General features: G+C 49.0%; 54 protein-coding genes and 1 rRNA gene (1 of these 55 running past the window's edge). 27 read left to right on the plus strand and 28 right to left on the minus strand.

The genetic code is table 11. The features are described 5' to 3' along the window. The 6 genes from rrf to recJ form a co-directional block, all read left to right on the plus strand. Window positions 1-106 (plus strand): 5S ribosomal RNA (gene rrf, locus NDA01_RS31865); the annotation flags it as partial. A gap of 337 nt (window positions 107-443) precedes the next feature. Continuing rightward, window positions 444-1,079, plus strand: coding sequence for a calcium-binding protein (locus tag NDA01_RS08495; protein ID WP_348227606.1), 636 nt, complete (start codon window positions 444-446; stop codon window positions 1,077-1,079). Between the two features lie 491 nt (window positions 1,080-1,570). Further along, window positions 1,571-2,323 carry a peptidylprolyl isomerase gene (locus tag NDA01_RS08500; RefSeq protein ID WP_348227607.1) on the plus strand — a complete coding sequence of 251 codons (753 nt, stop codon included), beginning with the start codon at window positions 1,571-1,573 and terminating at the stop codon, window positions 2,321-2,323. Further along, window positions 2,323-5,349 (plus strand): type I secretion system permease/ATPase, encoded by a 3,027-nt coding sequence (locus tag NDA01_RS08505; protein ID WP_348227608.1) that lies wholly within the window; start codon window positions 2,323-2,325, stop codon window positions 5,347-5,349. Before NDA01_RS08500 ends, NDA01_RS08505 begins: the two co-directional genes overlap by 1 nt. Window positions 5,350-5,712: 363 nt before the next feature. Beyond that, complete coding sequence (locus NDA01_RS08510) at window positions 5,713-7,245, plus strand: beta-barrel domain-containing protein (RefSeq protein WP_348227609.1); 1,533 nt, start codon at window positions 5,713-5,715, stop codon at window positions 7,243-7,245. A gap of 75 nt (window positions 7,246-7,320) precedes the next feature. Next, window positions 7,321-9,768 (plus strand): single-stranded-DNA-specific exonuclease RecJ, encoded by a 2,448-nt coding sequence (recJ, locus tag NDA01_RS08515; RefSeq protein WP_348227610.1) that lies wholly within the window; start codon window positions 7,321-7,323, stop codon window positions 9,766-9,768. Between the two features lie 43 nt (window positions 9,769-9,811). Here recJ and NDA01_RS08520 read toward each other — a convergent pair whose 3' ends face one another. Then, window positions 9,812-10,510 carry a YdcF family protein gene (locus NDA01_RS08520; protein WP_348227611.1) on the minus strand — a complete coding sequence of 233 codons (699 nt, stop codon included), beginning with the start codon at window positions 10,508-10,510 and terminating at the stop codon, window positions 9,812-9,814. Between the two features lie 492 nt (window positions 10,511-11,002). Between NDA01_RS08520 and ctpB the strand changes: the two genes are divergently transcribed. Continuing rightward, a complete protein-coding gene (gene ctpB, locus NDA01_RS08525) occupies window positions 11,003-12,361 on the plus strand; it encodes a carboxyl-terminal processing protease CtpB (protein ID WP_348227612.1) in 1,359 nt (452 codons plus the stop codon). A 77-nt stretch (window positions 12,362-12,438) separates the two neighbouring features. Here ctpB and NDA01_RS08530 read toward each other — a convergent pair whose 3' ends face one another. From NDA01_RS08530 to NDA01_RS08540, 3 genes are all read right to left on the minus strand, one after another. Further along, window positions 12,439-12,948 (minus strand): MogA/MoaB family molybdenum cofactor biosynthesis protein, encoded by a 510-nt coding sequence (locus NDA01_RS08530; RefSeq protein ID WP_348227613.1) that lies wholly within the window; start codon window positions 12,946-12,948, stop codon window positions 12,439-12,441. Window positions 12,949-13,076: 128 nt separating this feature from the next. Then, window positions 13,077-13,412: a photosystem II reaction center protein Psb28 gene (gene psb28, locus NDA01_RS08535; protein ID WP_190436159.1), complete on the minus strand. Its 336-nt coding sequence runs from the start codon at window positions 13,410-13,412 to the stop codon at window positions 13,077-13,079. Between the two features lie 203 nt (window positions 13,413-13,615). Next, window positions 13,616-15,847 carry an S-layer homology domain-containing protein gene (locus NDA01_RS08540; RefSeq protein ID WP_348227614.1) on the minus strand — a complete coding sequence of 744 codons (2,232 nt, stop codon included), beginning with the start codon at window positions 15,845-15,847 and terminating at the stop codon, window positions 13,616-13,618. 297 nt (window positions 15,848-16,144) lie between these two features. Between NDA01_RS08540 and NDA01_RS08545 the strand changes: the two genes are divergently transcribed. The 6 genes from NDA01_RS08545 to psaI all read left to right on the plus strand — a co-directional run bounded on the left by NDA01_RS08545 (window position 16,145) and on the right by psaI (window position 21,983). Further along, window positions 16,145-17,101 carry a PRC-barrel domain-containing protein gene (locus tag NDA01_RS08545; protein ID WP_348227615.1) on the plus strand — a complete coding sequence of 319 codons (957 nt, stop codon included), beginning with the start codon at window positions 16,145-16,147 and terminating at the stop codon, window positions 17,099-17,101. Window positions 17,102-17,278: 177 nt separating this feature from the next. Then, window positions 17,279-17,611 carry a hypothetical protein gene (locus NDA01_RS08550; RefSeq protein ID WP_348227616.1) on the plus strand — a complete coding sequence of 111 codons (333 nt, stop codon included), beginning with the start codon at window positions 17,279-17,281 and terminating at the stop codon, window positions 17,609-17,611. Window positions 17,612-17,818: 207 nt separating this feature from the next. Further along, complete coding sequence (locus NDA01_RS08555) at window positions 17,819-18,181, plus strand: YtxH domain-containing protein (RefSeq protein WP_190436148.1); 363 nt, start codon at window positions 17,819-17,821, stop codon at window positions 18,179-18,181. A 22-nt stretch (window positions 18,182-18,203) separates the two neighbouring features. Next, entirely contained in the window at window positions 18,204-18,875 is a 672-nt protein-coding gene (locus NDA01_RS08560; RefSeq protein ID WP_348227617.1) for a DUF948 domain-containing protein, read from the plus strand. Window positions 18,876-19,095: 220 nt separating this feature from the next. Continuing rightward, on the plus strand, window positions 19,096-21,699 hold the full coding sequence (locus NDA01_RS08565) for a hypothetical protein (RefSeq protein ID WP_348227618.1): 2,604 nt from the start codon (window positions 19,096-19,098) through the stop codon (window positions 21,697-21,699). Window positions 21,700-21,866: 167 nt separating this feature from the next. Further along, complete coding sequence (gene psaI / locus NDA01_RS08570; protein ID WP_190436145.1) at window positions 21,867-21,983, plus strand: photosystem I reaction center subunit VIII; 117 nt, start codon at window positions 21,867-21,869, stop codon at window positions 21,981-21,983. 161 nt (window positions 21,984-22,144) lie between these two features. Here the strand turns inward: psaI and NDA01_RS08575 are convergent, their stop codons facing one another. The 6 genes from NDA01_RS08575 to NDA01_RS08600 form a co-directional block, all read right to left on the minus strand. Then, window positions 22,145-22,264: a photosystem II reaction center protein J gene (locus tag NDA01_RS08575; RefSeq protein ID WP_190436142.1), complete on the minus strand. Its 120-nt coding sequence runs from the start codon at window positions 22,262-22,264 to the stop codon at window positions 22,145-22,147. A gap of 70 nt (window positions 22,265-22,334) precedes the next feature. Further along, a complete protein-coding gene (psbL, locus tag NDA01_RS08580) occupies window positions 22,335-22,460 on the minus strand; it encodes a photosystem II reaction center protein PsbL (RefSeq protein ID WP_190436139.1) in 126 nt (41 codons plus the stop codon). Between the two features lie 8 nt (window positions 22,461-22,468). Continuing rightward, a complete protein-coding gene (gene psbF, locus NDA01_RS08585; protein WP_190436135.1) occupies window positions 22,469-22,603 on the minus strand; it encodes a cytochrome b559 subunit beta in 135 nt (44 codons plus the stop codon). A gap of 26 nt (window positions 22,604-22,629) precedes the next feature. Next, the gene (gene psbE / locus NDA01_RS08590) at window positions 22,630-22,875 is read right to left on the minus strand and encodes a cytochrome b559 subunit alpha (protein ID WP_190436132.1); all 246 of its coding nucleotides are present in this window, start codon (window positions 22,873-22,875) and stop codon (window positions 22,630-22,632) included. A 137-nt stretch (window positions 22,876-23,012) separates the two neighbouring features. Then, on the minus strand, window positions 23,013-24,011 hold the full coding sequence (locus tag NDA01_RS08595) for a photosynthesis system II assembly factor Ycf48 (RefSeq protein ID WP_431193349.1): 999 nt from the start codon (window positions 24,009-24,011) through the stop codon (window positions 23,013-23,015). Window positions 24,012-24,125: 114 nt separating this feature from the next. Beyond that, window positions 24,126-24,461 carry a rubredoxin gene (locus tag NDA01_RS08600; protein ID WP_190436126.1) on the minus strand — a complete coding sequence of 112 codons (336 nt, stop codon included), beginning with the start codon at window positions 24,459-24,461 and terminating at the stop codon, window positions 24,126-24,128. Between the two features lie 455 nt (window positions 24,462-24,916). Here NDA01_RS08600 and ndhC point away from each other — a divergent pair, with 455 nt between their 5' ends. From ndhC to NDA01_RS08615, 3 genes are read left to right on the plus strand one after another with little or no spacing between them, the layout of a single operon-like run. Beyond that, window positions 24,917-25,279 (plus strand): photosynthetic/respiratory NAD(P)H-quinone oxidoreductase subunit C, encoded by a 363-nt coding sequence (gene ndhC, locus NDA01_RS08605; protein ID WP_190436122.1) that lies wholly within the window; start codon window positions 24,917-24,919, stop codon window positions 25,277-25,279. Next, window positions 25,276-26,019: an NADH dehydrogenase subunit K gene (locus NDA01_RS08610; RefSeq protein ID WP_348227620.1), complete on the plus strand. Its 744-nt coding sequence runs from the start codon at window positions 25,276-25,278 to the stop codon at window positions 26,017-26,019. Before ndhC ends, NDA01_RS08610 begins: the two co-directional genes overlap by 4 nt. After that, window positions 26,012-26,554, plus strand: coding sequence for an NAD(P)H-quinone oxidoreductase subunit J (locus NDA01_RS08615; RefSeq protein ID WP_348227621.1), 543 nt, complete (start codon window positions 26,012-26,014; stop codon window positions 26,552-26,554). The genes NDA01_RS08610 and NDA01_RS08615 overlap by 8 nt, the downstream gene beginning before the upstream one ends. Window positions 26,555-26,649: 95 nt before the next feature. On the opposite strand, the gene leuD is transcribed toward NDA01_RS08615, so the two are convergent. Continuing rightward, window positions 26,650-27,252 (minus strand): 3-isopropylmalate dehydratase small subunit, encoded by a 603-nt coding sequence (gene leuD, locus NDA01_RS08620; protein ID WP_348227622.1) that lies wholly within the window; start codon window positions 27,250-27,252, stop codon window positions 26,650-26,652. A 12-nt stretch (window positions 27,253-27,264) separates the two neighbouring features. Beyond that, window positions 27,265-28,668: a 3-isopropylmalate dehydratase large subunit gene (gene leuC / locus NDA01_RS08625; RefSeq protein ID WP_348227623.1), complete on the minus strand. Its 1,404-nt coding sequence runs from the start codon at window positions 28,666-28,668 to the stop codon at window positions 27,265-27,267. Window positions 28,669-28,850: 182 nt separating this feature from the next. Between leuC and NDA01_RS08630 the strand changes: the two genes are divergently transcribed. After that, window positions 28,851-29,399 carry a hypothetical protein gene (locus NDA01_RS08630; RefSeq protein ID WP_348227624.1) on the plus strand — a complete coding sequence of 183 codons (549 nt, stop codon included), beginning with the start codon at window positions 28,851-28,853 and terminating at the stop codon, window positions 29,397-29,399. A gap of 1 nt (window position 29,400) precedes the next feature. Here NDA01_RS08630 and NDA01_RS08635 read toward each other — a convergent pair whose 3' ends face one another. From NDA01_RS08635 to NDA01_RS08685, 11 genes are all read right to left on the minus strand, one after another. Further along, the gene (locus NDA01_RS08635) at window positions 29,401-30,630 is read right to left on the minus strand and encodes a M20 metallopeptidase family protein (protein WP_348227625.1); all 1,230 of its coding nucleotides are present in this window, start codon (window positions 30,628-30,630) and stop codon (window positions 29,401-29,403) included. A gap of 174 nt (window positions 30,631-30,804) precedes the next feature. Next, window positions 30,805-31,971 carry a sensor histidine kinase gene (locus tag NDA01_RS08640; RefSeq protein ID WP_431193350.1) on the minus strand — a complete coding sequence of 389 codons (1,167 nt, stop codon included), beginning with the start codon at window positions 31,969-31,971 and terminating at the stop codon, window positions 30,805-30,807. A 24-nt stretch (window positions 31,972-31,995) separates the two neighbouring features. Continuing rightward, complete coding sequence (locus NDA01_RS08645; protein WP_348227626.1) at window positions 31,996-32,442, minus strand: response regulator; 447 nt, start codon at window positions 32,440-32,442, stop codon at window positions 31,996-31,998. Then, window positions 32,381-34,699 (minus strand): ATP-binding protein, encoded by a 2,319-nt coding sequence (locus tag NDA01_RS08650; RefSeq protein WP_348227627.1) that lies wholly within the window; start codon window positions 34,697-34,699, stop codon window positions 32,381-32,383. The genes NDA01_RS08645 and NDA01_RS08650 overlap by 62 nt, the downstream gene beginning before the upstream one ends. A 425-nt stretch (window positions 34,700-35,124) precedes the next feature. After that, on the minus strand, window positions 35,125-35,979 hold the full coding sequence (purU, locus tag NDA01_RS08655; RefSeq protein WP_348227628.1) for a formyltetrahydrofolate deformylase: 855 nt from the start codon (window positions 35,977-35,979) through the stop codon (window positions 35,125-35,127). 93 nt (window positions 35,980-36,072) lie between these two features. Further along, on the minus strand, window positions 36,073-36,927 hold the full coding sequence (locus NDA01_RS08660) for a DUF4340 domain-containing protein (RefSeq protein WP_348227629.1): 855 nt from the start codon (window positions 36,925-36,927) through the stop codon (window positions 36,073-36,075). Between the two features lie 151 nt (window positions 36,928-37,078). Then, window positions 37,079-38,755 (minus strand): GldG family protein, encoded by a 1,677-nt coding sequence (locus NDA01_RS08665; protein WP_348227630.1) that lies wholly within the window; start codon window positions 38,753-38,755, stop codon window positions 37,079-37,081. Window positions 38,756-38,845: 90 nt separating this feature from the next. Further along, on the minus strand, window positions 38,846-39,628 hold the full coding sequence (locus NDA01_RS08670; protein WP_190436087.1) for an ABC transporter permease: 783 nt from the start codon (window positions 39,626-39,628) through the stop codon (window positions 38,846-38,848). Further along, complete coding sequence (locus NDA01_RS08675) at window positions 39,628-40,713, minus strand: ABC transporter ATP-binding protein (protein ID WP_348227631.1); 1,086 nt, start codon at window positions 40,711-40,713, stop codon at window positions 39,628-39,630. The genes NDA01_RS08670 and NDA01_RS08675 overlap by 1 nt, the downstream gene beginning before the upstream one ends. 183 nt (window positions 40,714-40,896) lie before the next feature. Beyond that, the gene (gene rsmG / locus NDA01_RS08680) at window positions 40,897-41,712 is read right to left on the minus strand and encodes a 16S rRNA (guanine(527)-N(7))-methyltransferase RsmG (protein ID WP_348227632.1); all 816 of its coding nucleotides are present in this window, start codon (window positions 41,710-41,712) and stop codon (window positions 40,897-40,899) included. Window positions 41,713-41,717: 5 nt separating this feature from the next. After that, the gene (locus NDA01_RS08685) at window positions 41,718-42,398 is read right to left on the minus strand and encodes an ABC transporter ATP-binding protein (RefSeq protein ID WP_348227633.1); all 681 of its coding nucleotides are present in this window, start codon (window positions 42,396-42,398) and stop codon (window positions 41,718-41,720) included. A 454-nt stretch (window positions 42,399-42,852) separates the two neighbouring features. Here NDA01_RS08685 and NDA01_RS08690 point away from each other — a divergent pair, with 454 nt between their 5' ends. The 3 genes from NDA01_RS08690 (at window position 42,853) to NDA01_RS08700 (ending at window position 45,018) form a co-directional block, all read left to right on the plus strand. Continuing rightward, window positions 42,853-43,836 (plus strand): Sll0314/Alr1548 family TPR repeat-containing protein, encoded by a 984-nt coding sequence (locus tag NDA01_RS08690; RefSeq protein ID WP_348227634.1) that lies wholly within the window; start codon window positions 42,853-42,855, stop codon window positions 43,834-43,836. Window positions 43,837-44,031: 195 nt separating this feature from the next. After that, window positions 44,032-44,487 carry a DUF3531 family protein gene (locus tag NDA01_RS08695; protein ID WP_190436075.1) on the plus strand — a complete coding sequence of 152 codons (456 nt, stop codon included), beginning with the start codon at window positions 44,032-44,034 and terminating at the stop codon, window positions 44,485-44,487. 78 nt (window positions 44,488-44,565) lie between these two features. Continuing rightward, window positions 44,566-45,018, plus strand: coding sequence for an NUDIX hydrolase (locus tag NDA01_RS08700; protein WP_190549778.1), 453 nt, complete (start codon window positions 44,566-44,568; stop codon window positions 45,016-45,018). Between the two features lie 87 nt (window positions 45,019-45,105). Here the strand turns inward: NDA01_RS08700 and NDA01_RS08705 are convergent, their stop codons facing one another. Further along, entirely contained in the window at window positions 45,106-46,152 is a 1,047-nt protein-coding gene (locus tag NDA01_RS08705) for a ribose-phosphate pyrophosphokinase (protein WP_431193351.1), read from the minus strand. A 343-nt stretch (window positions 46,153-46,495) separates the two neighbouring features. Here NDA01_RS08705 and NDA01_RS08710 point away from each other — a divergent pair, with 343 nt between their 5' ends. The 6 genes from NDA01_RS08710 to NDA01_RS08735 all read left to right on the plus strand — a co-directional run bounded on the left by NDA01_RS08710 (window position 46,496) and on the right by NDA01_RS08735 (window position 52,097). Continuing rightward, entirely contained in the window at window positions 46,496-46,954 is a 459-nt protein-coding gene (locus tag NDA01_RS08710) for a GatB/YqeY domain-containing protein (protein WP_348227635.1), read from the plus strand. Between the two features lie 201 nt (window positions 46,955-47,155). Further along, on the plus strand, window positions 47,156-49,198 hold the full coding sequence (locus NDA01_RS08715; protein WP_348227636.1) for a protein kinase domain-containing protein: 2,043 nt from the start codon (window positions 47,156-47,158) through the stop codon (window positions 49,196-49,198). Between the two features lie 126 nt (window positions 49,199-49,324). After that, window positions 49,325-50,053, plus strand: coding sequence for a dethiobiotin synthase (gene bioD / locus NDA01_RS08720; protein WP_348227637.1), 729 nt, complete (start codon window positions 49,325-49,327; stop codon window positions 50,051-50,053). A 141-nt stretch (window positions 50,054-50,194) separates the two neighbouring features. Further along, window positions 50,195-50,716 (plus strand): photosystem I assembly protein Ycf3, encoded by a 522-nt coding sequence (locus NDA01_RS08725; protein WP_348227638.1) that lies wholly within the window; start codon window positions 50,195-50,197, stop codon window positions 50,714-50,716. A 95-nt stretch (window positions 50,717-50,811) separates the two neighbouring features. Then, complete coding sequence (gene gatC / locus NDA01_RS08730; protein WP_190549768.1) at window positions 50,812-51,102, plus strand: Asp-tRNA(Asn)/Glu-tRNA(Gln) amidotransferase subunit GatC; 291 nt, start codon at window positions 50,812-50,814, stop codon at window positions 51,100-51,102. Between the two features lie 374 nt (window positions 51,103-51,476). Further along, window positions 51,477-52,097, plus strand: a complete 621-nt coding sequence (locus NDA01_RS08735) for a hypothetical protein (protein WP_348227639.1) — start codon at window positions 51,477-51,479, stop codon at window positions 52,095-52,097. A gap of 124 nt (window positions 52,098-52,221) precedes the next feature. On the opposite strand, the gene NDA01_RS08740 is transcribed toward NDA01_RS08735, so the two are convergent. Next, window positions 52,222-53,547, minus strand: coding sequence for a homoserine dehydrogenase (locus tag NDA01_RS08740; RefSeq protein WP_348227640.1), 1,326 nt, complete (start codon window positions 53,545-53,547; stop codon window positions 52,222-52,224). A gap of 171 nt (window positions 53,548-53,718) precedes the next feature. Continuing rightward, complete coding sequence (cpcD/petH, locus tag NDA01_RS08745; protein WP_190436040.1) at window positions 53,719-54,975, minus strand: bifunctional rod-capping linker CpcD/ferredoxin--NADP reductase PetH; 1,257 nt, start codon at window positions 54,973-54,975, stop codon at window positions 53,719-53,721. Between the two features lie 571 nt (window positions 54,976-55,546). Between cpcD/petH and NDA01_RS08750 the strand changes: the two genes are divergently transcribed. Beyond that, complete coding sequence (locus NDA01_RS08750) at window positions 55,547-56,557, plus strand: phosphoribulokinase (RefSeq protein WP_348227641.1); 1,011 nt, start codon at window positions 55,547-55,549, stop codon at window positions 56,555-56,557. Window positions 56,558-56,658: 101 nt separating this feature from the next. On the opposite strand, the gene NDA01_RS08755 is transcribed toward NDA01_RS08750, so the two are convergent. Next, entirely contained in the window at window positions 56,659-57,006 is a 348-nt protein-coding gene (locus tag NDA01_RS08755; protein WP_348227642.1) for a winged helix-turn-helix transcriptional regulator, read from the minus strand. 156 nt (window positions 57,007-57,162) lie between these two features. Next, window positions 57,163-57,671, minus strand: the 3' portion of a protein-coding gene (locus tag NDA01_RS31870; protein WP_431193352.1) for a M23 family metallopeptidase. It continues 145 nt past the right edge of the window; 509 of the gene's 654 nt are visible here — the last part of the coding sequence; its start codon lies off the right edge, out of view; its stop codon occupies window positions 57,163-57,165.

Below are 57,671 nucleotides of genomic sequence, written 5' to 3' on the forward strand. Positions count from 1 at the left end.
TGGCGCGGTGGAACCACACTGACCCATCCCGAACTCAGAGGTGAAACGCTGTAGCGGCGACGATACTTTGGGGGCAGCCCCACGGGACAATAGCTCGATGCCAGGGCAATAATAGAGTAAAACTCCTCTTTGGATACACCACAAGAGGAGCTTTGCTTATAGCAACAATTCTGGCAAAAATCTTAATTAAGTTTGCTGTTTTGGTATGCTGGCTGATTTCTATAAGCTTACTCTTGCCGTAAGCCATTACTGTAAAGAGTATTTTGTACCTATATTAGGGTGCTAATCTGATTCTTAGGGGTAGCTTTAATCATTGTTAGAGCTTGCGGCTCTTAGAGTTACTTGTAAATCATCGACTAAGTTAGTTAGAACGAAATAGAGATACATATTGAGCGAAAACTGGATACAGTACCTATACGTTTTATTCTGCGCCGATAACTCGTATGTCGATCAAAAATACTAATATTCCGACTCTGAGTGAAGATGCTGCTATTCCTACCAACTCTTTGGCGAGTGTCGTTGATGGCTTGCCGGTGGTGATTAGTAACTTGAATTCTGCAAACAATAGCATGCCCCTAAACAACGACGGTGGAACGTTGGTGCACCCTGCTAAACCCAACTTTTTAGATACTAGTAGTTTTATCTATACAGTGCGTGATGCTCAAGCCAGTCTTGCCGTCGGTATGATTAGTGGCGGTGCCGAAAACGACCAACTGATAGGTAGTACTAGTAATAACGAGTTATTTGGTGGTGCTGGTAATGATCAGCTTTTAGGCGGAATGGGGGATGATGTACTCAATGGCGGCAGCGGTGAAGACGCTCTCTATGGTGGAGAAGGCAAAGATACTTTTGTGCTGACTCCTGGCGAGGGTTCAGATACGATCGCTGACTTTGTGGCGGGGGTTGACTTAATTCAGTTTGGTGGTGGTTTGACTTCTGAAGGAGTCACTATGACTCAGTTAGGGAGCAACACTTTGATTCGGGTCGCAGCTACAAACGAGTTGCTGGCAACTTTGATAAACAGTCCATCCCTTCAAATCATTAATCTGCCTGACGTTTCATTTTTCGGGATTAGTTAGACAGAGACCCTAAAATTCTTGAATTCTGTAACCTGAATGTAGGAGGAGGAGTGGCATCTTAGCTAACTGCTTCTCCTATTTTTTCAAGCAAAACAGATTGTTGTGGCGATCGCACTCACAGACAGCTTGCTATGCAGGAGAGATTGAATAAGCCAATAAAGCCGATTTGTGAAAAATATGCAAATTTCATCCTTGTATAGGTCGTTCCAGACTGAAATTTAGGTAATCTGAGTACGTAAATCTACTTGTAAAGCTGTTAGGGTGATTAACCGCGATTGCTGATTAATTTCGGTTAGTAGTTTTGGAAATCGGTTGATCGCTGGGGATATTTTAGGGAGAACTGCCACTGCACTGGGTATCTTGTTTAGTAAAGCTATGATGTCTCCTCACTGATATTCCATAGTTGCGAGTGATGACTATTGCTTTCTAGCCCCCGCTACTTAATGTCTTTACAAAGAAATTTTGTTTTGGAAAGCCCTCTGAAAGCCGATATGACCGTAATTCTACAAGTTGGGGAGCGTGCCATTACGGCCGCAGAAATACTGCCTTTGCTGGCTCGGTACCAGCTATTACCTCAACTACTACGGGAGTTGCTGCTCGATCAGGTCATTACTCCGTATACTTGTACTTCCGAGGAAACAGCTCAGGCTTGTCAGCAGTTTTATGCTCAAAATCAGCTGGGCTCCGAAGCGGTTCAGCAAGCTTGGCTGTCGCAGCGCCAAATAACTTCAGAAGAGTTTGAGGCTAGAACTGAGCGCGGGTTGAGAATTGAAAAATTTAAGCAGGCAACTTGGGGAATCAAGCTAGAATCTTACTTCCTCCAGAGAAAAGGGCAGATGGACAAAGTGATCTACTCCCTTATTCGCACCCAAGATGTTGGTATCGCCCAAGAACTTTACTTTCGTGTTCAAGAGGGTGAGCAATCTTTCGCAGATTTAGCTAGAGAATATTCTCAAGGCCCTGAAGCTCAGACAGGGGGGTTGATTGGTCCAGTGGAGTTGAGTACTCCTCATCCCCAGTTAGCAAAAGTGCTAGCAATGAGTCAGCCTGGACAGTTATGGCCACCCACTCAGCTTGGAGAATGGGTAGTCATTGTGCGGCTAGAAAAATTTATTCCGGCGCAGCTAGATGAACCCATGCGCCAACGACTACTAAACGAACTTTTTAATAATTGGCTGCAAGAGCAGCTCAATCAAATTAACTCTGCTAACACCTTGGGCACTGTTGCTACTTCTGCTTCCTAATGACTTACACTACAAACACAATTCAAGATTTTTTAGCTACTGTACCTGGCTTTAGTCAACTACCTCCCGCTACGATTACGAGGTTGCTGCCACGATTTCAGTTGCTGCGCTATCGGATGGGGCAAGCTATCCTGGTGCGAGAGAAAATGCCCATTCAGATTTCGATTCTGTATGAAGGGCAAGCTCGCTACTTGGGGTACGACCCACGCACCCAACTTCCCAGTACATTGAAGTTGTTAAATTCAGGGGAAGTTTTAGGTTGGGCAGGACTCCTGCGCGGAATGCCTTGTGAGACGGCGATCGCTTCTAATGAAGTGGTTTGTATTACGCTTGCAACCACTGAATTTCTGGAACTGCTTGAGCAAGAAGCAGGGTTTGCGGCTGCGTTTCGTCAACGTTGTGCGTTGGTAGAAGGCTTCGATTTGCTCGGAGCAGAGCTACAGCGTCAACCTATTAATAAAATTACTAATCTCAAAGATTTTACTCAGCAGGTGTGGCCAGACGCTGTAGTCATGAACTTGCCTAAAGGTAGGACGCAGCTCAGCCAACTCGACTCTAGCTTCATTTGGTTGGTCAGTGGCGGCGGCACCGTGACCACCTATCCTGTGGCTAGCCGCCTAGATGGATCTGGTGCTCAATCATTTATTAGTGTTGAGGGACCGACTGCGGCTCGCTTGGTTGGGTTTCCTGCTGCGGTTCTGGGAGAGGTGAACCCAGAAACCAATGGCTCAGCCTTGGTACTCACTGATGCAGCTGAACTACTACCCCTCTCAGAGGGTGAGGTTGAACTGGATACGGGAGAGGTAGATATTCCATATGCACCGGAAAGGGTGCCGGGAGATTCGACTGCCGCGCTTACACAACAGGCTAAGGGAAAACAGAAGTATCCCTACATTCGAGCGCGAGGACCGCTCAATGCAACTCTGGCTTGTTTTCAGATGTTGGCGCAGCATCTGGGATTACCCTTCCGTCGAGACGTGGTGCAACGAGTTCTGACGAACCAAATGGATCGCTCGGGCAGTATGTCTTTACAGGTCTGTGGTGCGATCGCAGAACTGATGGGGCTGAATGCACAACTAGTTAATGTGCCTGCTGCGACTGTGAGCCGTCTGCCAGCCCCCGCCTTGATTCGTTGGCAAGATAGCTGTGCGGTGCTCTATGAAATTAGTGATAAAGCGATCGTGCTGGCGGTTCCAGAAACAGGAATTCGGCGACTGAAACCAGCGGACTTTGCAGAAGCCTGGGGACAAGAGGGTCAGGTTTTACTGCTAAAGCCGACCAAACAAACGCCCAAGCAGCGATTTGGTCTCGGTTGGTTTTTGCCATCGCTGATTCGGTATCGCAAGGTTTTAATCGAAGTTCTGATTGCTTCCTTCTTTGTCCAGCTATTTAGCTTAGCCAACCCCTTGATGCTACAAATCATCATTGACCGGGTGTTGGTCCAAAATAGTTTGGATACCTTAAACGTCCTCGGCATCTTCTTGATTCTGATGGCGTTCTTTGAGTCACTGTTAATGAGCTTGCGAACCTATTTGTTTGTCGATACCACCAACCGGATCGACATGGCTTTGGGTTCAGAGATTATTGACCACCTGCTTCGGTTGCCGCTGAAGTATTTTGAGAAGCGTCCCGTGGGGGAACTCTCTAGCCGTATTAATGAGCTAGAAAATATTCGTCAATTTTTAACTGGAACGGCGCTAACCGTGGTGCTGGATGCCGTATTTTCGGTCATCTATATCGTGGTTATGTTTATCTATAGTTGGCTGCTGACAATCGTCGCGCTAGCTACAATTCCTCTATTTGCCATTCTTACGGCTTTAGTTTCTCCAATTATTCGGCGACAGTTGCGGGCTAAAGCAGAGCGTAACGCTGAAACTCAGTCCTACTTAGTGGAAGTGATGTCTGGAATTCAGACGGTCAAGGCTCAGAACATTGAGTTGCGATCGCGCTGGCAATGGCAAGAACGCTATGCTCGCTATGTAAGTGCTGGGTTTCAAACGGTCTTGACTTCTACAACGGCTGGAGCGACCAGTAACCTACTCAACAAAATTTCTGGTCTGTTGGTTCTCTGGGTAGGGGCTTACCTCGTGATTGCGGGCCAATTAACCTTGGGCCAGTTGTTTGCTTTCCGCATTATTGCAGGCTACGTCACCACACCTTTGCTACGCTTAACCCAGCTGTGGCAAAACTTCCAGGAAACAGCTCTCTCGCTAGAGCGTCTGAGCGATATTATTGACACGCCGCAAGAGGCAGATGAGCTAGATCGGCAGAACATCCCAATGCCTACGATCCAGGGGGCTGTCACGTACGACGATATTGTCTTCAGTTTTAACAAGAATAGTCCGCCTCAACTTAATCACATCAGCATCGAATTTCCTGCAGGGATTTTTGTGGGTGTGGTGGGGCAGAGTGGTTCGGGTAAGAGTACTTTAATGAAGTTGCTGCCGCGTCTCTATGAACCCGATTCTGGGCGTATCTTGATTGATAATTACGATATCAACAAGGTGGAGCTATATTCCCTGCGGCGACAGGTGGGGATTGTGCCGCAGGAACCACTTCTGTTTGATGGCACTGTGCAGGAAAACATTGCTCTAACTCAGCCAGATGCCACTTCTGAAGAGATTATCGCTGCGGCTAAAGTGGCAGCGGCCCATGACTTTATCATGACGTTGCCGAATGGCTATAACACTCGTGTAGGTGAGCGGGGATCAGCACTTTCGGGTGGCCAACGACAGCGGGTGGCGATCGCTCGGACAGTGCTGCAAAATCCTCGGCTCCTGATTTTGGATGAAGCGACCAGTGCCTTGGACTATGACACTGAACGACAAGTCTGCTTGAACCTAGCTGATGCGTTCCACGATCGCACTGTTTTCTTCATCACGCACCGCCTCAGCACAATTAAGAATGCAGACATGATTTTGATGATGGATCGGGGTTCGGTTGTCGAGACAGGAACTCACGAAGAACTCATGGACATCAAAGGCCGTTACTACTGTCTCTATCAACAACAAGAGTCGCAAATGTAGGCAGTTGTTTTTAGAAGAGAGCTTGAAGCTAAAGAGTGGAGGGGCGGCGATCGCTACCTCTCTTTTTTAATCACGTAACGGTTAAGGCGTAGCCGTAAAGTTTCATCAAACTTTCTCAGTAGGCTATTTCCTGAAGTGAAGCGAAATTGCTAAAAGAGAAGAGAAGACTACCCTCTAAAGGTCAATATTGCAGCAATTGATTTTCAGTTTTTGCAAATCTTGGCAGGCTAAAGGGCACGCTAACGACAGGACTAAGTTCTAAAAGTTTTAAGCGAAGTCTGATTGCTATGTTGCTGGTGCTGGCAAATCCCCCTTTGCTACCGCCCTTGAATTGCGCCACCTTCCCTATCACTCACTAGGTTTATGACGATTAACCAGCAAAATGGAGCCAAGTTGAATCAACAGCTACCTCCCACCCCAGAAGTAGCTTCTTATTCAGCGAAATCAACGACTTTTGACCAACCCGTTGTGCTTCAGCAACCTGCCACTTGGTCACGAGCCATTGTTTGGAGTATCGTCGCTGTCACCACAGCTTCAATCATTTGGGCTTGTGTAGCCAAGATTGAGGAGGCGGTGAGCTCTCAGGGCAAGCTAGAGCCTCAAGGTGCTGTAAAAGAAGTACAAGCTCCGGTTGCAGGGGTAGTCAAAGAAATTTATGTCAAGGAAGGCGATCGCGTTAAGCAAGGGCAAACGCTTCTCAGTTTTGACCCCACCGCAGCGAAGGCCCAAGAGAAATCACTACTGAATATTCGCATAGCCTTGATGCAGGAAAATCAGTTTTATCGGTCTCAGCTGGCTGGCTTAGCGTCTCCCGCTACTACGGATCAAGCCGCGATCGCGCTGAAACTACCCGCAGAGATTGCCTCTCTGACTAAGAGCCGCGTCAATCTCTTGGCAGAAAATCAACTGTATCGCGCTCAGCTTCCGGGGGCTGCCCAAGGAGGCAACTTCTCAGTTGAGCAATTGGCTCGCTTGCAGTCCAGTCGAGATGAATTTAACTCACGCGCCGCCGCCGCCCAGTTAGAAACTAAACAGTTAGAGCGGCAGTACAGTCAAAACCAAGTGTCTTTAGCCAACGCCAGAGATAGTTTAGGGGTGAACCAGCGAATTCTGGATGGCATTCGACCGTTATATGAAGAAGGCGGGATTGCCAAAATTCAATACCTGAAGCAAGAACAAGAAGTTCGCTCAGGTCAAGCTGAAGTTGAGCGTTTGGGCCAAGAACAACAACGGTTACAGTTTGCGATCGCTCAAGCTCAACAACAACTGCAAAACACTGTCTCTCAGACGCAAAAAGATGTTTTGACTCTGATGGCGAATAACGAGCAACGCATTGCGGAAATTGACAGCCAATTGACCAAGGCGATCGTTGAAAACGAAAAACGAATTGACGAAATCAATAGCCAACTCAGTCAAGCCCAACTGACGTTGAAGTATCAGGACATTAAGGCTCCGACAGACGGCCTTGTTTTTGATGTCAAAGCGGGCGGTCCTGGCTTTGTAGCTAACCCTAGCGAACCTGTGCTCAAGATTGTCCCTACTGACCATCTAGTAGCCAAAGTGTATATCACGAACCGTGATATTGGCTTTATTAGAGAAGGCATGGATGTAGATGTCAGAATTGATTCTTTCCCCTTTAGTGAATTTGGGGATATTAAAGGTAAGCTAACCTCGGTTGGCTCTGATGCCCTACCCCCCGACGAAATTCGGCAGTACTATAGCTTCCCTGCCAAGATCACTCTAGATGAGCAAACGCTGCGAGTCCGAGGGCGAGAAGTGGCATTACAGTCAGGTATGTCTGTCAGCACTAATATCAAGATCCGCCAACGCACAGTGATGAGTATCTTTGTTGACTTATTTGCTAAGCAGTTGGATGGTATGAAAGCGATCAGATAATCTGTTGTGGCAGTCACTCTGCGCAATTGACTCAACGGCTTAATTACTTAAATGCTGGAGCAGCAAGCACAGCCCATGCAAATATCCTCAGTAGGTGCTAGTCAAGCTATGGCTGAGACACCCGCTTGGTTTGTGCAGGCTGTACAACAGCAGGCTGTAGGGTTGCCTGGGCACTATGCAGCTCAGTTATTGTGGCAACGAGGAATTCGAGATCCAGAGAAACTTGCTGGCTTTTTGCACCCACAGTTTTACCAACCGACGAGTCCGTTTGAGTTTGGGCAGGAGATGCAATGGGCAGTCGGGCGCTTACAGCAAGCTCGCAATCAAGATGAAGTTGTTGCTATTTGGGGTGACTTTGACGCCGATGGCATTACAGCCACAGCCGTACTTTGGGATGGCTTAGGTCAGTTTTTTAGTCAGGGCGATCGCCTGATTTACTACATCCCCAACCGCCTGATTGAATCTCATGGTCTCTCTTACTCAGGGCTCGATCGCCTAGCAGCACAAGGATGTCAGTTGGTTGTCACCTGCGATACGGGCAGCACCAATCTGGCAGAAATTCGGTATGCCCAAAGCTTAGGTATGGATGTGATCGTTACCGATCATCACACCTTGCCATCTGAGCGCCCCACCGTCACAGCGCTCATCAATCCGCGCTATTTGCTGCCAACTCATCCTTTGGCCCATCTCTCCGGTGTGGCTGTCGCCTATAAGTTGGTGGAAGCCCTCTACCAAACCTGGCCAGAGGTACCGCAGCAACCACTGACGCATCTACTAGATTTGGTGGCGATTGGCTTAATTGCTGATTTAGTTCAACTCACCGGAGATTGCCGTTACCTCGCTCAGCAAGGCATTGAGCAGCTACAGCAGCACCTGATCAACCATGAGGCTGGAGTGAAACCTGCTCGGCCTGGAATCGCGCGTTTACTAGAGCTGTGTAAGAAAAGTGGCGATCGCCCCACTGATATCTCCTTTGGGCTTGGTCCTCGCATCAATGCCGTTAGCCGGATTCAAGGAGATGCCCATTTTTGTGTAGAATTGCTCACTAGTCGGGACGAGCAGCGTTGTCAGCAGTTGGCTGAGGAAACCGAGCTAGCCAATATGCGGCGCAAAGCTCTACAGCGGGAAGTTACTTACCAAGTCAAAGACAAATTATCTCAGTTGGACCTGTCAACAACGAGCGTGATCGTCTCAGTCGATACTCAATGGCCCGTTGGAATTTTGGGCCTAGTCGCTGGGCAAATCGCTCAAGAATACGGTCGTCCTACAATTCTGCTCAATGCTGATTCGCCAGATCTTGATTTGGTAACACCCAACTCAAGATCTGAGGGGCGATCGCAGTCTTTGTCCTTGGCTAGAGGATCGGCGCGATCGGTAAATCAAATTGATCTCTACCAACTAGTACAAGAGCAAGCTCACTTACTCCATAGCTTTGGGGGGCATCCCTTTGCGGCAGGGTTGAGCCTGCCAGTGGCTAACCTGCCTCTGTTTACTGAAGCTGTCAATCGTCAACTACGCCAGCAAAACTGTGGCATTACTTCTCCAGCTTCTGCCAATCAAGCAGACCTCGTGGTTACAGTGGCAGAGTTAGGCAAGACTTTATTCCGCGAACTTAAGCTGCTGGAACCTTGTGGGATGGGTAATCCTGTTCCTAAACTCATGATGCGAAATTGTTGGTTTGAGCGGGCTTGGCACCGCAACAGCCAAGACTGGCAAGGTAGGAAAGTCCAGTACATTAAAACAGAGTTTGTGCTACGCGATGACTCTACTTCCATTGGTTTTCCAGGAGTTTGGTGGGGGCACTACAAAGAAGAACTTCCTTCCGGGCGCTGTGACGTTGTTGTAGAGCTAGACTTCAATACCTACGAAAACCGACGACGTGGACAGACCCCACACTATGAAGTCCGTTTGTTAGAGGTGTTGCCTGCCAGCAACGCAGCATTGCTGAGCCAAATTCCACAGCCCGCAGATTGGCTGGTGGACTGGCGAGAGGATCTTAAGCCCACTACACCAGATACAGATGTGTTGCTCATGACTCAATGCCCAACTAATTGGGCAGAGTTGCAAGCTTGGTTTCGTCGAGCAGTGCAAGAAGGGCAACGGTTGGCGATCGCTTATCCATCCCCTAGCCTAGTTGCCCCGACTCAGATTTGGCAGCAGTTAATCGGCATTGCTAAATATCTCGGCCGTACGGGTGGTTCTGCCACTCTAAGCCAGTTCCATGAAAAGTTGGGGATCGGCGATCGCCCATTACAACTAGGCTTTCAAGCCCTGCACCTTTTAGGTTTTGCTATCACTCATGCAGATCGAGGATTTCGAGTGGAGTATCAAGCGAAAGCGGACCTTACCTCTGTCGAGATGCAATTAACAGAAGTAGTCCAGCAATTCCTAGGCGTGGTTCAAGAAGAGCAGTTTCGCCGCCAATACTTCTATCAGGTGCCACTCTCAACGCTCCAAGCCGTAGCTCATCAAACGATCTTGCTACAAGCTCATCGCTCACCTCAGCCACAGCTAACTGAGTAGTTCTAGGCTTTAGCCTTTGTGTCCTGAAATCTTGCTAAAAGCTCTACTGGACCTTACCTTGATATTCACACTTAAATCCTTGCTGTTGCCACTCCTGAATGTTGACATCGCTCAGCGGAATCATATCAGCGCACTTAGGCGTATAAACTTGGCTGACTATGGCCCAGACTACACTCCGCGCTACATCTAACCCAGTTTTGAGCCAGGACTCACGATTACCAGGAACGCCTTCTTCTTTAACAATATCTGGTTCTACCCAAATACCATGTGCTCCTAGCAAAATCTGTGCCATCCATTTAGCTCTAGGGAGATGAGTCCCCGAGGTGATCAGCTTAACTTTGTGGACTTGCCACTGCCGCAACAACGGAATATTGAAGTAGAAGTTATCGAAAGTGGAATCAGCGCACTTTTCTAGCCAAACTTGCCTGATGGGAGCCTCGGAGCGTTGAAAAATGAGCCAGATGCAAGGATCTTGTGAACCCTGAGAAATCAGGATAGGAGTTTCAGGATGTTGTTTAGCAAGTTCAGTTACATAAATTTCTCGACGGATACTACCCCCTAAAACGAAAAAAGCATTAACTGGGCCCAAGGCTGCCGATCGCAACGCTATCGTGTTAATTAACAGCCAACTGCCAAGCAGTAAGCCGAGGCTCCAAAGTCCAATTTTAAGGGGGTGATCCCAGAGCTTGTAGGGCCAAGCTTGGTGGTATGAAGTTCTACGACGCTTGCTTTTCGGCTTCATGTCTAGCAAAAAACCTTAGTGAATCAAATTTGCATCTCATGCCTTAAAGTTGCACCTTTATAGTCGAACAATTCACCGCAACTTTACTGACTCTTAAAACTTGCACCTCATGCTATCCTGGCGGGCAACACTATTATGATTCTTAGGTATTCTGCCTCTTCTACTTGATTTAGTTGCTATGCGTTACGATTGCTTCATCCCCTAGTCAGCTTTAGTTTAATGACCCCTTGATGAGCGTGGACACTGGTTAAACTGTCACATGTTCAGCGTAGTTTAACTCGGTAGTTTGGGTATGTTGAAGCTAATTGTCTTAGGGGTGATCCGACCTTTTGACAGTTTCGTGCATGAGGAGTTGTTGCTGGAGCTAGGGACGTCGCAAGCCCCTTAAAACTCATTTACTGTGGTGCATTTTCGCTTCTGTTTCTTAGGGCTACTGAATATAGAGCCTTACTGCTGAGCCACTGATAGTTAAACGATTTGAGCCAACTTCCAATGAATCAGTCCCCCAGACATTTCCATCTGCTCCAAGTTGCTCTTTGTGGCGGGGCGATCGCTACTGCCGCTACCCTCACTTTGTTTGGTCCTGGTCTTAGTCGCTCCGTGCGGGCGGCTCTGCAAGATAGCCCCAAAACGATTTTGGATGAAGCTTGGCAGATTGTGAATAGCGAGTATGTGGATGGCACTTTCAACCAAAAAGATTGGCAGGCAGTCCGCCAGAGCTTGCTAGGTAAGAACTATAATTCCCGGGAAGAAGCTTATACAGCTCTACGTAAATCCTTAGAGCAGCTCGAAGATCCTTACACCCGCTTCATGGATCCGAAGCAGTACCAAGCGCTAAATAGCCAAACTTCTGGGGAGCTTTCAGGTGTTGGGATTCGGTTGGAACTCAACGAGAAAACTAAAATTCTGACCGTAGTAGAACCGATTGAAAACTCTCCGGCTCTAAAAGCGGGAATTCAGGCGGGCGATCGCATTTTGGCGATTAATGGCAAGCTGACGAAAGGCATGACCGTAGAAGATGCCTCTAATCTGATTCGAGGTGATGTTGGCACGAAAGTCACTCTACGAATTGACCGAGATACAAAGTCTGCCTTTGATATACCTTTACAGCGGGCTCGGATTGAACTGCCGACCGTACGTTATAGCTTGCGGCAAGAAGGCCAGAAGCGGATTGGCTACATTCGTTTAAATGAATTTAGTGCTCATGCTCCCCAGCAAATGCGGCGAGCGATTCAGGACTTGACGGGCCAAAAGGTAGATGCCTTTGTCCTCGACTTGCGGAGTAACCCTGGTGGTTTGTTGCAAGCGAGCATTGACATTTCTCGCATGTGGATGGACTCTGGCTCGATTGTCCGTACCGTCAATCGCAAAGGTGAGAACGAGCAATTAGCCGCCAATCGTACTGCCTTGACCAAACTACCTCTCGCAGTTTTGGTGGATGGTAATTCTGCTAGCTCCAGTGAAATTTTAACAGGGGCGCTGAAGGATAATGGGCGTGCGACTGTTGTGGGTAGTCAAACCTTTGGTAAAGCTCTAGTTCAGTCGGTCCATTCTCTGTCTGATGGTTCTGGGCTGGCTGTCACAATTGCCCATTACTACACCCCGGATGGCACTGACATTAGCCAGAAGGGAATTACTCCTGACATCAAGATTGACTTAAGTGATTCCCAACGTCAGAAGTTAGCTTCTAACCCGAAGCTAATCGGCACTAAAGATGATCCTCAGTATCTGCGAGCCTTGAATGTGCTAGAAGCAGAGTTCGCGAAGGTCAAACAACCAACTGCCGCTCAACGTCAGAGCCGCAATAATTGTCTGATTCCAGGGCTGACTTGTCGCTCTAATGTGCAATAACTTGTCTAACTCCCAGGTTTAAAGGTCTAAAAGTTAAGCGCTTCTCTAGGGGAGCGCTTAGTTGTTGCGTTGGTTCTTTAAGGCTGTAATCGTAGCTGGCTCACTAGATGTACCAGTTCGGGCAGAATCAGCTTTTGCATAGCGAGCGTAACCGCATTAGTGGAACCTGGAACGGAAAAGATCAGCTTGCTCTGGTAAACGCCTGCTACGGCTCTAGAAGCGATCGCCCGTGAGCCAATTTCTTGATAGCTCAACCAGCGAAATAACTCGCCAAAGCCAGGTAACATCTTTTCTAAGAGTTGCTCAATTGCGTCATAGGTGGTGTCCCTGGGAGCAATTCCGGTGCCGCCGTTGCAAATTACTACATCGAGCTCTGGTTGTTGGCTGAAAGCTTGGATTTGCGCTTGAATTTGCCCAGGCTCATCTTTAATAATCCTGTACTCAACAACTCGATGTCCTGCGGCTAGAAGCAACTGCTGGATTGCCTGACCACTGCGATCGTCTGCGAGCGATCGCGTATCACTCACGGTAATCACCGCACAACTAACAACAAAGTTCGCTGAATCAGGATGAGGCTGGTGAGGCATGAAGTTCGTTCTCCACTTCGCCAGGATCTAAATGCCCTCAATCCTTATGCCCGCTGCAAAATCTTCAATGGACGACGCAGGAATGAGGGCAGGCTATGGGCTGCTTTTTAGAGGATGAGAGAAGGCAATTAAGACTTACTGAACCCAAGATCGTGCTCTTCTGAATAGCGTTCCATAAACCGCATGAAGCGCTCCCACTCTGCCACGGACTTTATATAGTAGAAGGCTTCCAGTGCTTCTGGTTGACCATTGACAAACTTTGCTTTTACTTCACGTGTAGAGATTTCACCTTCTTCATCAATCAAGTACATACCTGTGATTGTTTCAGTGCTGGTGGAGCTTAAAGCCTTAGGTCGCTCAAAGTAAAACGTCGCCGTACCATTACTGCCGTCGCGAGAACGAGTTACACGGACTTCAGGCACTGCATCTTCGGTAATACCTCTGGAAAATTGAATTTCAGCCATGTCTTTAGAATTAAATCTTAAATGGACAGTTAACTATTCTTAATCATATAGATCAGTTGCCTTAAATCAAAACTCGTTGGTGGTTGAGGAAGCAGAGATAGAGGGAAGTGGCTAGAGGCCAAGGGATATGCGAAGGAAACCCAAGATCGGGCCAGTTGTGCTGGATAGGTGGAGCCTAGCCAACACAACATTACAGGGATGACCTAAGCGGAAACGATGTATGGAGAGCTAATTGCAGGCGATCGCCCAGCATTGACCAAGGCTTGATAAACCATAGCGGTTACTTCAGCACGAGTCGTCTCCCGGTTAGGGTTTAGCTGTCCTACAGTGGGGAAGTTCACTACCATCCGGCGTTTTGTGGCTGTGGCAACAGCACCACGGGCGAAAGGTGGAATTGAACTTTGATCGCTATAGATCCCCAACCCAGCTTCATCACCACTTCCCAAGTTCAAGCCGTTGACCAAGGAAACGAGCACCTGAACGCGCAGCACGTTCTCATTCGGGCGGAAGGTATTATCTGGGAACCCAGAAAGAAACCCACCCCGGTAAGCTTGCTGAATTGCATTAGCAGCCCAAAAATCTGCGGCCACATCGCTAAAGCTAGTAGCGGCTCGGACGGCAGGCGGATTTAAGGCTTTGACGAGTAGAGCCGCATATTGCGCCCGATTCATCTTCGCGTCTGGTTTAAAGGAACCATCTTCAAAGCCGCTAATGAGTCCTTGACCGCCTAGAGCGCGAATAAAATCTGCTGCCCAGTGACCTTGAATATCGGTGAAGGAGGGGGTGGCTTGATCTGGGTTGACAATTAAGTTAGAGGCGATCGCTGGGGCTTCACCACGAGCCACCAAAGCTTGGTAGAGCAAGGCTGCGACTTCCGCTCGGTTGATGTCTCGCATTGGCTCTAGTTGATTCACCTGCGGTTGATTTACCACCATGCGGCGCTGAGTTGCTGTAGCCACTTCATCGGTCGCATAACTAGGAATTTGGGCGCGATCGCTATAGACCAGCAAGATATTGGTGTTACCACCTGTAAACCCTAAACCGCTGACCAAAGACACGATCGCCTGAACTCGCGTCAAGTTTTGATCAGGTCGGAAGGTGTTGTCTGGAAAACCAGAGACAAATCCCATTTGAGCTGCTTTCTGAATTGCTGCCTTGGCCCAGAAATCAGCCGGAACGTCCGCAAAATCAGTCGCTTCTTTTTTGTTGGGTAGATTAAACGCTTTAGCGATCGCCGCAGCATATTGGGCTCTGGTAATGCTGGCTCCAGGCTTGAAGGTACCATCGGGGAAGCCGCTAATGATGCCACGACTGACTAACCCTCGAATAAACCCTTCGGCCCAATGACCTGTAATGTCAGTCAAGCCAACGGGATTCGGAGTTGGTGTCGGCGTCGGAGTGGGTGTCGGAACTGGGGTTGGCGTGGGAGTGGGTGTGGGAACGGGAATAGGCGTTGGAGTTGGAACTGGCGTAGGCGTGGGAGTGGGGGTCGGAACAGGAATAGGTGTTGGTGTCGGAGTTGGAACTGGCGTAGGCGTGGGAGTGGGAACCTCGCTGGCCACAAAGTTGATCAGACCTTGAACGCGGGTGGGGTTTAATTGATTGCCAACAGAAATCAGAGTAGTTTTGGTGGCATTGTGTAAGTCAAACGAACCGTTGTCTCTAAAGATGTTGCCCCCTGGATCTTGGCTTTTACCTAAATCTGGCAACGAAGTATTCGTAATAACCAGGCCGTCGCTGGTGTTCTTCTCCAAGACGTTACTGCGAAGTACAGGATTGGCTTGACCAGACAGTACGACCCCAGAACGATTTTCAAAAATTCTGTTATCAACAACTAGAGGAGCAGCGTTATCTCCAATGGCAATGCCGTAGCCTGTCTTCTGACAAACATTACGACGGATTTCACCTTTTGCGTTCCGCACCAGCGAGATGCCACTGGCGGCATTTTGAAAAAACACGTTGTCTATAATGACGGGATTCGCTGTCCCGGTGGCGAAAATGCCTTCGCGAGCACAGTTAGTAAACGTACTGTTAGCAACTGTGGGAGCTGTAGACTCTACCCAAACGGCAGTGCCGCGTTGGGCTCGGTTGGTAACGGTGACACCCCGCAGTTGGGCTGTGTTCTCGAGCCGTAGGGTAATGTTTTGCCGCGCAAAGGTAGGGCTGATATATTCGCCGCTGCCTTCAACCAAAACGCCACTACCTTTATTGCTTTCATTGCCTACAAGTGCCACACCTGCAGGAATCACGAGCGGGAACACTTCTCCACTAGCAGCATTGTAGGTGCCTGCTGCTAACTGAATAGTAGTTCCACCACGGGCTTGCTGTAAGGCTCGCTTTAGGGTTTTGAAGGGAGTAGCTTGACTGCCATTGGCAGCATCATTACCTGCCGTAGGATTGACATACAAGATCGAGCCGGAAGCCGATTGAACCATGACTTTGCACCTATCCGCAATCTTTAAGAGCACTTACCTATGTATTGCGTCACGTTAATTTTGTTGATCAGGGTTAGAACCCCAAAACTTTGATGACGTACTAGAGAGCTACAAGGTGTGCAAGTCGATTTTAGGGGCAGTTTTTCATCTTGATAGAGAGTGGCTGATACCCCACAGCTCTTTAAGTCCTCTAGCCAACATCTAAAGGCTTGGCTGCTGGGCTTTGTAGCGATTCTTAAAAGTTTCTGAATCCAGAAGCTATACTGCTGGGAAAGCGCATCTATTTTTGAGGTCTTTATGGCTTCTCCACAAGCGATCGCCCGACAAGGCGAGCTTCTCAACCGTTTGGTACTCGATCGAGAGACCGCAGAAGAACTGGGTCGAGTCGATCAAATTTGGATGGTGCCAGAATTGCATCGAGTCATGGGCATTATCTGCACGACCGGGTTTTTGAAGGGTAAGAAACAAATGTTTACCCTGGTGCAAATTGAGGCCTTTGGCACAGATAGCATTGTCGTTAATTCTAGTCACACCAGCGTCAATCCTGAGGACATTAAACCGATTGATTCCTTGATTGGCCGAGAAGTCTGGAGCGATGCTGGTAGTAGAATTGGCAAGCTAACAGACTATTTATTTGACCCTACGACTGGCGAAATTACTCAATATCTGTTTGTGGCACGGGGCTGGAGTAGCCTGACAGATGGCAGCTACCTGTTACAGCCATCCATGATTTTGGGCTTGGGCAGCAAGCGGGTGATGATCTCCAATAATGCGGCTCAAGAGATTTCTATCTACACCGAGGGTCTTAGACATAAAGTTGCTAAGGTTAGTAGCTTTTTACAGTCAGATTACGCACAAACGAAGCAAGATGTGAAGTCTTGGTTAGGAGGGATTCAAGCCATTACTAGCCAAGCTAAAGAACAACTACAAACTCTGAGTGTTCAGGCAAAAGAACAAGCGCAAACGGTGGGTGAACAGCTTAAAGACACAACTCAAACCCTAGCGGAGCAAGCCCAAGAGAAAAGCCAAACACTCAAAGAGACTCTTAAAGACCGAGCGCAACTGTTAGGCGAACAAGTCAAAGACAAAACTCAAGCTTTAGCGGAGCAAGCAAAAGCCAATGCTAGCGATCGCGCTGAGCCTGAAGTTGTTGTCTCAGTTCAACCGGATACCTCTGTTACTGCCCAGCCAACTCACACCACTGAAGTAGTTGTGGATGTCAGCCCTGAAAAGCCTTCAGAATCTGCACAGTAGATTCTATTTTCTATAGGGCAGGCTATCGCAACTCCTGGCTCTCCGGATTTTTAATTTCGCAGCTCTACCATGCTGTATTAAGTTCTGGTGTAAGTCGGGCGACTAGTCTCGCTAGCAGATGTTACAGCGGCAAGAACTATGTAACGATTGAGGCATCGCGGGTTAGGAGGTGTGGCGATGGTGATCACCGTAGTAGTAATTAATCTCCTGATTAGCTGCTTTTGCTTCTATGCAGCGTGGCAGATTTGGAAATTGCGTCGCACCTTGGCCCAAGTAGCTAATGCTCTAACAGCTTCTGAGCGTAGTACCCATAGCGTTTTATATGGTGCTCCTACTGGAATTTTGCAAGGGCAGCGAGGTGTGAACCAGTTGCGACAACAGTACCAAAAATTAGAATTGCAATTGCAGAAAGTGCAGCAAGTTTTAGGTCTGATAAGTTTGGGTCAGGGTGTTTGGCGGCAGCAGGTCAGGCGATCGCAGCGACCAAGAACGGCGAAAAAGCGTTTTTAGCTGATAGCTAGACCATGAGATAGATTAATGTGTAGTGAACCATAGAACGCTGATTTAAGCGTCTAAGCGCCCAAAGAGTGCTAAGCAAGATGCAGCTTCTAGAGAGCCAATCCGGTAAAATCGGGGCGGTTCCACCTGATCACAAGCTAGGTGGCATCAAATTCAGTTAGATTAATCCGCTAGTTATTGAAAGGTAGAAGCCCAACAATGTCGAATAACCGTTCCGGATCATTCATTGGAGGTCTACTGTTAGGAGCTGCTGTTGGAACAGTGACCGGTTTATTGATTGCTCCTCGGCCAGGACGGGAGACACGGCAGCTCTTAAAGAAATCTGCGGATGCTTTACCAGAACTCGCAGAGGATTTGTCTACTAGTGTCCAGCTCCAAGCTGATCGCCTATCAGAGTCAGCTCTGCGGAGTTGGGATGAAACCCTAGGACGCCTGAAGGAAGCGATCGCCTCTGGAATCGAAGCAACTCAGCGGGAGCAACAGGTATTAGAGCAAGTGCCAGCTTCGGAAGCGGCTGAATCCGATCTACCTAAACATGATGCGTTCGATAAAATTCACTAACTTGTAGAGTAGGCAGAGTTCAGTGATTGATCCCATTTTTTGGCTAGGACTTTCAATTCTACTGGTGGCTGTGAGTCTCGCAGCAGTCTTAGTTGTAGCCATACCAGCACTTCAAGAATTAGCGAGGGCGGCTCGCAGTGCTGAAAAACTATTTGACACCCTCTCGCGGGAATTGCCTCCCACTCTAGAATCGATTCGCTTGACTGGGTTAGAGATTAGTGATCTGACAGATGACATGAGCGAAGGCGTGAAGAGTGCGGGTCAAGTCGTCAAACAAGTAGACCAGAGTTTTGATGGTGCTCGGAAGCAAGTCCAAAAAGCTCAGACTACTACTCGTAGCGTTTTTGCAGGCATGAAAGCGGCATGGCGCACGTTTAGTCGAACCCCTACTAGTGTCGCTGGTGGTCGTCGCTCCATGGGGCGTTTGCCTCCTCCTTCGCGATCGCCCCTGGACGTGCAGAGCGCTAGCTATAATGCTCGGTCTACATCTGATGCTCTTAGCGAAATTGGAGAAGTGAGTCGGCCAGCTTCGCCATTAGAAGAGCGTCCATCTAACTTAGAAAGCGAGCGCCTTCAAGAAGAAACTCGGTTACAAGCAAACAATCATAACTATCCGCCAAGGCGAGAACTGCCAGAATCAACTTCGCCCCAACCAGAATCTGCGGAGTCTGAAGAGAAGTCTGTGGAATGGTGAGTTTCAGTTAAGAAAAATGCCATGAGACCAAGCGGAATGATCGGGAGTGGGATAGACTTAAAACCAAAGTTCAACGATGCGATCAGAAACGTCTAGATTGCTTCTGGAGCGATCCTGTCGCGACTAGGACTGCTAATTTAACCCAGCAGTCTTTTTTGCCGCCAAACTAATTCACCACCTTAAGTAACGTGCGGTGGGCATCCCCTTGCCGAGGGTTGAGATGGAATACTGGGAATTTCTACTACAGAAAGAGGGCGATCGCTCCTGGCTACCTCTAGAGTCCCCCGATGTGGAAATTTTAGAGGGACGCTATCGAGTGGTTGCCCGCTCTAGCCGCTCTAATACAAGCGTCGAAATCCGAATTACACATCAAATTGACGACGAAGTATCGCCTAAGCGACGGGCACAAAAACGATTTGGCCGCACCAATAAAGACGGGTTGATGGTGGTTTTTCCCTTTACCCGGATGAAACCCGGATTATGGGAAATTCGTTGCGTGGGCGATCTGATGTCAGACTTTATGGGCCAAAGCTGGCAACATATCGTCTGCCTACAAGTATTACCTCAGGAGTTTGAGTCTGAGACGGATTGGGACCCTGAGTGGGAAATGCAGGATGAAGAAACGACAGAATCCTCCTCGCAATCAAACTCAGCAGTTACTACAGCGACAGTTGCTGAGCTGGATCAAGAGCCAAGTCAGCATCAGCCCGAAGCCGAGCCAGAACCAGATGCGCTCACGGTAGAACCGGAAGTTGCTGCCCAATTTGGACCTACTGTAGAAGCAACGCCAGAAGCAGCGCCAGTGTCTGTTACATCAGAGATTGTAAATAGTACGCACCACCTGACTGAGGCCACTGGATATTCTGTAGAACAGTTGCAGTACATTGCTGAGCGCATCTCAGAAGCGGAAGCTAGCCTCTTACCCGAAGAAAGTCCTGACGAATATCAAGTTAGTGCCGCGATCGCGAACCCTGATGCTGAGCAGCCCCCTGCGATCGCGGTTCCGTCAGAGACAGAAGCTGATTCCCCCGCTTTAGGGGATTTTGCGATACCTGCGACTCCTGATCCAGTGCCAGAACCAGCCGACTCAGCAAGTTTACCGCTACAACTAGTACTGGCTGAAGCTGCCTATATGACTTCATGGGGACAGCCCTTTACGTTGTCTGGTCGAATTGAATTACGAGAGCCAGAAATTGCTACAGCAGCGATCGCTAGTCTTCCGGCTGAAGTTCGTTCGGGTCAGGGAGAATTATATGTTGGCTTGCGCGATCCCCAAAACGGTCAAGTCTTGGTTGAGGTGCGGCAGCCTGTCGCCAACCCACAGTTGCCTTATTCATTCAGCTGCACACTCGAAATTCCCTTAAGTTGCAGAACCCGCTTGTTGCTCGGAGAAGCTGGTTTCTACCGTTCAGCCGTCACGACCGTAGACCCGGATTCAGCTAGCGCAGAATTGACCCGCTCAGAATCAATAGACACAGCGATCGCCAGCCAGTCCTTTACGCTCACTGCAGATGTAGACGAGTTGCTAGATGCGATCGCTGCCGACTTGAGTGAAGCTCAGTTGTTGGATTTACCTTTGCCTGCAACGTCAGAGGCTGAGGCTGAGGCTGAGCCCGAACCTGAACCTGCTGACCCTACCACAGACACTCAGCCGTCAGAGCGGGCTTATTTGAATCTCTCCTTCTTAAAGGTTGGAGAGCAATCGCAAGATAAGCCGCCATTCTACATTCAACCCTCGACAGGTTCGCCGCTCCCGCCCCAAATTTATCACTCCCATCAGTCGGAAGCTGCTAAGACTCCAGCCCTGCCGGTGATTCGAGGATTGCATCCAGCTCAAGCTGAACTGCCCGCAGAAGCAGTGGTAGAAGCAGACATCTCAGAAATTGATGATTCTGCAACAATTGTGGAAGACATGCAGCTAGAACCATCTCTAGCTTTCATCGATCTCGACTCTGACTTAGGAGAGCTTGACTCTGACTTAGGAGACGTTGACCTAGCTGTCGCAGAGATAGATACGATAGCGACAGTAGACTCGTCTAATGACGAGTTGGCTGAGACTGCAACGACTCTAGAGGAGAGTGAGCCTGCTGTAGAGACTACCTCTCAATCTTTGAATTTTCAGGAGCGTTTCTGGGCTCGGTTGAATGCTCTAGCTTCAGATGCAAACCTATCAGAGTGGTTGAAGGAGGATGATACTGATTCATCCAGCGCCGCTGATTTAGCCGAACCCCTCTTTGAAGCTGACTTAGCACATAATTCAGCAACTGATTACAACTTGGGCCTTTTATCTAACAGCTTGGCGGCACCTGAAAATAGCGAGATGATTGTCCATCCGACCGCAAGACCTCCAGAAGATCAGTGGGTTGCTCAAGAAATTGTCGTCGAGGATGATCCAGTCATAGCATCGCCTCTACCCGCTGAACCCACCCCCGAAGTGCTTAGCCCTGCTTTACTTGATCCAGATGCGATCGTCCCTAACCCTCAACTGGAAGTCCAAACTGGGGAGTTGGTTTCTGGTAAGCCAGTGTCTGTACGGGTCAGAATGCCAGATTTACCCTGCCGAATTTATGTCAAGCTTTGGGTTAACGATCGCCAAACCCGATCGCTCCTAGATGGCCCCCGTTGGCTGGTTGACTTTACACCAACTGGGCTAGGAGATTTAGAAGCAACCACTCAAATGACCGTACCCTTCGGCAGCTTAGAGATTCAGTTTGAAGCGATCGCGATCGAAATGGCAACGCAAAGGGAGAGCCACAAAGTGGTAGCTACTAGAATGGTGGTGCCGCCTGATACCCCTACATTGTCATATCCGGAATGGGACTAAGGGATGATGCCAAAGATAGTGAAACGCAAAATACTTTAGGCTGATCTGTGCTCTAACTCTTGGCTAGTCACATTTTTGTTAAAAATCTTTAGCAGATAGAAATTTAGCCATCGATTCGCAGTAAATTCGGTCTTGGAATTGTGCAATCTTAGATAGGAAACTTTTCTATGGCAGCTTCATTTTTGCCCTCAATCCTAGTCCCCGCTGTAGGTTTACTCTTTCCTGCCGTGGCAATGGCTTTTCTGTTTATCTATATCGAGCGCGAAGATCCCTCAGGTATCTAGTTTGGTACTGAATTAAAAGTAGCCAAACCATAAAAACTTCCATAACAAAAAACCACCTACTTCTAAAGGGTAGGTGGTTTTTTACGCTGAGTTTTAGACGAGCAGATGTCAAAAATTTGAGACGATAGAAAATTCTGAGTTAAAACCAGCTTTTGGGTGAATCAAACAGACGAGCCTAAGCCAGCGTAGGCTCCATAAAAGAAAAGTCCTAAAATGCCAATGGCACCTAGACCTGCAACAGTAGCAACAACCCACAGAGGAATTCTTCCAGTTCCAGACACAGCTTTTACCTCCTAATTAAAATTGAATAAAACTGGCTGATTAAACAATAGCCAGTTAGCTTACATCCAGTTAGTTGAAGAAATAACTGGAGAACAAAATACCCAGAACAAAGACCAGCAGTAGTCCCAAGTACAGTGAAGTACGGTTTAGCTCAACAGGCTGCTTGTTAGGGTTATTAGAAGACCGATCTGCCATTTCTTTTCCTACCGATGAATAAATTGCATAGATGCGATCGCGCCCAAGAAGAAGATGGTTGGCACGGCTAGGGTATGAACAGCCAGCCATCTAACTGTAAAAATTGGATAAGAAACGGGTTGATTGGGAGTATTGGTAGTCATGATCTAGAACCAAAGTTTGAAAACAATTACTTGAGGAATTGATTGATCTGCTCTTTTGACTCGAAGCGATCTTGCACAATTGGCACTTCTTGACGAGTCTGAGTGAAGTACTCGTTGGGTCTAGGAGTACCAAACACATCATATGCCAGACCAGTGCTGACAAAGAGCCAGCCTGCAATAAATAATGCAGGGATTGTAATGCTGTGAATTACCCAATAGCGAATGCTAGTAATAATGTCGGAAAATGGACGCTCACCAGTAGTACCGGACATTCAGATTTCTCCTCTGACAACAACACAAAGCTTAAGTACTATCATACGGAACGATAGAAACAGTCACAAGCAAGTCATCTGCTGAAAGAGCTAATTTTGACTACTTATGACTGCACAACTGTCAAGTAAGCTCATGATTAAGCAGACTTCACTGAGGCTTGATACTTGAGTAAGGTACCTCTCTGGCCAATGACAAATCCTTGGTCAGGACTCAGGAAGACTACTTTGTAGAAATTACCAGGAATGTTTTCTACATCTCGATCTTTGAGCCAAGTTTTGCCGCCATCTAAGCTACAAAGCAAGTTGCCGCTGCCGCCGCTCACCCAAAGCTCGTCCGGAGTTCGGTAAGCCAGGTCCAAAAATCCCCAACTAGTCGCGGATTCTGGGCTGTTTGCGGTCTGCCAAGATTCGAAGTCATTGGCTTCACTAAATTGAACTTGGCCACCCCGCGCTAGCATCCATAAGCGACCATCTGGCGTGAAGCCCATGTTTTGGACTCGACGAGAACTATTGCGGTTATGTGGCTCCCACGCTTCTTGTCCAGGTCGCCAAACAGAGTAAAAATTACCCTTAGCAGAGACAGCGACATATTGGCCATCGTTAGAGCGAGAAATGTTGCGAACCACACCCACAGCTTCCTGAACTTCAGCCTTCCAATTTTTACCGCCATCTGTCGTGCGATAAATGGCTCCAATATCGGTAGTCATTTGAGCCGTTTGGGGACCAAGGGCCAACACTGTATTCGGAGAACCGGGGAGTTTGGCACTGAGGGGAATTCGTCCCCAAGACTTGCCTCCATCGATGGTATGGAGCAAGAGACCAGGTTGTCCAGCAATCCATCCCTCTTCGCCATTGAAACTAACTGAATCAAAGCGATACTTCTGATCGCCTAAATTGAGGCTGCGAAGTTCCCACGTTTCGCCGCCGTCGTTAGTTTCCAATAGGGTAGAGTTGCTTCCAACTACCCACCCATGCTTGCGATCGCTCGCGAAGCTAATGTCTGCGATCGTGGCATCGGTTGGCAGTTGGACAAGCTGCCAAGGGTTGTAATCCAAAGAGCTTAAATATCGGTTAGCGCAGCTAGCACATAGAATGACTACGGCTAGCAACATTACAATTCGTTTCAGTGTTCTCACAATCGAGTTCATCTCGCTTCAGCCCATACCTGGAATATTTGATCAATAGTGTTTGGTGTTTCAATGAAGGAGCTCAAGGAGCCGCGATCGCGTTGCTGAGGGCGCTCCATCCCTTCACTGCAAACCGTAAAGGCTGAGAAACAGTAAGAACCCCAGCCCCAAACCTCCGAAGATTAGTAAGTTTTTCTGCCCAGGGGTGAGTTGGTTGACTCCAAGGCCATAGCTTAAGTTTTCCCGAAAACCGGAAGCGGCACCTGCTGGTCCAACACTGGTAAACTGTGTAACTTTGGCACCGCAAACTGGACAGCGCCAATCAGCAGGTAACTCTTCAAAAGCAGTTCCTGGGGGGATTTGACGCTTGTCATCCCCCTTCACTGGTTCGTAGACATAGCCACATGCTCTACACTCATGGCGGTCTAGAGATTGAGGATCAACAGCTTCAGTGCTCATGACGAGAAAAACAGAGGGGTGAGGATTTGATCTAGGCCAACGATCTATATAGAAGATCTATATAAAAGATCTCTTCCTTAAAATATCTGTTAAAGATTATGACACACCCTGTTAATCTTCCTGTCATATGCCTGTCGTTTCCCGCCAGGTGCTAGCTATAAAAATTCTGAAACCAGCTCTACAAATTACTTGTAACGGCACCCTGCCACTCTTAGAGCAGCCAGCAAAAGAGATTTAAGATGCAGTAAATGTGTTGAGTGGAGTGATGCACCAGGAATTTATACTCAAGAAGTGGGTAAGTGGGTTGAGTCCTAAGGCCAATTTAGCTTGACTAAAGGATGAACTCGGCAGTTTCTGTCGAGCCACCTCATAAGGCGCTCCAGTTTACGGTGAGCGTGTCAAAATGTAAATGAAAAGCAGCGCAAGTTCTTTCACTAAAGCGGTAGTTATTAGCAGTGTTTGTTCTTAGTGGTTACGAGTACTTTTTAGGCTTTTTAATTATCTGTAGCCTGGTACCTGTCCTGGCCCTGAGCGCGTCTAAGTTATTGCGCCCTCGGCTCCGAGGTCCTGAGCGTCGCACCACCTACGAGTCAGGGATGGAACCCATTGGGGGTGCCTGGATTCAGTTCAACATTCGCTACTACATGTTTGCCCTAGTCTTTGTCATCTTTGACGTAGAGACAGTGTTCTTGTACCCCTGGGCCGTCGCGTTCAACCAATTGGGGTTGCTAGCTTTTATCGAAGCCCTAGTTTTTATTGCGATTCTCGTGATTGGTCTAGTTTACGCTTGGCGTAAAGGAGCTTTGGAATGGTCATGAGTCCCAAAGATGCGGCTCAAAATGGCGCAATTTTGCAGCCAAATGAACAAATTATCAACCCCATTGAGCGTCCCCAAGTGACGCAAGCGCTGTCCGAGAATGTCATTTTAACGACTGTAGATGACCTTTATAACTGGGCGCGCCTCTCTAGCTTATGGCCTCTGTTATATGGAACTGCGTGTTGTTTTATTGAGTTTGCGGCTCTCATCGGCTCCCGCTTTGACTTCGATCGCTTTGGTTTAATTCCGCGTTCTAGCCCGCGTCAAGCTGATTTGATTATCACTGCGGGCACGATCAACATGAAGATGGCTCCCGCTTTAGTCCGTTTGTACGAGCAGATGCCTGATCCGAAGTACGTGATTGCAATGGGTGCTTGCACAATTACGGGTGGAATGTTTACCGTAGACTCGCCTACCACAGTACGCGGCGTGGATAAGTTGATTCCTGTCGATGTCTATTTACCCGGTTGCCCCCCACGTCCAGAAGCAATCATTGATGCGATCATCAAGCTGAGAAAGAAAATCGCCAATGACTCGATGCAAGAGCGCGGTAAGCAGGGTCAAACTCATCGCTACTACAGCATTGCTCACAAGATGAAGCAGGTGCCTGACATCACGACGGGCACTTATCTGCAAGTTCCAAGTCGTCAAGCGCCACCTAAGGAACTTACAGAAGCAATGGGCCTACCCGTTCCACCCGCTTTGAAAGCCGCAGAGAAGGAGGAAATTCGTCGTGGCTGAAGAATCTAATGCCCCTGAAAACGGAGTAGAACAGGCTCAGGCACCAGCTCCTATCGTCGAGGCTGGTAAAATCTCCAAATGGCTGAGTGAGAACGGATTTGAGCATGAGTCTTTAGGGCCTGATCGCTCTGGCGTAGAAATGCTCAAGGTCGATCGCGATTTTCTGATTCCGATCGCGACTGCTCTCTATGCTTATGGGTTTAACTACCTGCGCTGCCAAGGTGGGTATGACGCGGGGCCTGGGCAAGAGTTAGTTAGCTTCTATGATCTCACCAAGGTCAGTGACTACAGCGATCGCCCAGACGAAGTGAGAATTAAAGTATTTCTCCCTCGCGAAGATCCCAGAATTCCCTCCGTCTATTGGATTTGGAAGACTGCCGACTGGCAAGAGCGAGAAGCTTTTGACATGTTCGGGATTGTCTACGAAGGGCACCCTGACCTGAAGCGCCTGCTGATGCCAGAAGATTGGGTGGGCTGGCCACTGCGTAAAGACTATATCTCGCCCGACTTCTACGAGTTGCAAGACGCTTACTAATTTGAGTTTGCTGCGAACAATTTGAACCTCACCCCGCCTACGGCACCCCTCTCCTTCAAGGAGAGGGGCTGGGGGAGAGGTTTTTTGTTTGAGACTTAAGCCGTTTTTGACCAGGAAACGTAAGGTAGTTTGGCAGCAGTCGCCCGAATTTGATCGGCTTGGGCGACGAGTTGACCGCAAGCATCCCAAGTGCCACTGGTAAACATTTGCCGAGGCCCTGCGCCCATCGTCACGGGAATGGTGAGGTCACCACATTGCACCTGCATTGATTCTAGGTCTACTTTGACTTCTGCCTGCGGATTAGCCGCGATCGCCTCTTGTAGCCGCTTAGCATCTTCTGGAGTTGCCATCACACAAGGCACTCCTAACGCCACACAGTTGCCAAAAAAGATTTCTGCAAAACTCTCACCCACGATCGCTTCAATACCCCATTTAGCAAGAGCTTGAGGCGCATGTTCACGCGAGGAACCACAGCCAAAGTTGCCGTTGACTACTAGGATCTTGGCTCCTTGGTACTGTGGCTGATCAAAAGGATGCTGCCCTTGGGTTTGAATGCGATCGTCTGCAAATACTTGTGCGCCTAAACCATCAAAAGTGACACAGCGCAAAAACCGCGCTGGAATGATGCGATCGGTGTCAATATCGTTGCCGACCAAGGACACACCCCGCCCCACTACTGCCTTAACTTCGCTACTCATGACACCCTCCCCCTACAACAATTCACGAACATCGGACACTTGACCTGTGACTGCGGCGGCTACCACCATTGCTGGACTCATCAGCAAAGTACGACCCGAAGCGGAACCTTGACGGCCTTTAAAGTTGCGGTTGGAAGAAGAAGCGCTAAGTTGACGGCCTTCTAGCTTGTCCGGGTTCATGGCAAGGCACATCGAGCAACCCGGTTCACGCCACTCAAAGCCCGCTGCGACAAAAATCTTGTCCAGACCTTCGGATTCCGCTTGCTGCTTGACTCGCTCCGAGCCAGGAACGATGAAGGCTTTGACTCCCTCGGCTACTTGTCGTCCTTGAGCAAACTTAGCGGCTTCGCGCAAATCGCTGATCCGACCGTTGGTGCAGCTACCGACAAAGCACACATCTACCTTGGTGCCTTGAATCGGCTGTCCGGGTTGCAAGTCCATATAACGGTAAGCTTCTGCTGCGATCGGTTGCTCGTCAGCGGGCAGCATCTCAGGTGTCGGCACTAGTTCATTAATCGCAATGCCCTGACCGGGAGTAATGCCCCAAGTGATGGTGGGCGCAATGTCGGCTGCATCGAAGACTACTACATCGTCATATTCGGCAGCAGTATCACTCCGAAGGCTTTGCCACCAAGCTACAGCTTTGTCCCATGCTTCGACTTTGGGAGCAAAGTCGCGACCTTTGAGGTATTCAAAAGTAACTGCATCGGGGTTGACGTAACCACAGCGAGCACCCCCTTCGATCGCCATGTTGCAGACGGTCATGCGTTCTTCCATGCTCATCTGCTCAAAGGTGCTGCCTGCAAACTCATAAGCGTAGCCAACCCCACCCTTGACACCCAGTTTCCGAATGATGTGGAGAACTACATCTTTGGCGTAGACTCCAGGCTTCAGAGTGCCGTTAACTTCGACTTTACGGACTTTTAGCTTGGCAAGTGCCAACGTCTGGGAAGCTAACACATCTCGTACTTGGCTCGTACCAATCCCAAAAGCGATCGCACCAAAGGCTCCGTGGGTGGAAGTATGGCTGTCTCCACAAGCGATCGTCATTCCAGGCTGAGTGAACCCTAGCTCTGGGGCAATTACATGGACAATGCCTTGACTGCCAGAGCCAACGTTATAAAAACGAATCTGGTGCTCTTCACAGTTTTGCTCTAGGGACTGCATCATTTCTTCTGCCAAGCTGTCGACAAAGGGACGCGCTTGGTTCTCCGTAGGCACGATGTGGTCCACCGTTGCCACTGTTCGCTCTGGATACAGCACTTTTAGGCCGCGATCGCGCAGCATGGCAAAGGCTTGAGGGCTGGTGACTTCGTGAATCAGATGCAGACCAATAAACAGTTGCGTTTGGCCTGAGGGAAGGATTCCAACTGTGTGTAAATCCCAGACTTTATCGAAGAGTGTGCCTTTGCTCATGCTGACGTTCGGTACTTAGTGCGCTAAGGAATCAATCCATTATTGTAACGTAGAGCTGAGCTAGCCTCTAAGGAGGGATTTTGGATTTTTAGTTCACCCTTAGAAGTAAGGAGGTATAACTACTTTGTGTATTTATGTAACGATGAGACAATAGAATATACTCTCACTAAATTTTGTTTATCATGCTCCAAACTTTCAATTCACGTTTAGCAAACTGTTTAAGTCAGGCGATCGCGCGGATTAGTCGAGGGACGATCGCAACTGGGCTGGCTTTGTTGGTGGCGATCGCGCTATGGATGCCTGGGGCCGCTTGGGCTGCGAACTCTAACTTGGGCGTTACGCTGGTGTCTCTGCAAGGAAATTTCGAGCAACTAGGATTTCGGCTAGAACCTAAAACTGAGACAGCTTTCATTGGTAAGTCGAAGGATGGGGTGGCGACGGTGCGCCTGAACGTCACGCCTAAAGAGCTGGTTTCTAATGCGGTTTTAGTGGTCCACAAACCGTTGACCAAGAAGAGAAAACCGCAGAGCCTGAACTACATGGAAGAGTTTTTGCAGGTGATGCTTCCCGGCTGGAATGAAGCGCATGATTGGTTGGCTCAAGGGATTACAGATGCGACTGACTATGGTTCCACAGATTTGGTGGTAGGCGATCGCCGAGTTTATCTGCTGATCCCCAAAACCAAAGAAGCCCTGTTACTAGCAGTGGACCCTTTGGACTACAAGCGCTAACTTAAATTGGTTTGCGGTTCTGAACACAGAATTTTTCAACGCAGCGGGCAAAAATTTCTACCCCCATGCCTAGGGCGGTTTCGTCAAAGTCGAAGCGGGGATGGTGGTGGGGGTAGGCTAAGCCTTTATTGATATTGGCGGAGCCGAGGAAAAAGTAGCAACCAGGGACTTGCTGCAAGAAGAACGACATGTCTTCGCCTCCCATTGTTTGACATTCGGGGACGATGCCTACCTCTGCCTCGACCACATTCTCTGCGACAGAACGAACAAGGTCCGCGATCGCCCCATCATTAATCACGGGTGGGTACAAAGATTGATAATTCAGCTCGTAGCTAGCTCCATGACTTTGGCAAATCCCCGCAATAATTTGCTCAATCCGTTGATGGAAAAAGCCTGTTAGGGCTGGATTGAAATAACGCACTGTGCCGCTCATTTTGGCTGAAGCCGCGATTACATTGGTGGCGGTGCCTGCATGAAGTTCTCCCACCGTCACCACTGCGGAGTCGATGGGGTTGACGTTGCGGGCAACAATTGTTTGCAGAGCGTTGACGATTTGAGCACTAACTACAATCGAGTCTATAGTTTGGTGGGGAATGGCTCCGTGTCCGCCCCTGCCTTGAATGGTGCAACGAAAGAGTTCCACGGCTGCCATTAGGGCTCCAGTTCTCACACCGACTGTTCCCAGCGGTAAGTTATTCCACAAGTGCAGACCAATAATCGCGTCTACTGCTGGATTTTGGAGTACCCCTGCTTCGATCATGGGCTGTGCGCCTCCCGGACCTTCCTCAGCAGGCTGGAAAATAATTTTCACCGTACCCGCAAAGCTATCTCGATGTTGAGAGAGATAGTAAGCGGTGCCGAGGGCGATCGCAGTATGTCCATCATGACCGCAGGCATGCATCAAGCCATCGTGTTGCGATCGATAGGGCACTTCATTTTCTTCTTGGATGGGCAGGGCATCCATATCGGCTCGAATTGCTAGTACGGGGCCTGGTTTGCCAGAGGCGATCGTAGCCACGATTCCGGTTTGGGCGATTTCGGTTTGATGCTCAATGCCCCATTCAGTTAGCTTCTGGGCGACAAATTCTGCCGTTAGTTTCTCACGAAAGCCTAATTCGGGTCGCTGATGTAGTTGTCTTCGCCACTCAACGAGTTGGGGTTGCAACGACTGAATAGCTGGCCGAATCTGAGATTGATCGACGGGGAGCGGGCTTAAAGAAGTAGAAACCATAGGGCAGAGTGGCTTGCGACTGAACTACAAAGACAAATAGACAGAAATGATCAGGGAGCGTTAATACTTAGGGTGCCCATCCTGTCTTTATAGTAAAGGGTGAAGCTAGTTTGCGAATTTACTCATTTCTCAACCCCAAGTAGCAAGGGAAGCGCTCGCCTGTCTCTCGATTAATCACACAGCTTTCCAGATGGGCAACCTGACTGTAAATATCGTGCCAACGCCCACTGCACTCTGCACGGAGATTTGACCACCGTGGGCTTCTACACATTTTTTGGCGATCGCCAGTCCTAAACCTGTGCCAGGAATGTTATCTACGTTTCTCGCACGATAAAACGGTTCAAACAAGCGAGGCTGGTCTTCTGGCGGGATACCAATGCCTTGGTCTTGGATCTGAAAGGTGACTGTAGTTTCTTGAGCAATCAATTCAAACCGCACCAGACCTCCAGCGGGCGAATATTTGAGTGCGTTTGAGAGGAGGTTGCCCAAAATATGGCGCAAAAAATTCTCATCCCAAAGGGCTTGAGATAATTCGCCTTGCTGAGTAAAGAGGAATTGGTATTTCTCATGAGAACTGAATCGCAGTTCTTCAAATAGTTGGCGACAAAACGGAGCCAGGTCGAGGGCGGTGAGCTGGCACTGAAGGTGGCCCAAATCGGCTTTACCAATTAAGGAAACTTCGTCGAGTAGATGGGCCATGTTAGTAATAGCAGAGCGAATTAATTGAAAATGGGTGAGTCTTCTCTCCTCGGTTAGTTGGTTTTGGTTGTTTTGCAATAGACCCGTAGACAGCAAGATGCTGTTGAGCGGACTGCGGAAATCATGGGACAGAATCGAAACAAATTCCGACTTCAACTGGTTGAGTTCCTTCGCTTTCATCAACTCAGCGGTGCGTTCTTGCACTTGCGTTGCTAGGGCTTCGTTGACTTTGCGGAGAGCTTCTGAAACTTGTTTGCGTTCAATGGCGTAGCAGAGCGATCGCGCCAATAACTCGGCATTCACCTGCCGCTTAACTAAATAATCTTCAGCTCCTTGACGCACTGCCGCGATCGCTAAGTCATCATCATTGGTGTTGGTGAGAACCACGATTGGTAGATTAGGTGCTTGATGCAGCAAAGGTGGCAAAGACGCTAAGCCCTGACTATCTGGCAAGGTCAGATCCAACAAAATCGCATCAAAGCTATTTTGCTGGAGATGGACTAGCGCCTCCGCCAGCCGCTTGACGTGCAGTAAGCTAAATTGCTTGAACTTAGGTACCCGCAAGATCTCCTGCAACAGTCTGGCTTCCGCGAGATTGTCTTCAATTAACAAGACCTTGATGGCGCTTGCAGGCATAATCATGAATTGCGATCTGCTCTCCCCACTTCATCCCGGCGGCAATGTGACAGTGCCCAGCCAGAACTCTTCAATTCCCTTCACGATCTGAAATAGCTGGCTGAGGTTGCGGGATTTAGTGATGTAGCAATTCACGTGCAAGTCATAGCTTTGAGAGATATCCTCCTCGTTTCTAGAAGTGGTGAGAACGACAACTGGAATCCGTTTCAGATTGGGATCAGCTTTAATTTCCGCTAAGACTTCCCGCCCATCTTTTCGAGGAAGGTTCAAGTCCAGCAGAATCAGGTCGGGGCGAGGTGCGTCCACATACTCGCCCTCCTGCCGCAGGAAGGCCATCGCATCCATACCGTTGCGAACGGCCACCACTTGATGCGGGACATTGCTGTTCTTGAGTGCTTCTTCGATTAGGCGAATGTCAGCTCTGTTGTCCTCGACCAAAAAGATGGTTTTGTACTTTTCGTCCACTTCTACGCTCACGATCGCGTCCCCCTACTGGAATCGTAAAGTAGAATGTTGCTCCCTGCCCTAGTTGGGATTCCACCCAAATTCGGCCACGATGGCACTCCACAATTTTCTTGCAAATTGCCAGACCCATGCCTGTGCCCGCATATTCATCTCGCGTATGGAGACGTTGGAAGATGACAAAAATGCGATCGCTAAACCTGGGATCAAGACCAATGCCATTGTCTTTGACTGAGAATAACCAAGCATCTTCTAGCCGTTGCGCCCCAATATGGATTTCTGGAGGATTCTGACTGCGGAACTTGATGGCATTGCCGACCAAATTCTGAAAGAGCTGCATCAGTTGGGTGCTGTCGGCCATCACGGTCGGAAGCGGATCTTGAGTAATCACCGCGTTACTGGCAGCGATGCGACCCCGGACATTCGCGAGGGCGCGATCGAGGGCTGTTTCTACCTCGGTGAGTTCAAACTCAACGCCTTGGATATCGACCTTGGAGTAAGCTAGCACGTCGTCAATTAAGGTCTGCATCAAGCTCACGCCTTCGACGGCGAAGCCAATGAATTCCTTGGCGTTTTCGTCTAGCTTGTCGTTGTAACGCAGTTCTAGCAGCTGCATATAGTTGGCGACTTGATTCAGCGGTTCCTGCAAGTCATGGGAGGCCACATACGCAAACTTTTTCAGCTCAGCATTGGAGCGTTCTAGGTCTTGAGCCAGTTGGGCTAACTCATCAGCTTGGCGCAACACAATATTGATGATGGCTTTTCTCAGTTCTAGCGCCGCATTCACTTCTACGGAGTGCCAAGGCAGCGAGGTCAAGCGCACGGTTTCTTTCCACAGATCGAAAGATTTGCGGGGAGACAGATGTACCGTACCCTCTGTTTGAGTTGCAGCAAATGGCTGATTGGGATCGCCGCCCCAATTAACGGTTTGAATCACCTCCGGACGGAACCACAACACGTAATTTCGTTGAGAAATTGGAATCGCTAGTAGACCGCTGGCTACGTTCTTGAACCGCTCCGCATCTGGGTAAAGCTCAGAGAGGGAATTGGTGTAAAAGACTTCTTCCTGAACTTGCTGCCTCAGCCATTGCAGCAAAAAGTTGAGGTCTTCTTCTTTGGGAGTTTCCCCAACTAATGTGCAATTACTGCCAAAGCAAACGGCCGCTCCTTGCGCCCCTGCCAAGTCCAGTAGATTGGGATTGTGCTTCACCAATCCATCCACAAAGTTTTCTTCTTGGGACATGTAATCCACCAAGGCTGACTGCACGTAGGTCAGCTTCATGCGGTAGTCGTGATCGGCAGTTTCTTCGCGCGCTGAGATTTCGGCAAAGATTAAGCGACCTAAAAATTCACAGGCTTTTCGTAGTTCGTAAGAAACATACTTGGGAGATTGGTGATGGCAAGCAATCAACCCCCAAAGTTTCTGGTCTTTCATCAGCGAAATCGTTAAAGATGCTCCCACGCCCATGTTGTGGAGATACTCGATATGACAGGGGGAGGCACTTCTGAGGATCGAGAAAGTGAGGTCGAGCGATCGCTGCGTCTCTGGATTTTGCGCGGGGACTAGAGCGATCGCCTCCGCATGAGTATCGGGGATAATCCGAATCCAATTCGAGGCAAATAACTTGCGGGCAGCCTTAGGAATATCGGATTCGGGATAATGCAGACCCAAGTAAGGTTCTAAATGGTCCAGCTTTTCTTCAGCTAGAACCACACCATGTCCGTCATGGTCAAACTTGTAGAGCATGACTCGATCAAATCCAGTGACTTGCCGCACTTCCTGGACGATTGTTTGACAGAAGTCTTGGAGACTGGAATTCGCTTCTAGCTGGTTAATCGAGGCTCTCGCCAAATGATAGAAGCTGAGAAACGGAATACTTTCTTGAGAAAGGGCAGGCTCTAACTCCAGAATCAAAAAGCCATCAGAACTGCGATGGAAAACTCCATCAAAAACAAAGTAATCATCCCCTTTTTGCCGATTCTTCGTCCAAATCTTAATCGGATTAATTAACTCTAAGCTGCTATCTGCTAGTCCTGCTCTAATCCGTTCTACCTGAAATGGATCGATTAATTCATCTAAGGTTTTTTGTAAAACATTTTCAGGAGTAATCCCAAATACAGCCAGCGTATTATTAGTGACTTGGACAATTTTTAAGTCTGGTTCCGATAAAACTAGCAGAACTCCATGCGGCTGAATTTGATTATGAAACTGAATTGGCGCTTGCTCCAAATAAGCGAGATGAAGCTCTTGTGCTTGTAAAGGGCCTACCATAGATAATTCTCTTCCAGCCTCTGGAAGCCGCAAAGTTAAGGTGTGAATCTAGTCTCGAATGCCTGACCGTGGACACACGATGAATAAAAACCTTTGTGTGTCTTGAATGATTAATTGAGCAGAGAATCAGTTAACAAGAAAATTCTGATATCTCAATCCTTTCCTGCAATCCCTTATTCTTGCCATTGCAACTACAAGAATAAAGTTGCAGCTCTAAATTAAAATGCTAGTGCGATCGCGTGGCGCTTTTTTCCTCTAATCTAGGCGCGTTCAAAAGTCTACCATGATGATCAAACTGGCATTCTAGAGGAAATATTAAAAAGTAAATACTCAGCTAATATTGCTAATACTTAATATTTAATTAGTAACTCTTTGAAATAATTCGAGATTTATATCTGTAAATCGATATTGTTGGGAATATTACTCTACTCAAATACGACAGTGCGATTGCTGTAAACCAACACCCGATTCTCAAGATGCAGTCGCACCGCTCTCGCTAAAACCACACGCTCTAAGTCTTTGCCCTTGCGAATTAAATCACCCACATCATCACGATGGCTGACTCGCACGACATCTTGCTCAATAATCGGCCCTGCATCTAAATCTTCAGTCACGTAGTGAGACGTAGCGCCAATGATTTTGACCCCACGCTTGTAAGCCCGCTGATAGGGATTTGCTCCCGCAAAAGCAGGCAAGAAAGAGTGATGAATATTAATTACTTGAGGAAAATTAGCAATAAAGTCAGCACTCAAAACTTGCATGTATTTAGCCAGCACCACTAAATCAATTCGGTACTGCTGAAGTAGAGCTAGCTGCTTGGCTTCTTGCTCAGCCTTATTCTCTTTATTGATAGGAATATGGTGATAATCAATGCCAAATTGTTTGGCGATCGCGCCTAAATCTGGATGGTTGCTAATAATCAACGGAATTTTAGCAGCAAACTCTTGAGCCCGTTGTCGCCAAATTAAATCAAATAAGCAATGGTCTTGGCGGCTGACCCAAATGGCAATTCGAGGCACCGCATCCGAAAAGTGTAAGCGCCAATTTGCTTGTAGAGGTTGAGCGATCGCATTAAAAGCAGGCCCAATAAGATCACGGGGTAAATTAAACCCTTCTAGCTGCCACTCAATCCGCGTCAGAAATAGCCCTGCCTCAAAATCAGTGTGCTGATCTGCATGAATAATATTGCCGCCATTGGCATAAATAAAATTGGCAATTTTTGCGACAAGTCCCCTTTGGTCAGGACAGGAGACTAAAAGGGTTGCGGTAGGGCTAGTCATATCAAACTGGGACTAAATGGTTTAGACGCATAGCGAAAAGGGGCAAACCAAAGCTCACCCCTTCATCATCACCGAAGTAGAATGCTGAACAGCTTATTCTGCTGGAGGCGCAGGAGTAGACGAAGTGCCAGGATCAGGGCTTGCTGACGAGTTGGAACTTGGACTGGCACTGTCCACCGGAGGAGGGGATTCAGGGCTAGGGCTAGCGTCTTCTGGAGCAGGTTCAGGGCTAGGAGTCGCATTCTCCGCCGAGGGAGAGGGAGAGGCAGATGGAGCTGGAGTAAGAGCTTCGGGTGCTGCTTTCCACTCCGACAGTGGACGACTTACAGCATTGTTAAAGTCGGGAGACACTAACAAAACCGATAACTCTGGCGTCCCTGAAGTCGCCGGATCAGCTTGAGCGTACCAAAAGCTCTGATTAAAGTCAGGTTTACCCAGAATGAAACGGTGAGTTTTCTGATCATTCAGCTTCAGCTCAATCGTCGCCGTGGGTTGGTCTAAACCAAAATCCGCTTTCTGAGTGAGAGGCGCTTTAATCGTGCGATCGCTCCTTCCCGTTGCCAGCAAACTCAGCAAGAAAGCTACCGAAGCATCATTCGCTGGCTCCTCCTCCGGAGCCTTCAACAACCACTGAGACTGAGGTTTCTTAGATTCAGATTGCTTCTCTGTCGGTTTTTCTGTAGCTTGTTCAGTCTGCTTCCCTGGAGATGGAGACGCACCAGACTTTGCTTCAGGAGTAGGAGCTTTGACAAACTCCAACCTTTGCCCCGATGTCGTTAGCGTCAAAGCTTGAACCTGAGACTCCTCAAAAGCAAAAATTCGCTGCCCCGACCCTTGCACTTGCTGCTCTTGGCCCTTGCCACCCCCACGAATCTCATAAAAATAGACAAAGCCCCCCAACCCGCACGCCAGTAAGAGCAAAATCAAAGTTTTCGAATTCAGCTTCATGTCCTTATTTTGGATTTTGAATTCTAAATTGAAAGCTAATTCTTTCCAATAGAGTTCCACCGTGGCTTTAACTTAGCTTTGGAGGGGGTCTGGGGGACGCAACCGTTCCCTCAGCGGGGGTTTGGGGGCGAGTGCCCCCAAGGTTCGGATTCTAACGACGTCGCCACCACATCACCCCAGCAGTCCCAAAACCCAACAAAGGCAACACGGCCAGCGACAACCAACCCACCAAATTCGCCTGCTGGGCTGTCATCGTAATTCGGCGGTTCTTGTCCTCCTTCGGACGAATCGATAGAACCTGGTCATCCCGCTTGCTCAGCCAACTTACCGAATTAAGGAAAACATCCCCATTTAACTGCTGACCAAACAAACCATCCGTAGCAAAACTAGAATTACCCACCACAACCAGACGGGATTCAGATGGCGTTTTGTCAGCCCCAGCAGTTGGTGTAGGACTAGGGCTAGGACTGGGACTAGCAGAAGGAGAAACAGACGGGCTAGCAGATGGGCTAGGTGAGGGAGAAGCCTGAGCAGATCCCGTAGCCTGAGCCGCCTTGCTTAGCGCCACCCCCAATACCAAAGGCCCTTGGCGATCGCGCTCCGGATTAAACTCCAAGTTTTGATTTTTCAGGTCACTTTCCGCCCAACTTTGAGGACTCGTGACCAACAAAGGCGTTTCCTGCACCCCAGAAACAGGAGTCGTTTGAATCGGTCTTGCGATCGGATAAATCGAATAGCGATTGCCAAAATCCTTAGTAATCGGGTGATCGCCATACTGATTAACCACGGAAGCGGTCGGGCCTAACTCAGCGATTTGCTGAGCCGAAGCATTGATCGCAATTCGGTTGCCTAGGGTCACACCCCAATTTTTGAGTAAGCCCTCTAGCTTCGGGTCTACATTGGGATCAATCATTAGCAACACACTGCCCCCTTGCTGCAAATAAGCGCTCAGCTCCCTAACTTCCTTGTCAAACAAAGCTTGCTTGGGGCCAGCCACCACGACTGCTGCTGCATCCTCAGGCACGGCAGGTTGCTCGACCAAGTTCAGCGGTTCACTGATGAAGTTTTTCTCTTGCAACAAAGCTTTGGCTTGGGCTAAACCCCTTTGACCCTCATCCAAGGAAGACTCTCCGTGACCTTGCAGAAAGTAGATTTTGGCTTGGCGATCGCTCGTAATCTGCTCAATTGCATTAGTCAGTCGGCCCTCTGACAACCGCTCACTCTTAAGGTTCTGGAGAAAACGGCGTTTTTGGCCTGCCTCAATATAGACATCGCCAATATCCTGAATACCAAAAGATTGCGCCAGACCTGGTTGAGCTTGCGGATCAACCATCTCAAAATTAAACTGCCTTGACTGGCGCTTGTATTGGTCTAGCAAAGCTTGAGTCGGGCCAGAATTTGGATTAGGGCTATTGGGGTCCATAAACACCCAAACTTTCACAGGTTGGGGCAAGCGCCTCAAGATACCCTGTGACTGAGGAGCAAGGGTGTAAAGTTGATTTTCGGTCAGGTCAACTTGATTGGCATAGCGGACTCCCAGGAAATTAATCAAACCTAGGATGACGACGACAGCCAGCGTGGAGAGGAGCGCATTGGTGCTGGCTTGAGTTGAGCGGCGGCCCCAAAAGCCAGAGCCAGGTTGGCTTTGGAGCAGCAGCCAGACCCCAATCAACACAATGCCAGCAACGGTCAGGCCGACCGGAATGCTGCCCCAATTGCCAGACACAGCTCCGGCGGATAAGCCTATAACTACCAGCACTGGCCCAGCCCAGAAGAGCCATTGCCAAGATTGCTTGAACGATTTCCAGGTGGTAGGAATTTGTTTCATCGACTTCTACTCAACCCTTAACAGGGATAGTACTTGCAAGTGGCTTTAGCCAGTGACCCACTCAGCGTGGACGCGGGTGCAATGGCTAGATTAAGAGCGCTGGAATCTGAGCGCTTCAATAGACTGGGCAGTCAAAAACAGGCCCAAAATAATGTAGCTCACGAACAAAATTAAGCCGCTGGTATTCACTACACCGCGAACCAGATCGCCGTAGTGTTTCAGCAGCGATAAGTGCCCGATGGCATCACCCACAGGCCCCCCCACTACTGTGGCGATCGCCTGGATCGACCAGAGAAGTAAAACGAGGGCAAACGTCAAAATTGCCGCCAAAATGCTGCTATCGGTCAATGAAGACAGAAACATGCCCAAAGATAAAACTGCTGCGGCCATTAGAATCAAGCCACCGTAGCCAGTTAACAATAGCGTGGGATTTAAGGGAGGATTCGCAGCACTCAAAGTAATCGTTTCGTAAACTAGCAAGGGCAACACTAAGGTGATGAAGAAAGTGAGAACTCCTAGCAGCTTGCCTAAGGAGACCACCCAGTTGGTTACAGGAGAGGTGGCTAGCAGTTCCAATGTGCCCCGCTTGCGTTCCTCGGCGTAAAGCCCCATCGAGAGAATGGGCAAAATAAACAAAGACAAAACTCCCATCAAGCCCAAAAAAGCTTGAATCAAGGCATAAGCTGCATCAAAGGGTTGCCCAATTTGGTCCGCCGCGGCGGCAGTTTGCAGGGTGTCTTGCAAGGCAATTACAAAGAAAAAACCTGATAAGAACCAAAACACACCCGCGATCGCATAAGCCAAGGGAGAGGCAAAGTACCCCTGCAACTCTTTGCGATAAATCGCCACAATATTGCTGAGAATCACCCGCATTATGCTTCTTCCTCCGATGCTGCTGACTCAGACACGACAGCAGTTGGTGCTCCAGGCGCGTCTTCAATGACTGGCTCCGCTTCCCCCCCAGCGCTCAACTCAGTCTCTGCGCTCGACTCTAAGGCTTTTTCTTCGGTCATCGTCAATTGCAAGAACACATCCTCTAAGCTGGCCTTAGTCCGGCGCATTTCGTAGAGACCTAAACCTCCCCCCACGACAGCAGCGGCAATATCCCGACCTGGGTCGCTATCGGCTTCAGATACTACTCGCACCCGACAGCGCTGAGGCGTTAATGCCTGGTCTGCTAGTTCTTCGATTCGCATCAGCTCTACCAAACGCACACCGGGAATGGGTTGCACTAGTTGTTGCACAGTGCTGACATCGCCGTCCACGTCTAGCTCATACCCCGACCCCGCATTGAGTTGCGCCATCAGATTTTCCGGGCTATTCGTTGCTACCACTCGCCCGCGATTGATAATGGCGACTCGGTTACAGGTCATGCTGACCTCAGGCAAGATATGCGTGGAGAGAATTACTGTATGAGTCCCGGCTAAGTTCTTGATTAAGTTGCGAACTTCAATAATTTGGCGCGGATCTAGGCCTACCGTCGGTTCATCTAAGATAATCGCTGGGGGATCATGCACGATCGCCTGGGCAATGCCTACTCGTTGGCGAAAGCCTTTAGATAGCTTACGAATTAAAGTTTTGCGTTTTTCAACCAAGCTGCAACGCTCTAGAGCTGACTGGACTTGCCGAGAGCGATCGCCCGCACTCACGCCTTTAATTCGAGCCACAAAATAGAGAAATCCCTCCACCGTCATTTCTGGATAGAGCGGCGGCGTTTCGGGTAGATAACCAATGCGCTGCCTCACCGCCATCGAATCCTCGTGAACATCGTAGCCCGCGACTCGCGCACTGCCACTCGTTGCAGGTAAGTATCCAGTCAGAATCCGCATGGTGGTGGTTTTTCCAGCCCCGTTTGGCCCCAAAAACCCCAAGATTTCCCCTGGTTCTACCGCAAATGTCACATCTTGAATCGCAGGGGTTGAGCCATAAACCTTGCTCAACTGTTCAACTTCAATCATGCAAACTTCACTCCCAGGAGTTGTTCATTCCGACAGTTACCCTGATACGTGGCAACAATTTCCTAACTCAACTCAGCTTTAACTTACAGGCCACGCTTTCAACTCACCCCAAAAAGCAATGCGCCTTGCAGTCTGGCAGGATACCAAAATCTGGGATTAACTGCAATTCATCGCCAACTTAATCTATAAGGGCTGCTTTGCTGGCACTCCGATCGCCCGTGGAAATTCACTAGGAGTGGGAGCCACTTTGCGTAAGTAGAGACAGTGCCGCATCCCTTGGCTAACGGGGGTGCTGCATTCTTCGATCGCGGCGATCGCGCCACCCAGCTGAGCCACCGCCGGACGCAATGCTTCGGTTTCCTCAGGAGTCCACTGACCACGATAGAGCACTGCTTGTCCTTCCAGCTTCAGCAGTGGTAAGGCGTACTCAGCACAAACAGAAGCTGGCCCCACTGCTCGAATCAGCGCCAAATCGTAAGCTTCCCGGTGCTCAGGCAACTGCCCGACCTGTTCGGCTCGGTCTACTAAAGTGGTGATATTTTCCAGCTCTAACGTGGTTGCCAGAGTTTGCAGAAAAGTAACCTTCTTCTGAGTCGAATCTAGCAGTGTCACTTGCCAGTCAGGACAGGCGATCGCTGCCGGAATACCAGGAAACCCGCCGCCTGTACCAATGTCGATTACGCGAAAGGATGAAGGATGTATGCCCTCGCCACTTCCGTAGGGTGGGATAAAGGATGAATTTGACTCCTCTTCTTCCTTCATCCCTCCTCCTTCCTGCTTGAAAAATGGTGCTATGCCTCGCAACGAGTCCCACAAGTGCTTTTCCCAAAACTCACTTGGCTCGGTAATGCGGGTGAGGTTTAACTGACGGTTGCCCTCTAGAATGAGTTCGTAAAGCCGCTGTAACTGCTGTTGCTGGTGGGAGGTGGGCTGCCAGTGGAGAGTTTTTTGCCAAACAGCGAGCATTTCTGGCAGGTTCACGGTTTCAAGATCCAACATTAAATTTAACTTTGGACAACAGATTGAGGTTGCTTCGCATTCATTTCTAACACTTGGGGATCGACAGACTGCAACTCGCCGTGGTTGAGAGTCCAACAGCGGTCAGCGATCGCTAGCAAGTCACCCGCATCGTGGGTCACGATCAACAAACTCCAGTGGTCTTTGAGGCGAGCTAATAAATTGACCAACTGCCGTCGCATAGACCAATCTAACCCTGCCGTTGGCTCATCTAGTAGTAATAAATAGGGTTGGCGAATCAACTGTACGGCCAAGGCTAAGCGTCGCTGTTGTCCACCACTCAGGGAATGAGGCGATGTTTGGAGCGATAAGTGCCCCAAACCTACTTCTGTTAAAGCCTGATTTACCTTCTCTGCCCCTAGTTCTGGGTGCCCAAGGCGTAGCTCTTCTAGAATTGTGGCTCCACAAAAATGTCGCTCCGGAAACTGGAAGACAAGACCACCCAGTTGCTGGAGATGAGCTGGAGTCAGTTCCTGCTCTCGCCACAGGATGTCACCTGAAGTTTTTTCCGCCAACCCCGCTAGAATTTCCAGGAGGGTGCTTTTTCCTGAACCGCTGGGGCCGATGATCAAGCCCATTTGCTGAGGCGCTAGCTCCAAATTGATTGATTTGAGGATGGCGGTCGGGGTAGCAGTCGGATGATAGATCAGGTTTTTGAGATAGAGCATTAACGATGTTACCAGCGAGGAGCAAGGTTTCTAGCGAAGTGCAAAGCAGTCGATGAATGTCAGGATACAGCGATCGCCGTTGGCTAGAGCCTGTCCTGACGCTGAAATTGCCACCCAAGTTCAATCAAATCAAGCGTGCCAGCCGCTAGTCTAACGAGAAGGAAAGTTGCAAACCTGAGGCTTCGGCTGTAGCGAGGTAGTCATGATTTTGTTTCAACGGTGACAAATTTAGCCTACCCATCGACCAGTCTAACTGGAACCCAAACCGAATGACTGCGTCAAATTTATGCAGCTAGCTGAACCCTTAATCGGTAGGCGATCTCACCTGAACCAGGTGCTTCTAAACCTTTGGCATCAACCGCGATGAGCGAATTTTTACTCATCGAGCGCCATCTGAGGCTCTAGAGCATTTGCAAGCAGAACGAATTCGAGGAACGTTTTGAGAGGCTCCATTATGACGAACATGCCGATTGCTCCCAGTAGTGTTGGGACGAGTGCCCCACCCTGCTCATCTAGGATGCAACGCCAAAGCCGCCCCCTTTCCGCCTCCCGGCGGTTCGTTTCTGCCGTTGCGGGTACTGCGGCGATCGCTCTTAGTTTGTGCAGCAGTCCTGCCTTTGCGGGCGACCCCTTCCGCACCTCTAACCAGCATGCTATTGGTAAAAATACCGAAGCAGCCTTCAAAGCGATCTTTGAACGGGGCGATTACCAAGCTGCCAGAAAACACTTATCTCAAGCTGAATCCAGCGAACCACTCAGCTATGCCATGAAAGCATCTCTGGCTTACCTGGACAAAGATTGGGATGCCTTGCGAACCAATGCCACTAAAACTCGCGAAACCGCTGAGCAGCTACGTAAAACTGACCCCCTACGCGGCAACTTGTATGTGGCAGTGGGCGAATTTATGGAAGGCGCTTATATTGTCTCCCGTGAAGGTACGGTGCGAGGGACTCCTCAAGCCCTAAACAAACTTCAACGAGTGTTTCAATCATTGAATGCGGCTGAAAAGCTCAGTCCTCAAGACCCAGAACTTAACTTAGTAAAAGGTTTTATGGATTTGATGCTGGCGGTTAATCTCCCCTTTGCCAATCCAGCGGATGCGGTAGAGCGATTGAACAAATACGCCCAGCCTCGTTACTTGGCTTATCGGGGGATTGCGATTGGCTACCGAGACTTGAACCAACCGATAAAAGCGCTAGAGTTTGTTGACCAAGCCTTGAAGCTGACCCCTAACAACCCAGATCTCTACTACCTCAAAGCCCAAGTTCTCGTTAAACAGGGTAAAAATCAGGAAAGCCTAGAATTCTTCCGCAAAGCCTTGGATAAAACCGCTCAACTGCCCCGCCAACTGCGAAACCAAATCGCTTATGAGCGCTGTAGAACTGAATTCCGCATTGATCAAAAAGAGCGCAATTGCAGTACTGAGCTAAAGAAATAGGTCGCGATCGCTCAATCAATTACTCGAAAATACTTCTGAGGGTGTCAAGTATGGCACCTTTTTTTATGGGTGGGTTTCTACAGAGTGGCTACCCTCACAACAGCAGGCTAAACTGGCTGCGGTATTCTGGAATTGCTTAGCTTGCAGATTCGCGATCGCTTAAGCCACGCCCCAATTATTCGGTTTTCAAACAAAATGCAAGTACAGTTTCGGGAGTTTGATCCCTTTAATGTCTGGATTTGGCTGGAGTTCAGCTTGAACCCCTCTGAACTAGAAAAACAGTACGTTGAAGAAATTATCAACTCCTGGTTTTTTCTAGGGAAATTAGGCGGGTTTAACGCCGAAAATCTCCAGGTGCAAGATGTTGGCCTAGAAATCAGCTACATGAATTACAACCAGGATGCGGCTGAAGATAGTTTCATGGCCTTGATGCACAACATTGGGGAAGTAGAGTACGAAAGCAACTGGGCCCGTTGTTGGTTCGACTTAGGCACCAGTGACGCGATCGCCCTAGATGTTTTAATCAATTCCTTGCGGCAATTTAGCAAGGATTACGTAGAAATCACAACGCTGATTATTGGCGGAGAGAATGAAGACTGGCCGATCCCCGAAAGCCGAAAACGAGAGTACTCAGAATACGACGATAATTAATCAGCTAACCCATACGCCACCCCGTTAATTTTGCTAGTTAGGTTTGGCGTAGCTTTTGCATCCCATCTTCTAAGAACTATGTACGGAGTCAATCAAATTCGCGTTTTAGCCCTAGGGCTAATCCAAGACCGTCAGGCTGCTGCTGCTGGAAAAGGCGATCGCATCTTTGTCTCGGAAGGATACGACCCAGTGAAGCAAAAAACTTTTTATCGAGCCTTGGGAGGTGGTGTAGACTTTGGTGAAACCAGCCTGATCGCTTTGCAACGAGAATTTCAAGAAGAAATCCAAGCAGAGCTAGCTAACATTCGTTACTTGGGCTGTCTAGAGAACGTCTTTGTGTTTAATGGCCAATCAGGTCATGAGCTGATCCAGCTCTACAAATGTGACTTCGCTGATCCAAAATTCTACGAACTGGATGAATTGATGTTTGCCGAAGGCGATCGCCAGAAAAAAGCCCTTTGGATTGAGAGCGATCGCTTCAAATCTGGAGAACTCACCCTGGTTCCAGAGCAGTTTTTTGATTATCTCTAAAGCTTTAAAAAATGAAGGGCACCCACAAGAGGTGCCCCTACTTAAGTTATGGCTACGCCTAACATACAAAACTAGAACGCTGATACATTACCGAAACATACTGCTGAGTGAGCTGTCTTCGTGAATTCTCCAGATTGCCTCACCCAAGATATTGGCCACCGAGAGTACCGTCAGTTGCTCAAAGCGACTTGTGTCAGGCACTGGAATGGTATTGGTGACAATGATTTCTTCAAACAAGCCACTGGATAGCCGCTCGATCGCCGGAGGTGAGAAAACAGCGTGAGTTGCACAAGCATAAACCTGACGAGCCCCTTCCTTGCGCAGGAGACGGGCTCCTTCACAGATTGTGCCCGCAGTATCGATCATGTCATCCACCAAGATGGCAGTCTTGCCAGCAACGTCCCCAACCACATTGAGCACTTCTGCCACATTATGAGCTTGACGACGCTTATCAATAATGGCAAGTGGAGCATCATTGAGCTTTTTGGCAAAGGCTCGGGCCCGCGCGACTCCACCCACATCTGGCGAAACGACCACAATATCCGACAAATTCTTACTGGCTAAATAGTCAAACACAACTGGTGAACCATAGACATGGTCACAGGGAATGTCAAAATAGCCTTGGATTTGGGCTGAGTGCAAATCCATTGCTAGAATTCGATTTGCGCCAGCCTGAGTAATTAAGTTAGCTACAAGCTTGGCTGTAATAGACTCCCGCCCCGCAGTTTTACGGTCTGCTCTAGCGTATCCATAGTAAGGAATCACAGCGGTAATTTGCCGAGCCGAAGCTCGTCGGCAAGCGTCCACCATGATCAGTAATTCCATCAGGTTATCGTTAACCGGCTGGCACGTCGGCTGAATTAGATAAACATCACACCCTCGGATCGATTCCTGAATTTGGATATAAAGTTCTCCATCGGCAAACCGTTTACGGACCATAGGTCCTAGGTCCATGCCCAAGTACCGAGCAACTTCTTGAGAGAGCGGTACATTGGCAGAGCCGGAAAACAACCGCAGACGACTATTGTCAGAAATAGTCGGCAGAGTTGGGTGAAGAGTCAAAGTTGCAGAACGGATCACAACAGGCCCCCGAAGCGCATTCATCGCAATATTATCATTCTGATCCAGAATCATCCTCCAAAAATTCCCTGAATTAGGTGTAGCTATGGAGAGTAATTTTTGTGGAAACTGACTAGGAATTGTCGCACAAGAGCGGAGAGGCAAACTAGCGATTTTTGGCTGAACAATGCGCAGATTAATGAGAATTTCAGAGAAACTTGCAGATCGGTGGAAGGCAATGGCTGTGTTCACTTCCCCGCCAAACAGTCAGTAAGCAAGCTAAAATTGATCACCTAGCTGGTTTAGGCAAAATTTCTCATTCATATTTATGAGAAAAATTCTGCCTAGTTTATTGGGGAAATAGGGGCAAACAGCTCCACTTTAAGTAGGGCGAAAAATTTCTTCTGAGGATGGCCTTATGAGCTTGAAAGATCGCATTGGTGAAGATATAAAAGCGGCAATGAAATCTAAGGAGAAACTTCGCTTAGAAACGATCCGCAGTATTAAAAAGGCATTGTTAGAAAAAGAAGTCAGTCTCAGACCCAGTGGGCAGACAGATTTGACAGAAGCCCAGGAAATGGAATTACTGCTGCAACAAGCCAAGCAACGCCGTGATTCTATCGAACAATATCAGCAAGCAGGACGGACAGACTTAGCTGATCAAGAAGCCCAAGAGCTGGCGATTCTAGAAGCGTACTTGCCGACACAACTCTCAGATGACGAGTTAAGCAAGATCATTGATGAAATTATCACAGAGGTGGGAGCAACTTCACTTAAAGACCTAGGTAAGGTTATGGGGACTGCCATCCAACGAGTTAAAGGTCAAGCTGATGGCAAGAAGATTCAAGCTCTAGTCAAAGCCAAGTTGAGCGAATAAGCTGTGGTGGGAACACAGCTAGCTTGAGTGTCCCTGGAGTTGCTAGCTAAACCTACCCGGCTGTAGCCTCTTTGTCACAACATAGTTACGGGCACAATTACAGCTATGGGCCACCCTCAGCTAGTTTTTGGTAGCTCTACCTCTGGTGAGCTGAGTCCGTGATGTGCCTGTTGCAATCAATTCAAAGCAAACTAACCTGCTATGCAACCGCCAATTCCTGCCGGGACTATTCTGCAAAACCGCTACCGCTTAGTTAGTATTCTGGGCCAAGGTGGATTTGGCCGAACTTATTTAGCGGAGGATCAAGGGCGTTTTAATGAGCGCTGCGCCTTAAAGGAATTTATTCCGGCTCAGTCGAGTCCTTACGCTTTGGAGAAATCCAAGGAATTGTTTCAGCGAGAAGCGGCGATTCTGTATCAAATTCAGCACCCGCAGGTACCTCAATTTCGAGCCACGTTTGAACAAGATCAGCGCCTCTTTTTAGTTCAGGACTATGTTGAGGGCAAAACCTATGGCACGTTGGTTCAGGAACGGACGGCGCAGGGTTATCCCTTCTCGGAGTCAGAGGTGATCCAACTGCTACGGCAAATCTTGCCTGTACTGGCTCACATTCATAGTAAGGGCATTATTCACCGAGACATTGCGCCTGACAATTTGATTTTGCGGGAAAGTGACCACCTGCCAGTTTTGATTGATTTTGGTGTGGTGAAAGACTTGGCGACCCGGATTCAGTCTCCGGAGACGGTGCCGCAACCTACTACAGTTGGTAAGTTTGGTTACGCACCCAGCGAACAGATGCAGACGGGCCGCGCTTACCCCAGCAGTGATCTTTATTCTTTGGCGGTACTGGCTATAGTTTTACTGACGGGTAAGGAGCCACAAGAACTCTATAACGAAAGTACTCTGACTTGGCACTGGCAAGATTTAGCTAAGGTCAGCCCCGGCTTGGCTCAGATCTTGAACCAAATGTTGAGTTATAAACCGGGCGATCGCTATCAATCTGTGGCTGAGGTGGTTCAAGCACTACAAGCTCTGACTCAGCCCACGGTTGTCTCTCCACCAGCTCCTCCGCCTGCCTATCCTGGGCAACCGCAATCCCCTCCTCCGCCTCCCGTCCAGGCTCAAGTACCATCCCCTCCGCCTCCTCCTACTCAGACACCTCCTCAAACACCTCCTCAAACGCCTTCGCCCCCACCTAATTCCAACTTGTCTCAGGTGGCCACTGTTGCCGTGGGTCGCAGACCAGACCCTGTAAATCCCAATCCCAATAGTGATCCCAACCGAACCAATCCTGTAATTCCTGCTCCTTCGAGTGGTCCGTCTTGGGAAAATCCTTGGGCGATCGCAGCAGTAGGAACAGCTTTAGCCTTAGCCGCTGGGCTAGGTTCTTGGGCTTTGGTCACTTCTTTACTACGCTCTCCAAGAGATTCTGTTTCTCCAACGCCTTCCGTTACTATCACCTCTAGCTCTACTCCTAGTCCTAGTCTCACCCCTAGTCCTACCCCTAGTCCGACGCCAACACCCAGCCCTAGTCCAGTTCAATTTAGCCAACGGCTGAATGTTACTCCTGGCGAACAAAATACAGTTGAAGGCGGGTTGAAAGCTAACGAGACCATTAGTTACATCGTGCCAGGGCAGCAGGACCAAACCCTAAGTGCTTATTTGGGTGGTGAAGGAATTTTAATGACGGTGCTCGCTCCGGATCAAAACCCTGTCAACAATCGCGCTAAGCGTGTCTCCGCTTGGGAAGGAGCGTTGCCCTATACCGGAGACTACTATATTCAACTCAGTCCGGTGCGAGGGATTGCTCAGGCAGATTATAAATTGGAGTTGAACTTAGAGAGTCCTGTTGAGCCAACTCCAACTCCGAGTCCGACGCCTAGCCCGACGCCTAGCCCGACGCCTACTCCTAGCCCTACACCGGGTGCGGTTGATGTCGAGCGAGTCAGTTTTCCCCCAGGGGCAACCGAGACCCAAGTATCTGGTCAGACTAACCCCACGACAATCAAGCGTTATTTAGTCACCTCTCAAGCAGGACAAGTACTCAACGTAGAAATCACGGATGGCGCTGCTACACTCGACATCCGCTATCCAGATGGTCGGTTGGTAGAGGATGCTTCTGGAGTTGTTTCGTGGCAATCGCAGTTGCCAACGGATGGAGATTACCAAATTGATGTGATTGCGACTCGCGATACTAACTTCACGCTAAATATTAGCGCCCAGAATCAGGAACCCTCTCCATAGCTATGGTCATCTATGGTCCCAATGATGGAATTCACAGCTCAACCTAACTGATGTGAGGAAGAACGGTAAAGTATAGTTTGAGACTGTCTTTGACTTCGTAATCTAACAGATACCATTCCACTCCCCTTGAACGCACTACTCATTGCTGGAACTGATACAGACGCGGGTAAAACTGTTTTGACGACGGCTCTTGCTGCTTACTGGCAGACTTACTGCTCGGCCCGCAGTCTAGGGATTATGAAACCGATCCAGTCGGGTCTAGGCGATCGCGAACTCTATCTGCGCCTTTTCAACCTGAATCAGTCCATAGACGAAATTACACCGCTTTACTTTCAAGCTCCTTTAGCGCCACCGCTGGCAGCCGACCGCGAAGGGCGCAAAATCGAGCTAGAACTGGCTTGGAAAGGTTTGGAAGCGCTCCGACAACAGCGAGATTGGGTGTTAGTAGAATCGCTCGGTGGTTTGGGTTCTCCGGTTACTCACGAAACCACGGTGGCAGATTTGGCTTGGGATTGGCGGTTGCCGACTGTGTTGGTGGTGCCTGTGCGCTTAGGGGCGATCGCTCAGGCAGTCGCTAATGTTGCTTTAGCGCGTCAAGCGCGGGTGCACCTCAAAGGCATTGTGCTGAACTGTACCCAACCTCGCACCGAGCAGGAGATCGAGGATTGGGCACCCAGAGATTTGATTCAGTCTTTAACGAATGTGCCAGTGTTAGGGGTGATTCCCAACTTAACGGATGCCACCGATTTAGCGAAGTTAACGGAAGTTGCCGCTAATTTGGAGTTGGAGCGACTGATGCCAATTGTCATCTCGCCACAAGATTTTCTATCGGTCGGCGATCGCGCTTCAACTTAACTAAACTCACTAAGAACTGTTACAAGCTGGATTGCTCCTCAGGAAGTGACCAATCGGCGCTAAATTAGTGGAATAAGCGTTTAGCAAGTGACCTAGCCAAGCGGTTATCTGAGCCACTGGCCCCCATTCGCAGAGGCGACTATGCCAAGATTTCAACGAAACGACAACTTCATCGATAAAAGCTTCACAGTCATGGCAGACATGATTCTCAAAGTTCTGCCAGCCACCAAAAAAGAAAAAGAAGCGTTTGCCTATTACCGAGATGGCATGTCTGCTCAGGCTGATGGAGAGTATGCGGAAGCTCTCGACAACTATTTCGAAGCCTTGAAGCTGGAAGACGATCCCTACGATCGCAGTTACGTTCTTTACAACATTGGCTTAATTCGCACCAACAATGGTGAACACGAAGAAGCTCTAAAGAACTATTTAGAAGCGATCGAGCTGAACCCTCGCTTACCTCAAGCCCTCAACAACGTGGCAGTAATTTACCACTACCGAGGCGAACAGGAAAAAGAAGCGGGCAACGATGAGGCAGCCGAAGCCTTGTTTGACCAAGCGGCTCAATATTGGAAAACTGCCATTCGGATGGCTCCTAACAACTATATTGAGGCGCAGAACTGGCTCAAAACCACAGGCCGTTCGCAGATAGATGTGTATTTTTAGTCGGTTGCTCCTTCTATTGAGTTGACTTACAGCAGCTAATCTTTTTTCGTGATTAGCTGTAATTTTTTTGACCTTTACTTCTGAGCCACTTACCTATGCTGGATCGCGATCAAGTTCATAAAGTTGCTCACCTCGCTCGTTTAGAATTGGCGGTTGAAGAGGAAGAAAAATTTGCGACACAACTAAGCAGCATTTTGGACTATTTTGAGCAGCTCAGTGAGTTGGACACAAGCAATGTAGAACCAACCACACGGGCGATTGATTTGAATAATGTGACGCGAGTAGACCAGTTGCAGCCATATGGCGATCGCGAAACGATTCTAGAAGGCGCGCCTGAGCGGGATGCTGACTTTTTTAGAGTGCCTAAAATCATCAACGCTGATTAGTGAAAGCTGATTAGTGAAATCTAACCAAACAAATTAGTGTCTCTCAATCAGATATAGCAATCCTAAATGGTTTGTGAGAGGTGCGCCGCTCACAAACCCCAAACGGATAAATTATTTAGGACACCTATAGAGTCCTAACAGCACGGAGAGTAGGGGCGTAAGTTGCGCTTCTCTTTTGGCTAGGAGCCAAAAGGTTAAAAACAGGTTAGTAAGCTCTGACATCAAAGTTTGGCATATCTATAGATGGATGCCACGGGGTAGGATGTTAAGCTGTCTACCCTCCATAGGAGGATATTCACACTACCTATAAGGCGGATTTCTAAAAATTTGCCTTCTGATTTAATTGGCAAAGTCCTTTGTTGAGGTTAAGTCTTGTGAAGGCTAAATACGTTACCCTCTTTGGGACAGCCCTAGCCCTGGCTCTCACTAGCGGTGCTGCTGTTGCCCAATCGAGTGGCACAACTGCCCCCTCTGCAGCAGAAATCAAGCTTTCTCCAGAAGGCTTCAGAATTCTGTGCGAAGTTTTTCCCCTAAACTCCCGCTGTCCTGGTGGTACCCCTTTAGATTCGACCGCAGCCCCCACCAGCCCTTCTGAGGATACGGCTGAACCTGCGGATACAACTACAGACACAACCGAGACCGAAGAGCCCGATATGACTCGGCCTGCGGGTCCACCTAGCTCCCCCGGTAGCCCTGACAGCGGCACTGTACCTGAAGTAGACCCATCTACCCCCGCTGATGACTCTGGGACTATGACTGACCCGAGCACAACAGACACAACAGACACAACCGAGACCGAAGAGCCCGATATGACTCGGCCTGCGGGTCCACCCAGCTCACCTGGTAGCCCTGACAGCGGCACTGTACCTGAAGTAGACCCATCTAGCCCCGCCGATGACGCTGGGAGTACGACCGACCCCGGCATGAGTCCTGACGGTTCTATGTCTCCTGAATCAGCTCCCAGCTCAGATTCACCTGCACCTCAGACCCCCTGAGGTTCTCTGTCAGACAAAGCCCCCAGGGTTTCACTGTTTCAAGCTCATACCAAGACCTTAGAATCCTATCGATCCAGCTCTAAGTAATGAGGCTTTTCTTAGAGCTGGATTTTATGTTGCAAAGTTAAAGCACTCGTAGCACACTAGAGACACTGCTGATTGATGACAAGCTGCGGATTTCTTCTAGGGCTTGGCGAAAGTTCCCTTCTGGGACATCGTGCGTAACGACGACGATTTCTGCTAAACCATCTTGATTGCCGATCTGAACAACGGATTCCAAGCTGACTTGATGGTTGCCGAAGCAGGTACCTAGTTTGCCAATGACGCCAGGGTAGTCCTTAGTGAGAAATCGGGCGTAAAAGCGGGTCACTAGGTCTGTCATCGGTGCGATCGCGCTGTAGTGCTGATGAGAGCAAGCTAACAGAGGGTGTGCGGCTTGAGTAGGCTGAGTGGGAACTGGCACTAGATTAGCTTGCAGCACAGCGGCAATGTTGAGCATATCTGACACCACAGCACTAGCCGTTGGACCTGCCCCTGCCCCCCGACCAAAGAACATCACCTGCCCGATCGGGTCACCTTCCACCAAGATGGCGTTGTAGACATCGTTGACGCTGGCAAGAGGGTGAGACTTGGGAACTAGAGTTGGATGTACTCGGATTTGGAGCTGCTCCGGTGCGTTCTCAGTAGAGACTGTGTTGCGTTTGGCGATCGCCAGCAGCTTAATCACAAAACCGAGCCGCTCCGCGTAGGCAATATCAGCAGCACTGACCTGACGAATGCCTTCACAATAAACTTCTGCTAATTTAATTCGTCCGCCAAAGGCTAGTGAAGCTAGAATCGCAATTTTGTCTGCTGCATCTAGGCCGTCTACATCAGCGGTGGGATCGGCTTCGGCATAACCCAATCGTTGAGCATCTGCTAGCACCTCAGCGAAGTCAGCGCCTTCGTTTTGCATCCGGGTCAGGATGTAGTTAGTGGTGCCATTGATAATCCCTATGACCGTATCAATACGATTGGCCCCGAGTGACTGCTTGAGGGGTTGAATTACTGGAATTCCCCCGCCTACCGCTGCTTCTAGCAGTACATATACTCCTGCTTCGTTGGCAGCGGTGAAAATCTCAGCGCCATAACGGGCGATCGCAGCTTTATTGGCCGTAACGACATGCTTACCATGAGCAATCGCTTGAAGAATCAGCGATCGCGCAGGCTCTAAACCCCCCATCACTTCAACCACAATATCGATGTTGGGGTCGGTCACAATGGATTCGAGATCCGTGGTTAGTAAGTCAGCAGGTAGGTCAATTTCACGGGGTTTGTCGAGCGATCGCACCCCAACTCGATGAATTTCTAACTCCTTTAACAAAGGGTGGCGCTGCGTTGCATCGAGCAAAATCTGTGCTGTACCCGTGCCTACTGTTCCTAGCCCTAGCAAACCGACTTTGAAGGTCACAACCGTTATCCCAAATTCCAATAAGTTCTGACAAACGAATAAGCCCTAGGGTTTGAATCTTCAGGAAGAAAAGTTGCTTCCCAATCGATCCAAACTCTAGGGCTAGTTTAACTGCTAGTGATGACACTCTGAGACTTCAGCTCAGCGGAGCATTCACGGAGCGATCGCAGCTTAGTAGGTTTCTACGTGCCAGCGCTCGCTCTTCTTCATTTGCTTCTGGTAATCGCTCCAGGTCACACCGTCTTTGGCAGCCGCAGCAGACAGCGCTTCATCAATGCCGCCTTCCATACCTTTGAGACCGCAAATGTAGGTGTGGGTGTTCTCCTGCTGGATCAGCTTCCACAGTTCATCTGCGTGCTCAGCTACACGGTCTTGGATGTACATCCGACCGCCAGAGGCATTCTTTTGCTCCCGGCTGATGGCACAGGTGAGGCGGAAGTTTTCTGGATACTTTTGCTGAATTTCTTCCAACTCTTCTTTGTAGAGAATGTTGGGGCTGGTGGGAATGCCGAAGACCAACCAAGCAAAACCCTTAAATTGGTAGCCAGGATTGGCTTGGCGCTCAGCGTCCTTAAACATGCGCCACAGATAAGCGCGGAAAGGCGCAATACCCGTTCCAGTGGCAAACATGATCACGTTGGCATTGGGATCGGTAGGCAGGAGCATTTCCTTACCAACGGGTCCCGTAATTTTAACTTCGTCGCCTTCCTTGAGGTTGCAGAGGTGGGTAGAGCAAACCCCGTAAACGGTTTCGCCTGTTTCAGGGTGCTTGTACTCTAGCTGACGCACGCACAGAGAAACAGTTTTGTCATCGACATGATCGCCATGCCGAGTAGACGCGATCGAGTACAGGCGTAGCTTTTCAGGCTTACCCTTTTTATCAATTCCGGGGGGGATGATACCAATACTTTGGCCTTCTAGGTAGCGCAAATCACCGCCGGAAACATCAAAAATCAGGTGGCGAACGGTGCCAATTCCGCCTTCGCCCACTAGTTCCTCGTTAGAAACACATTTGCCTAAATAGGGGCTATTTGGACGATAAATGTTGACGGGAACATTTTCTTCGAATAGAGCCTCATGCTTTGCACCTGCTGCTGGAGCAGAATCTGCTTGCATCTTAGCGGGTTGAGCCGCCGGAGCAGATTGCGCTGACTGCGAACTTTTACTAGCAGCCGCATTACCGTTGGTAAGGGTTTCACTATTGAGTGGCTCAATGCCAACAATCTTGCCGCCCATACGCAGAATGCGCTGCATCATGTCGTTCATGCGGTTATAGGGCACTGTGATAAAGGTGCTACCGCTGCGACGAATGGGGTAGTTCGTTTTATCCGTTTCCGAATTCTGACGCAGACCGACGACTTCATAGCGGAAGAGACGGCTACCGGAAGCCGTGTTGCCAGCACCGCCCGCTGCACTTGAATTGAACATTGCTATAGATATCTCCGAACCCAACTTAACTTAACATTTTGCTACAAAGCGTCCTTGGCTCCCATTAATGTTAGCCCTACGCCTCAATCGCAAGTCTCAAAGGACTGAAAGATTAAATCTGCATCACGCAATTACATCACGCAGTTATAGAAGCCATGCCTACTTCTAGAGTATCGGAAGACCGAAATATCTCGGCCTCTTTCTCATGGCTACCCAAAGCATAAAAGGTTAGTCAGGAAAAGAATGTCAATGTCGAGCCAATTTCATTTCTTTAAAATGCGCAATTAACCTTAGCATAGATAGGAACCGAGCTAATTTTCAATTCAGGCTGAACTTGTAGAGGGGATCATGTTCTGGTAAGATGAACTGTTAAAGTAGTATTAAATACTTACTAGAAAAGCTTCTTCAGGATAAGCGGTAGCTCTTTTGCTGCACGTTTGTTTTGCATCTGCCTCTGTGCCAGCCTTCTAAGCCGCACTACCCACTTCGGGCGTGAATTCCGGGCTCTAGAGTGAATCTGCTCAAAACTCAGTTAGTGAACAGTCTATTCAACGATCGTTAGAGGGAATCTATGACCAGTAAGCCAGACCGCGTGGTTTTAATTGGCGTTGCCGGAGACTCCGGATGCGGTAAATCTACATTTTTGCGCCGATTGACAGATTTGTTTGGGGAAGATTTTGTTACCGTAATCTGCCTCGACGACTACCACAGTCTGGACCGGAAGCAACGTAAGGAGACCGGGATTACCGCCCTTGATCCCCGTGCTAACAACTTTGACTTGATGTACGAGCAGGTCAAAGCTCTGAAGAACGGCCAGTCTATTGATAAGCCTATCTACAACCACGAAACGGGCGAGCTCGATCCTCCAGAACGGATTGATCCTAATCACATCATCGTGATTGAAGGTTTGCATCCTCTGCATGATGAGCGGGTGCGATCGCTGCTTGACTTCAGCGTTTACCTCGACATCAGTGATGAAGTGAAGATCGCTTGGAAGATTCAACGGGATATGGCTGAGCGTGGTCACACCTATGACGATGTCATGGCAGCCATCAATGCTCGTCGCCCTGACTTCGAAGCTTATATCGATCCGCAAAAAGGCCATGCTGATGTGGTGATTCAGGTACTACCTACTAACCTGATCAAAGGTGAAACGGAGCGCAAAGTTCTGCGCGTTCGCATGGTGCAGAAAGATGGGGTTGAAGGATTTGAGCCTGCTTATCTGTTTGATGAAGGCTCTACCATCGACTGGACACCTTGTGGCCGTAAGCTCACTTGCTCGTACCCTGGTATCAAGATGTTCTACGGTCCTGATACCTACTACAATCACAGTGTTTCCGTGCTGGAAGTGGATGGTCAGTTCGACGAGCTAGAGGAAGTAATCTACATTGAGAAGCACCTCAGCAAAACTTCGGCTAAGTACGAAGGTGAAGTGACTCATCTGTTGCTGCAACACCGTGAGTATCCCGGTTCGAACAACGGTACTGGTTTATTCCAAGTGCTGACGGGTCTGAAGATGCGGGCAACTTACGAGCGCTTGACGTCTAAAGAAGCGAAGACCAAAGTAGCAGCTAACGTCTAAAGCTTTTTGTTTCCATCACAGGCTGTATTACTGGGGCGCGAGGCTGAGGTCTCGCGCTTTTTCTATGGCGTTGATGGCACTATGGCGATCGCTGGCTAAGGTCAAATCTGGTCTGACTCCTGGCTCTCCAAAAACTTGGTTCCCCATTCGTGCATGGAGTTCAAGATTGGCTTGAGGGTTGCACCTAGGGGAGTCAGGGAGTATTCCACTTTGGGTGGGACTTGCAGGTAAACTTGGCGATGCACTAAACCGTCTTGTTCCATTTCTCGCAGTTGTTGCGTCAGCATTTTTTGAGTGATGCCATTCAACGCTCGGTGTAACTCTCCAAAGCGTTTTACCCCAGGAAATAATTCGCGAATAATCAAAACCTTCCAACGCCCGCCGATCACGCCTAGGGTCGTTTCTACAGCACAGGTGACGCGATCGCGGCTCTCAACTTGTGGCTCCATAGTATCTTTTGGGGTAGTATCTAGAGTTCTAGTCTATACCTTACATTTAGCCCCTAGTATTGCCTCAAGTTAATTTTGCCTAGTGGAGGGGGCTGTGCCCGCCCAATATAAAATCGCAACTCTGATTTGGTGCAGCACTAGTTTTTCTGGAAAGAATTAGCGAGTGAATTGCTGAGCCACCGTACTGGGAAGATAGGCGATCGGATTAACAGCGCTTTGTCCTTGAGGGCGAATTTCGAAGTGGCAATGAGGGCCAGTACTATTACCTGTACTGCCTAGCTCAGCGATGATTTGGCCTTGCCGCACCTGCTGGCCTTGCTGCACCAAAAGTCTCTGATTATGAGCGTAAAAGGTGACGCTACCATTCAAATGTTGAATTTTGACTAAGTTGCCGTAGCCACCCTGGTTCCAGCTAGCACTGATCACAATTCCATCTGCTGCTGCTTGAATCGGCGCACCAACAGGGCCAGCAATATCGATGCCATTGTGCATGCGACCCCAACGGGGACCAAATCTAGAGGTGACAACGCCTTTGACGGGCCAAATATAGCCTGCTTGGAGGGAGGAATCTGTAGGCCAAGCAAAATTAGGCTTCGAACTGGATGGTCTGGAGGCCGCGACGGGATAACTGGGGACTGGTACTTGAATCAGTTTGATGGAGCCAG

It is taken from the genome of Trichocoleus desertorum AS-A10 (assembly GCF_039962155.1).
Lineage (GTDB): Bacteria > Cyanobacteriota > Cyanobacteriia > FACHB-46 > FACHB-46 > Trichocoleus.

Bases quoted from the DNA above. Each gene is read 5' to 3' on its own strand.
- gatC (WP_190549768.1), top strand. From the start codon at position 50,812: ATGCTGGATCGCGATCAAGTTCATAAAGTTGCTCACCTCGCTCGTTTA.
- recJ (WP_348227610.1), top strand. From the start codon at position 7,321: ATGCAAATATCCTCAGTAGGTGCTAGTCAAGCTATGGCTGAGACACCC.
- NDA01_RS08610 (WP_348227620.1), top strand. From the start codon at position 25,276: ATGAGTCCCAAAGATGCGGCTCAAAATGGCGCAATTTTGCAGCCAAAT.
- NDA01_RS08690 (WP_348227634.1), top strand. From the start codon at position 42,853: ATGACGAACATGCCGATTGCTCCCAGTAGTGTTGGGACGAGTGCCCCA.
- NDA01_RS08550 (WP_348227616.1), top strand. From the start codon at position 17,279: ATGGTGATCACCGTAGTAGTAATTAATCTCCTGATTAGCTGCTTTTGC.
- psaI (WP_190436145.1), top strand. From the start codon at position 21,867: ATGGCAGCTTCATTTTTGCCCTCAATCCTAGTCCCCGCTGTAGGTTTA.
- rsmG (WP_348227632.1), bottom strand. From the start codon at position 41,712: ATGTTGGATCTTGAAACCGTGAACCTGCCAGAAATGCTCGCTGTTTGG.
- psbF (WP_190436135.1), bottom strand. From the start codon at position 22,603: ATGACTACCAATACTCCCAATCAACCCGTTTCTTATCCAATTTTTACA.
- NDA01_RS08665 (WP_348227630.1), bottom strand. From the start codon at position 38,755: ATGAAACAAATTCCTACCACCTGGAAATCGTTCAAGCAATCTTGGCAA.
- NDA01_RS08540 (WP_348227614.1), bottom strand. From the start codon at position 15,847: ATGGTTCAATCGGCTTCCGGCTCGATCTTGTATGTCAATCCTACGGCA.
- psbE (WP_190436132.1), bottom strand. From the start codon at position 22,875: ATGTCCGGTACTACTGGTGAGCGTCCATTTTCCGACATTATTACTAGC.
- NDA01_RS08685 (WP_348227633.1), bottom strand. From the start codon at position 42,398: ATGCTCTATCTCAAAAACCTGATCTATCATCCGACTGCTACCCCGACC.
- psb28 (WP_190436159.1), bottom strand. From the start codon at position 13,412: ATGGCTGAAATTCAATTTTCCAGAGGTATTACCGAAGATGCAGTGCCT.
- leuD (WP_348227622.1), bottom strand. From the start codon at position 27,252: ATGAGTAGCGAAGTTAAGGCAGTAGTGGGGCGGGGTGTGTCCTTGGTC.
- NDA01_RS08500 (WP_348227607.1), top strand. From the start codon at position 1,571: ATGACCGTAATTCTACAAGTTGGGGAGCGTGCCATTACGGCCGCAGAA.
- NDA01_RS08755 (WP_348227642.1), bottom strand. From the start codon at position 57,006: ATGGAGCCACAAGTTGAGAGCCGCGATCGCGTCACCTGTGCTGTAGAA.
- NDA01_RS08750 (WP_348227641.1), top strand. From the start codon at position 55,547: ATGACCAGTAAGCCAGACCGCGTGGTTTTAATTGGCGTTGCCGGAGAC.
- NDA01_RS08630 (WP_348227624.1), top strand. From the start codon at position 28,851: ATGCTCCAAACTTTCAATTCACGTTTAGCAAACTGTTTAAGTCAGGCG.
- purU (WP_348227628.1), bottom strand. From the start codon at position 35,979: ATGACTAGCCCTACCGCAACCCTTTTAGTCTCCTGTCCTGACCAAAGG.
- NDA01_RS08530 (WP_348227613.1), bottom strand. From the start codon at position 12,948: ATGCCTCACCAGCCTCATCCTGATTCAGCGAACTTTGTTGTTAGTTGT.
- NDA01_RS08700 (WP_190549778.1), top strand. From the start codon at position 44,566: ATGTACGGAGTCAATCAAATTCGCGTTTTAGCCCTAGGGCTAATCCAA.
- cpcD/petH (WP_190436040.1), bottom strand. From the start codon at position 54,975: ATGTTCAATTCAAGTGCAGCGGGCGGTGCTGGCAACACGGCTTCCGGT.
- NDA01_RS08555 (WP_190436148.1), top strand. From the start codon at position 17,819: ATGTCGAATAACCGTTCCGGATCATTCATTGGAGGTCTACTGTTAGGA.
- NDA01_RS08710 (WP_348227635.1), top strand. From the start codon at position 46,496: ATGAGCTTGAAAGATCGCATTGGTGAAGATATAAAAGCGGCAATGAAA.
- NDA01_RS08545 (WP_348227615.1), top strand. From the start codon at position 16,145: ATGGCTTCTCCACAAGCGATCGCCCGACAAGGCGAGCTTCTCAACCGT.
- NDA01_RS08695 (WP_190436075.1), top strand. From the start codon at position 44,032: ATGCAAGTACAGTTTCGGGAGTTTGATCCCTTTAATGTCTGGATTTGG.
- NDA01_RS08650 (WP_348227627.1), bottom strand. From the start codon at position 34,699: ATGGTAGGCCCTTTACAAGCACAAGAGCTTCATCTCGCTTATTTGGAG.
- ctpB (WP_348227612.1), top strand. From the start codon at position 11,003: ATGAATCAGTCCCCCAGACATTTCCATCTGCTCCAAGTTGCTCTTTGT.
- NDA01_RS08635 (WP_348227625.1), bottom strand. From the start codon at position 30,630: ATGGTTTCTACTTCTTTAAGCCCGCTCCCCGTCGATCAATCTCAGATT.
- NDA01_RS08565 (WP_348227618.1), top strand. From the start codon at position 19,096: ATGGAATACTGGGAATTTCTACTACAGAAAGAGGGCGATCGCTCCTGG.
- leuC (WP_348227623.1), bottom strand. From the start codon at position 28,668: ATGAGCAAAGGCACACTCTTCGATAAAGTCTGGGATTTACACACAGTT.
- NDA01_RS08640 (WP_431193350.1), bottom strand. From the start codon at position 31,971: ATGATTATGCCTGCAAGCGCCATCAAGGTCTTGTTAATTGAAGACAAT.
- NDA01_RS08505 (WP_348227608.1), top strand. From the start codon at position 2,323: ATGACTTACACTACAAACACAATTCAAGATTTTTTAGCTACTGTACCT.
- psbL (WP_190436139.1), bottom strand. From the start codon at position 22,460: ATGGCAGATCGGTCTTCTAATAACCCTAACAAGCAGCCTGTTGAGCTA.
- NDA01_RS08660 (WP_348227629.1), bottom strand. From the start codon at position 36,927: ATGAAGCTGAATTCGAAAACTTTGATTTTGCTCTTACTGGCGTGCGGG.
- NDA01_RS08725 (WP_348227638.1), top strand. From the start codon at position 50,195: ATGCCAAGATTTCAACGAAACGACAACTTCATCGATAAAAGCTTCACA.
- NDA01_RS08495 (WP_348227606.1), top strand. From the start codon at position 444: ATGTCGATCAAAAATACTAATATTCCGACTCTGAGTGAAGATGCTGCT.
- NDA01_RS08715 (WP_348227636.1), top strand. From the start codon at position 47,156: ATGCAACCGCCAATTCCTGCCGGGACTATTCTGCAAAACCGCTACCGC.
- NDA01_RS08510 (WP_348227609.1), top strand. From the start codon at position 5,713: ATGACGATTAACCAGCAAAATGGAGCCAAGTTGAATCAACAGCTACCT.
- NDA01_RS08600 (WP_190436126.1), bottom strand. From the start codon at position 24,461: ATGAGCACTGAAGCTGTTGATCCTCAATCTCTAGACCGCCATGAGTGT.
- NDA01_RS08675 (WP_348227631.1), bottom strand. From the start codon at position 40,713: ATGATTGAAGTTGAACAGTTGAGCAAGGTTTATGGCTCAACCCCTGCG.
- NDA01_RS08520 (WP_348227611.1), bottom strand. From the start codon at position 10,510: ATGAAGCCGAAAAGCAAGCGTCGTAGAACTTCATACCACCAAGCTTGG.
- NDA01_RS08670 (WP_190436087.1), bottom strand. From the start codon at position 39,628: ATGCGGGTGATTCTCAGCAATATTGTGGCGATTTATCGCAAAGAGTTG.
- NDA01_RS08705 (WP_431193351.1), bottom strand. From the start codon at position 46,152: ATGATTCTGGATCAGAATGATAATATTGCGATGAATGCGCTTCGGGGG.